The organism is Shewanella glacialimarina (genome assembly GCF_020511155.1).
In the GTDB taxonomy this organism is placed as follows: Bacteria; Pseudomonadota; Gammaproteobacteria; order Enterobacterales; family Shewanellaceae; genus Shewanella; species Shewanella glacialimarina.
Window position 1 is genome coordinate 4,094,669 of record NZ_CP041216.1, and the last position, 57,671, is coordinate 4,152,339.

Below are 57,671 nucleotides of genomic sequence, written 5' to 3' on the forward strand. Positions count from 1 at the left end.
TCGGCGAAACTGAACCAGGCTTCAAAATTAACAACACCTTGAAAGCTGATACTATTTACATCATTTTGGGGATTAATGCGCCTTGAGGCCCACTCGCCAATGTCTAGTGCTGCAGCGGCAATATAAATATCACCCTTTATCGATTCAGGCTGATAACCATTGCCTTGTAATGCAATCTGTAATGATAACGACTCTTTATCAGATGCTTGGTCATCAACAAATAAGCTCCCCTCGCCCCGGTGCTCGTCACCTTGATTGAGCCAAACTAAGTTATCAATAAAAATAGGCCGAAATTGATGCAAAGAACTGTTCAGTTGTACTGAAACATTATTAATAGAAAAGTGGCCTAATTGTTCGAGTAAAAAAGCATACAGCCAATCCATATTGGTTATGGGTGTTGATGATGTGCTTTGATTGGATAAATTATCTACATCGATTGCGATACGGACCTTATCAAAGCTGACCGTTTCTATTTGCGGCGATAATCTCAGTAATGATTGCCAAAAATCGAGTTTGATATTGACCTGCTCACTGATTAAGGTTATCGGTAGATTATCTTGCGGTGGTAACACTAGGTTAGTGACAGTTAACGCTGGTCCATAGGCTTGCCATTTCGCTGACAATCCTTCCAACTGCAGCTTTACTCCATAGTTTTTTTCCACATAAATCAGTATTTCTTGGCGAACTTCTGGAATATGGGGCAACAAGCCCCGAATAAGACTGACCCCAAGCGCAAAAAGTACTAGCAAAATAGCGAGTACTTGTAAGCTGGTGCGCCCAATAGCTGTCAGACGTGGTAACCACACTACATCATCACCACATCATATTTATTTTGAGTGTACAGGGTTTCATTTTGCAGACGAATACGTTTACCTATATACACCTCAAGCTCAGCCAATAAATGACTTTCATCACCACTAAAGCTCATATAAACCGCAGGTGAACAATACAATAAAAACTCATCTGCTTTGTATGCACGATTGAGACGAATGATTTCTCTGAAAATTTCATAAGAGACGGTTTCTACTGTCTTCATGGAACCTGTGCCTAAACAGGCTGGGCATTCACCACACACAACATGCTCTAAGCTCTCGCGGGTTCGCTTGCGGGTCATTTCCACCAGCCCAAGCCCTGAAAAGCCACTGACACTGGTTTTTACTCTGTCTAGCGCTAATGCGGCATTTAAACTTTCTAATACCCGCGCCTGGTGCTCACTACTGAGCATATCAATAAAGTCGATAATGATAATGCCACCTAAGTTACGTAACCTAAGTTGCTTGGCAATAGCTTGAGTGGCTTCGAGATTGGTATTGAAGATGGTTTCTTCAAGATTTCGATGGCCAACAAATGCACCGGTATTAATATCGACGGTTGTCATAGCTTCGGTTTGATCGATAATCAAATACCCGCCGGATTTAAGCTCAACCTTACGACCTAGCGCTCGCTGAATTTCATTTTCAACATCGTACAGTTCAAAAATGGGCGCAGGACCTTCATAAAGCTCAATCTTTTGCGCGATTTCAGGCATAAACTCCTGTGCAAATTGCTGTAGTTCAGCAAAAGTACGTCTAGAATCGACTTTAATATTGTCAAGATCAGTGCCGACAAAATCGCGAATAATTCTCACCGGTAAAGCTAAGTCTTGGTAAAGTAAACAAGCACCTTTGCGCTTACGGCGCTCACTGACTTTAGCCCACACTCGACGTAAAAAAGCCGCATCTTGTGCCAGTTCGTCTTCACCTATATTTTCCGCGGCGGTGCGAATAATAAAACCACCATCTTCATCAACATAAGGTAAGGTAATATTTTTCAGACGGGCGCGTTCATCTTCAAGCTCAATCCGTTGTGATACACCCACATGGCTTGAACCTGGCATAAAGACTAAGTAACGAGACGGTAAGGTGATATCTGTGGTTAATCGAGCGCCTTTTGTGCCAAGCGGATCTTTAACCACTTGCACCATTATATCTTGCCCCTGGCGCACAAGTTCGGCGATATCACGTACGACAAAGTGGCCTTTTTCAACATCGGCGACACATTCTGTGTGCGGTACTATGTCTGAGGCATGTAAAAATGCGGCTTTATCTAAACCAATATCGACAAAGGCAGCCTGCATGCCGGGTAAAACTCGGCTGATTTTGCCTTTATAGATATTACCAACTAAGCCTCGTTTCATCCGACGCTCAATATGCACTTCTTGTAACACACCATGTTCAATTAAGGCTACGCGCGCCTCTGTAGGTGTGACATTTATCAGTAATTCCGATCCTTTCTTACGCTGTGCTTTGATATTCATAAGCCACCAGTATTCAGGTCACATGCTTGCTCTTGTTCAATTAAATGATGAGTAAAGAGCTAACATGAAAATTAAAATGATTTGTGTGTTATTTCTGTATTCACGGTTGAGCCATTAGCTGCATTAATTGTCGTGTTTCTACTAACGGCAAGCCGACAACGGCAGAATAGCTGCCTTTAATCGTCTCAACAAAACAACCTCCAAGCGCCTGAATACCGTAAGCACCGGCTTTATCCATTGGTTCTTGAGTGGCTATATAAGTGTCAATTTCAGTGTCGGTAATAGTGCAAAAGGTCACATCGGTAACACAAAGTCGGCTATACGCATGTGTACCATCGGTCATGGCGACAGCTGTCATCACTTGATGGGTATGACCTGACAGTTGACGCAAAATATGTTTCGCATCAGCAGCATTTTGCGGTTTACCCAAAATTTTGCCTTCAAGCACTACTGACGTATCTGATCCTAACACCTTGGCATCTGTTAGCGTTGGCACTAATAACAATCCAGCTTGCGCTTTTTCTAACGCAAGACGAACCACATAATCAGCAGCAGACTCGTTCGCTAATGGCGTTTCATCAATATCAGGGGACACCTGCTCAAAGGAAAAGTCAGCAATTGAAAATCCAGCCTGGGCAAACAGTTGTTTTCGTCTAGGTGAAGTAGAAGCTAAAACCCAAGTCATTTGAATTACACTCTCTTTAAAATCAGCCCCTAATGAGCAGCTATAGTATCAACAAATCAATTACGCTGATGTTAAGCAACTAACGTACTTTATACCTACGGCGAATATTTCTCAGTATCCAAAATACCCACCACCAAATTAGTACGCTTGAAAATGCAGGTAAAAACATATCGGTTTTGAAAGGCGTTTTGCCAACGAGCACATATTCGGCCCAATAAATAACAAAATGATAGATACAAATAAACATTGCAATCAGCAGTGTTTGTTGCCAGCGGGGAAAATTACGTAAACGTTGAAAATGCATCACGACAACATAAGTTATGAGTGCGAAAGCTAGCCCTCTTATCCCTAATGTGGCGCCAAGTAATACGTCCAATAACACGCCTAACACCCAAGCCGTCAAAATACTATAACGGTGCGGCAATGCCATTGCCCAATATATCATCACCATCAACAGCCAATCAGGACGCCATGCAGCAACCACATGGGGCAATGGCATAATCTGGAACATCATGCCAATAAATAATGTAATCCAAACCACTAGACGGCCATTGGGGATATGAGCGCTCATTGTCTCACCTCTGTGGTTGACTGTGTTTGAGTTGATTGTGTTTGAGTTTCAGTTTGAATTGGCTGTGCTGGGGTTGTTCGCACAGGTATAGTTTGTGTTTGTTGCACTTGATTCGGCTGCCCTTCTCTTGATGGCACTTGCTTCGTCGCGCTATCGGAAGCTGGCTCGATTGCAACGCCTGAATCAATCTTTGGGTCAATATTATTAATGTTATCGGTCTGCTCTACGGCCGGTAATATAGGCCAAAAAGGCTTATCATCTGCTTCACCGGGCCAAATCAATAACACATAGCGAATACGGTCTAAAGCAGCCAAAGGTTGGGCATTTATAACAGCATAACTTTGCCCATCGTCCCGTGACACAGATGTCACTCTGGCAACAGGGTAGCCTTCAGGAAAACGATTACCTAGGCCAGAAGTCACTAATAAGTCACCAGCAATTACATCAGTGCTTTTTGCTACGTGCCGTAACTCAACTTGATCAATCTCACCCGTACCATTAGCAATAGCACGCACATCATTGCGGGTCACACGCACCGGAATACCATGGCTAGCATCTGAAACCAATAACACTCGACTGGTTAATTCACTGACCTCAATGACCTGACCTACGACACCTTTTGCATCAACCACTGGCTGACCCACAAAAACACCGGTACGTTGACCATGATTCAGTACCACTAACTGACGAAATGGGTCGCTAGCAACTTCCATCACTTCAGCAACCACTTTGCGGGATTCCATATGTACTGGCGAGCCTAAAAGTGCTCTTAAGCGGACATTTTCTTGGCGTAAATGCTCAAAACGTTGTAAACGCTCCGACATTAAAAGCTGCTGATCCATTAGAATTTTATTTTGTACCGTCAGCATATTACGGGTCGCCAAAGCTTCAGCAGTCCAATCAAGCATCATACCGGGGACATTGGCTAAATATTGTAATGGACTTAATAAAGAAGAAAGGGATTGGCGAACAGGCTCAAGACGATCGTTGGCAACAAATAATGCCACCGACAAAATAATAGCCAGTGTAAGACGAAATTGGTGAGAAATACCACGAACAAAAATTGGTTTCATAAAAAATTAGGCGGCAAAGCCAAATAGTCCTTCTTGCCAATGGCCAAAAGCTAACACACTTCGCCGCTTGATGAGGGGTTGATTAGTTCTCTTCAGAGAACAAATCGCCACCATGCATATCGATCATTTCTAACGCTTTACCACCGCCACGCGCAACACACGTCAGTGGATCATCCGCTACCATGACTGGAATGCCGGTTTCTTGCATTAATAAGCGATCTAAATCACGAAGTAATGCGCCGCCACCTGTTAGTACCATACCGCGCTCTGATATATCAGACGCTAATTCAGGAGGAGATTGCTCAAGGGCAACCATAACAGCACTAACAATACCTGATAATGGCTCTTGCAATGCTTCTAAAATCTCGTTGCTATTCAACGTAAAGCTTCTTGGAACACCTTCGGCCAAGTTACGACCACGCACTTCAATTTCAAGCACTTCATCACCTGGGTAAGCAGTACCAATAGAGTGCTTAATACGTTCTGCGGTAGCTTCACCAATTAACGAGCCATAATTACGGCGCACATAGTTGATGATCGCATCATCAAATTTATCACCACCAATGCGTACTGATGATGAATAAACCACACCATTTAACGAAATGATTGCCACTTCAGTAGTACCACCACCGATATCGACAACCATAGAACCGGTTGCTTCAGATACTGGTAAACCAGCACCAATTGCAGCAGCCATAGGTTCTTCAATTAAGTAAACCTCACGAGCACCTGCACCCATTGCCGATTCACGTATCGCACGGCGCTCAACTTGCGTAGCACCAACTGGCACACAAACTAATACGCGAGGACTTGGGCGGAAAAAGCTATTGTTATGCACTTGTTTAATAAAGTGCTGCAACATTTTTTCTGTCACATAAAAATCTGCAATTACGCCATCTTTCATTGGGCGAATAGCTTGAATATTGCCAGGTGTTCGGCCAAGCATTTGTTTTGCTTCGGTTCCGACTGCTGCCACTGATTTGGGCCCGTTACCGTTTCGCTCACCACGAATAGCAACTACTGAGGGTTCGTTTAACACGATACCTTCATCGCGAACATAAATAAGAGTGTTTGCCGTACCTAAATCGATCGATAGGTCGTTAGAAAAAATGCCGCGCAGCTTTTTGAACATGTATCAGGCCTGTATTCTGTGAAGTCAGAAGAAAAAAATCAGCTAACTTTATCAATCACACCCACAATCCACAAGACCGTGAGGGTTAACAATTGCTAATCTGACAATATTTTTTTAAAAAGAGCCCTTAAATAGGCTAAATGGTCCAATGAAAAAGTGAATTAGCACATAAATCGTCATTATTGCCTTACTTCTTCCCAATAAATAATCCTATCATGGCCTCGGTAACGACCAAAAAAAGCACTAGCCTGGGGGTTAACCAATAAATTGACCGAACTCGTGTCGTAATTCCAATACCATTGCAGCCAACTATCAACTTGCGCAGGTGCTTGCACTTGACCACGATAATTATTCGTACCTGTATTTTGCCAGAACAAGGTCATCTTCCCTACAGAAATATTAGTACTATTATTTGTTCTTGTTACCGTTTGACCTGCAACCTTAGTTGGAGTATAAATTTCTGCCCCAGATAAGCTGCCATTAATTACGCTGCAACTATCGCCAACATTGACAACCCACTGACTGCCGTTCCAATATTGTGCATAGGTTGGCATACGTAATATTTCATTTTCAGGTCCATAGGTATTATCCATAGTGACCCTGCCATGACGTAAATCCTGAGTGGTGATGCGTTTGGCACTGCAAGTATTTAATGGCGTAGTGCAATTACCCGTATTGTCTGCACGCATGTCTGGATCGGCGACAAAAGCAATATTAGTGTCATTATCAAAAACCTTCACGCCGATATCTAACGCGCTAAAAGGCCCATCAACATTAGGGGCCGTTGTGCGAGCAAATTTAGCACGATAACTTGCGTCGACCTTAGCCACACCGGCAACCCATGACGCCGCATTGACAGGTAGGCTACTGAGGCGGTTTGACAGCTCAGTACCATTATTACTATTTTCGCCCACTAACTGAGCCGTCCCTTTCGCAAAGGCTGCTTGATAATTTTTAGTCACACTCGAAAATATATTGTAAGCCGTAAGATTCATCGACAATGGGAAAGGCTGGTCCATATAACTAAACACGCCACAGGCTGGTAATACACTTACACCGCTCACCACAAATCTATCTGGTACAAAGCGGCCGATATTTGGTGATTGTGCTAAGGGAATATCATAGAAGCTTGAGCCTAAATAATTAGTAGGCGGTTTAGCCGAGAACGTAAACACCCCAACTTCACTGATTGATTGAGGCACAATACTAGTGTTGGTTGTTTGGGCCACTTGAGCATAACTTACGTTAGACACAGTCCCAAGCTCGCCACCTGAAGGCGCAACTATACTACGACCTAATGTAATATTGCTGTGGGCATAATTAGGGGTATTGGGATTGTCACAGTAATTAGTATCACCATCAATTTGCCAAGCTTTACCTTGAATGAGTAAGTTAAATGATTCCCCGGCTTTTTTATACACATTACAACTGCTATTTCCTGCTACACATTGGGCACCTGTATCCTGCGGCGTAATACATAAACCTACCGGAAAACTCACAAAGGGATCATTACCTAACATAATTAACCCTTGCTCATTACCCGTGCCGGTATATCTCGCATCGAGTTGAAGCTGGCCCGCATCAGGATAATTCACAGCAATTTTCGCCTTGCCTAAGGCATCAAATGCAAGTGCTATATTGGTTGCAGTAGCGCTTGTTTTACCCACATTGGTACCATTTACTGACACACTTTGGCCATTAATAGGCACTGAGGGGCTGGTATAAGTGCTCCAAAAAGCGACATTTTTAGACACATTGGCAAAACTTGGAATACATTGTTTGGTGATATCACTCTTTTTAACCGCGCTAACCACTATGTCTGGCGCAGGTTTGTTGGCTAACTTATCAGGCACATCAAAAATAAAACCACTATCAGCAAAAGTTAGCGTGCAATTAGCAGCAGATGCAGCACTTCCAGCAATACGGCATAAGGTCTGGCTGAAAGGTTTAGCACCAGGTGTTGAGCCTGTTACATCAACCACCACTGTGCCTACAGTATTGCGATTCAATTGCAGTGTAGTAGCGCCACCACTAAAACTGACAACATTACCACCAACCCAGCCTCCTCCGCCTGTGACCGTTGCAGGGCTTAGCGTGGCGGTAACAAAGTCTGGTACCGTTTGACTGCAGTCGGCATTAGCACAAGCTTTAAGAGTAAGGGTTTCAGGACCACAGGTTAACCCGCTACCACTGTGGGTAAATTCAAAATGATCAATCACTACGCCAATCGGCCTTGAATCCAGCGCACAAATTTCGACGTTGTCTATTTCATGGTTGTTAGTCGAACCACCAGTAGAACCGGTTAATGACAATAAAAAATCAGCGGGAATGGCCGCTTGAGTGCTAATAGCCGCGGCATTAAAAGCAGGGACTACTTCAATGAATCCACTACCACTATTACGCTCAACTTTAACAATCGATTGACCGGCTATTTTTGAATCAATGGTAATACGATATCTGTGTGCTGGAGTCACATTGTTATTATCCACCGTTGGCGAAAGGCAGTTTCCAGCCGTATTAGTGGTGCCGTTATTACAAGAGCCTCGCAAATAAGGATAACCGCTAGTCCCCGAACCCGAACCCCTCACAACAACAGATTGCTGACGACGTCCTGGTCCGTTTGGTCCGCCTTCAGTTGAAAAGTTACCATACTCATCAATACCAAACCCTAACCAGCCACCAGCAAAACCATTCACAGTTGTACGAGCACCATATCCCAAGGGTCCACCGTACGCACCAGCTTGTGGGGTAACCGCGGCATTCGACAACACAAAGGCGATACCATCGGCACCACTTCCGCCATAGGCATAGTGATCAAATTCAATTTCAACCAAGTTGTTTGCCGCAGGAAATAAGCGTTGATAAGTTGAAGAAGTGGCTTGATTACCCGCAGCCTGAGTTACCCGCAAGCGATTGTTCACAATAGAAGGGGTAAAACCACCACCACTATTTGACACCACCCAGTCATTGCCCACACTGCTGCGCTGAAAATCATCGGTAAAACATTGTCTCACTTTGGTTAAGCGCTCAATGGCAACAAAGCTATAATTCTCAAAAATATGCCTTCTATCTGTATCTTGATAAGTGTCTTCATCATCGACCATGCTAAACAAGCTATTGCTCAATTGACAACGGCGTAACCAACCGCCATCGCCCCCATTACGGCTATTTTTACCCGCGACTAACACCGGAATATTACTAAACCCGATAAGCGATGTGGTAAAGCCACATTGGTAAGCTAGATCTTGCACGCCGCTTGCGGTAAAAGTTTGCGATTTACCAAAATGGTAATTGGTATTTTCACCGCTTAGCACCATAGCGCCACTGCCAGACTTTAATGATAAGTAACCAATTGTCTCATTTTGAATTTGGCTATTATTCAAGCCACCGGGTTGGCATCGAGCGCTATTATCTCTTACTTCGGAAGTGTCTAATGCCAGTTCAATACCCGTCGAGGTAAATTGGGAAGTACTGGTAAACCAACAATTGTTATTGCGGGTTTGAATTTGATTCAGCAATACATCCTGGCTAGCAGGCAGCGTAACGGGCGTATAAGGTGAGTTAGACCCAAACAATGCTTGATTATAATTAACTGAACCGGCTATAAGCTTAGTGCCATTAGGTAAATCATAATTACCAGGGGTCACGGCTATCCAATGCACCTCTGGCATATTATTAGAAGGAATATATTGATTGGTGGGTGATTCAGGCTCTTGCTTTGACCAGGTAAAACCTTGTGCGGTCACATTACCAAGTAATGCTGACGCGGGACCATCATTATTACTATTACTGGTTGAAACCGTTGGCATTAGAAACACCAAGGGCTTAACACCCGTTGGAAAGGCAGTGGTAAAAGTAATGCTAGTTGTGGTTGCTTTGCCATATTGAATATGAAAAGGCACAGCCACTGAAGCATCATTAATTTGGCCATTTGAGTTAATAGTTAAATATCGCGATGTAACCCGACCATTAATAATTGAGTTATTATCAATGGTTAAGGTTTCATCACTATAAACACGCCCACCAATAATCGCTCCAGAAGTTAAACTCATGTTTTTATAGGCAATTAACTGTAACGAATGAGTATTGGTTTCGTTAATTTTAGCGCCGTTTAATTGAATGTTATTACCAATAAAAATGCGTGCATTTCCCTGCAATACTATCTGTGCATTTTGATTTAATGTTAAAGAATTTATCCAGTAGTCCCCTGCGGGGAAAACCAACTTAGCACCACTTCCGGCTTCTATAGACTGAAATCGATACTCTTGCTGGGTTGAAGAGAGGGTAACAGTACAGGCTGAATACAATGCAATTGAACTGAATTGATTTTGGCCCGTATTACCCAAACTAATATTTTGATTTGCGGTACAGGACCCTACACCACCACCGGCACCATTGCTGGTTTTAAAGGCATTATTGCCGTTTAAGCTCAAGCCTCGGATATCACTGCCTGTGACTGTACAAAAACGATCACCACCTGAAGCGGTATCACAGCTATTATTAGGTAAACCTGAACCACTATTATTAGAGCAATAGGCCAGATCTGCCCCCAAAGTGCCGTTAATGCGAGAGCCCCCCTGCATAGAGAGTTGCGGGCTAGAGATTTGATGACAACTATTATTGTTGTCTTGATGATGTCCTTGAGCCACTGTAGGCCAGGTCACTGATTCGTCAACAACATCAAATGCAAATACAGTCGTCGTAAATAACGCCGTTATCACGCCAACACAGGTAAGAATTCGCGATATCAATTTAATTCCCACGGGCTTCTACCTCTACTTGCCTTTGTACTCTTAAACAATCAGTACTGCTGTTAGCGCCACAGGCTCCGGTTTCACACACGGCTTTACTGCTAATGCGGTACTGAGTAAGGGAACTGACCGTCGCGCTATTACAGGTAATGGTGACACTGCAGCCATGAAATCCAACCGCATTAGCAGGAGGTATCCAGGTTGAACTCACATTGATGCATGATGCAGTTGCGCCATTTAAAGGAAACAGTTGCCCTAAAGAAGCATCTGCACCGCTGTTCGCGCTATTAAGTGCTCGCGCTCCCCATACTTCCATCGAAATAGAGACATCAGAATCTTCGACAATGCGCAGTAAACTTGCCGCGAGCAAAAACATCACTATTAGCACAAAAATACCAATCACTAATGCGCTGCCTTGTTGGTGTGATTTTATCGACAATTTAAGGAACATTGATCACCTGCACCTGATGCTGATATTTAAATGACTCACCATTGACACTAAACCTAGGCTCAATATGCACAATCGCATTAGTCACCAAACTGGATGGTGTTAAGATTATGGCAGGCTCAATTAATAAACTGTTGATAATATTTTGCGCCATAATCACCCTGTTGGCCATTGCTGTAGGGACTGGCTGACTGTTTTGATAACCATAATTAGCGTAGCGGGTTAAATCTGAGGTGCCATTAGGTTGGTTTTCAACACAATAGCTCACAGGTTGCGCGGTTAGATAAAGTCGCTTTAATGGTGAAGCTTGAGTAAATCGAATTGATGCGCCAAAGGTTAAGTCAACTTGATCGCCACTGGTGCTAACACTTGATATTAGAAATCGTTTTGCGGTGCTGCCGGTTGGATTATAAATTTCACTTGCGGTTAGCGGATAAATAATCGCCCATTGCCCTGCTAAAATGGTTTGATTAATCACAATTGCACTCAGTGTATTACTTGTTGCAGCCGGTGCGATTGGTGCATTGACGTAGGATGTACTGGCAGTAATAGGAACAAATTCTAAACATTGGTAGCTGCCATCTGTTGCTGTCAGTAAACGTGTTGAATTAGGCAGTGCGCTGCGAATGTCTCTTGTCATCCGCTCGACCCCAAAACGGCTTTGGCTTAATACTTGATCCACCGCGCTCGATTCCACAAAAATACGCGTGCCAAAAATAACAAAGCTGCTGACGCCAACTACAACTATGCCTAAAATAAGAATAACCATGACCATTTCTACAAGCGTAAAAGCGGCTTGTTTAGCCCCTTTAGGTCGAGTAATCACTCGCATCAATAATTACTCCTTACGGCTTGGTAAGTGATCACTTCATTATTGGGTGTAGTGACATTGACCGAGATCAGCTTAGCCGCTTGAGTGGTGGCATCAACGTAGCTCACCTCAACGCTCAGACCAAAATTAATATAAACAGCAGCATAGGTTTGGCTTGAGTTGAACATCAATGAATTGATATTCAATCCATTATAATCATCTACATCATTATAATTTTCACGAGTCTCACCGTTTGGTCCTAATGTGACTGAGCATGTTAACCCTAAAGGACTATTACACGCAGGCACACCACCATTGGGGTTGGTTTGTTGATCATAGCGTTTACCCCAAATTTCATTCATCACAGAATGGGCTAATTCAGCAGAGCGCATCCGGTGCAGTGACTCAACGGATCTGTCGGCCTGGGGGAAAAACATCGATGTCATCATCACAATCGCGATGCTGATCACTAACATTCCCACCACTAATTCAATCAGTGAAAAGCCCGTGTTAGGCCGATTAAGCGACTTTAGGTGCGAGCGTGCTAAACACGGTAACAACTGGCTTAAACGACTTGAGTTATAAAGCATAAATATAACCCTCAGACTCAACAGCCACTTTTAAAATGTCATCAGCATTAATATTGAAACACGCACCAGTACAACTGGGTGATAACATTCGACCTAAACTATCAAAAGTAATGTTAAATGACTTACTAGCGGATGCGACTAAACTGATAGAAGCGCCGCCACTATAGCCTTGTATTGCTTCGGTGCGAATAAGTGTAGCGCAGCTATTTCCTGCGCGATCGCTATAATGGCGTAACTGATAACCCGTAGCAGTGACATTAACCTCATAGCATCGGTCGGTGTTATTCAGTGCTCTTAATTGAGCTTGGCGAAGCTCTGAAATAAATTCATTACGTAACGTATATGCACTGAAGCTCGAGCTAGAAAAAAAACGCGGCAACACCACAACCGAGACAATACCTATCAGTATTATCGTGGTTACCAGCTCGACTAAAGTAAAGCCGTTTAGTCTTGATGTTGAAAGATTTAAATCCATATTGCCCTTTCGATAAATTCAGCAAAAAAATAGCAATTAGCACTTGATAGTATGGCAAATTTTTTAAGTATTTGTCTGCCTATTTATAATTGGATGCACAAGCCATGTTTGATGATAACCCGTTAGTAAGCAACAATTAAAGCAGGCTTAGAAACAATGAATGAATATTAAAGCGTAATCCCGCAAGTTGAACTATTAGCCACCGTATCTCACCTATTGATAAGTCCTAAATTGTTAACATCAATAGTACTATAACCGAACGCATATCGCTGATAACACACCTACATTCACCTAATAAATTTTAGTCGTATTTATTTCAAATGAAATAATCGGCAATAAAAAAGCCTGCGAAATGCAGGCTTTAGTTAAACTATTGTTATCTATTTAGCAGTTTGCTGCTGTAGTCTCTACCACAAAAGAGGGTCTAACTGTTGCGCTAGAAGCTTCAGTGTAAGTTAACTTACATGCTGCGGGCGCACCTTTTTGCCAAATAGTGACAACGCCAGAACCTTGAAAGATTGTCCAATCTTCAGTCCCTGTCGTCGTAGGATCTGTTATACTTGTTGCTGCATTGAATTTTACTTCCACAGCATTTTCAAGCTCTGCTTTCAAACCTTGCAAGTAACCAAACTGTGTTACAGCATTAGTACCTGTACCAATATTCACTGATGGAGGAACTGTATCACCTTTAGCTTTCTTCTCTTGACCAGCTAAAGCCGCTTTTGAATAAACTAATGTATTCGCCCCCTGAATAGACGCTTTCATACCCGCTAGTGCAGACACTCGTGCATCGCCTTGCAAGTTGATAAACTTAGGCGCAGCAGTTACCGCTAAAATACCTAAAATAATGATCACTACCACTAATTCAATTAGAGTAAAACCTTGTTGTTTTTGCATTAATTTTTGCATAGTAAGCCTCTCAAAATAAATAAAATAAATTTGTGTCTATTTAGCTGTTATTTTCTAACATAACCTAACAGCAAAATTAAAAATTAGTTGTTGGTAAAGGACAATACCTGTCCTGTACCAGGGTTGTATGTCACGCCTTTTGCGCCAGCAGTGCTTAAATCCGGTGCAGGAGTGGCAATACCCGTAGTTTGGTTAACCGTCAAAGATGCAATTTGGTGATAAACGCATACATCAATGCCTGTCACACTCGTGCCGTTAATTGCAGTAGCTGAACCGCCGACATTATCTAGTGCCCTAACGGTATAGCGCTGATCCCTTGCATCGGCGGTATACAGTACATTACGTGGTGCGCTTTGTAATACACTGTTAAATACTTCCTGGCAGGTCGCATCCGTCATAGAGGTCACGTCAGTATTAGTTGTCCCTGTAGGGAAACCAAAGCGAGTGTCTAATGAAACACTAGTACCGTCTAAAATAACCGACGTATTACGACGACCATCAACTTCCCATTGCGCTCTCACAAAACCAACCGCAGTCGCTAAACCACCTGATACACCGTCAACACTGGCATTTTCAGCATCTTCGGTCACGTTTAAAAAACGCGGAATAGCGGTTGCTGCAAGTAACCCAAGGATCACAATAACAATGACCAACTCAATTAATGAAAAGCCTTTTTGATTCAACTTCATAAGTTATACACTCTTTCAATTGTCCCATCAATTTGTCCACATTTTAGCATTACACTAAAATGGCGATATCTCCACTTATATTAGCAGCTTATTGCAACTTGCTAAAATTTATTTACTTTCTATAGCTACTTTTTGAAAAAAAGCACTTGTCCAGAGGTAAATTGATAATTGATATTAGCGGAATCTTCCGCGGTATATCGACATATTTTATCATTAGCATCATAGCTAACCTCAATGTCAGTTAATTGAGTCGCTAATAATTGATACCATAAACGTTTACATCCTGGAACATCTAAAGTGTCGATCACCGGCCATCCTTTATCGGACAGGCTAATCCAATTATCTGTTGTAACAAACTGATTCTCTAAACTATCTGCCGCACTTTGCAGTGTAACTTTAGCTGATTCTATAGCACTTTTATTGTCGGGCGCCTTGGGTGCCATGCTTGGCCAGTTAAGCAGTAGTTGTTTCGGTCTACCGCTTGATAGCCACTGGCTTTTTATCATTGTGGTGATATTAAGAAAACGCGTATGCTCAAGGGCTAAGCTTTTACCAGCAATAGCAGGCATGGCGTTAAAATACTTACCCCCTAAAACAGCCAAAACTAATAAAAATATGCTTATTGCTACTATACGACCGTAGATTTTAAGTAGATCATCATCGGCCTTTTGTTGTTTCAGCATAAATGTTCCTCACCTATTGAGGTCATTGAAATCTAGCCTTTAACCACATTGAGCATATCCCACATAGGGAGGTAAATACCCAACGCGAGAATCAATACGATACAAGCAACAAAACCAATCAATATAGGTTCTAATTTAGCGGTGAGATTTTTTAAATCGTAATCAACCTCGCCCTCATAAAAGTCAGCAGCATCGGTTAACAACTGATCAATCTGGCCGGTTTCTTCACCAACGGCAACCATTTGCAGCACTAATGGTGTAAACAACTTACTTTGATTCGACACTCTAAGCATGGATTCGCCAGACTCGATTCCTCGTCGCATACCTACAATTTTGTCATGCATGTAAGCATTATCTACCGCATCAGCAACGAGACTGAGCGCTTGTGTCATTGGTACTCCTGCGCTTAGCATCATCGAGAAGCTCCGGCAATAACGCGCCAGTGTCGAACGCTCAATGATTGAACCCACTGCTGGAATATGTAACTTCCATTTATCCCACTGTTTCTCGCCTTTCTCGCTGTGTAACCAATAACGAATGCCCACTATAATACCAATTAAGCCAACTATCATATGCGGCCAAAAATTAACAAATAGACTAGAGGTTGCCATTAAAATTTTAGTTGCCCAGGGTAGTTCTGCACCAAAGCGTGAAAACATATCAGCAAATTTAGGGATAACCATGATATTGAGTATCACCATAGCAATAGCGATCGCGATTAACACAAACATGGGGTAGCGCATAGCCGATTTTATTCGACGACGAGTTTCCTGCTCACGTTCGATATAACCAGATAATTGAATAAAAGCATCTTCTAACTTACCGGTATTCTCACCAACATGAACCATAGAAATAAATAAAGAATCGAATACATCTTGATGTTGATTCATCGCAGAAGACAAAGGTCTACCTGCGGTTAACTGCGATGATATATCATCCAATGCTTGTTTCATCCGCACTGAATGAGTGGTTTCCGACAGCCCTGCTATTGCTCTTAAAATAGGAATACCAGACCGAGTCAGCGAGTACATTTGCCGTGAAAAGATTTGTAACTCTTCCAATGACACTTTGCTGCCAAACAAGCTACTCATGGAGAATGTCTTTTGCGGTTTTACTTCTCTTAGTTCTAATGGAATAATGCCACGGCTCATCAAGGCGTCCGCGGCTGAGTTTTCATCCGCTGACTCCAGTTGCGCCGTCACTGACTGACCTTGCGCATTTCTACCTCGATAATGATAAGTGGGCATAATTACGCCTCAGCCGTTTGTTGGTTTATAACATCTTGTGATAACGCAATTGAAGATTCACTGACATCTTCAACCAACTTAGACACCTCTTCCATAGTTGTGGTGCCCTGGAATAAGTATTCCATTGCGGATTTAGCCAAAGGAACAAAATTAGGGCTTTTTAATGCTGCGCGGGCGAAATCCTGTGGATTACCAGTACGCATAGCATCAATCATGTTTTCATCAAGTTCTAGGATTTCAAAAATACCGATACGGCCACGGTAACCTGAACCGCTACATGTTTGACAGCCCGTCCCTACTTTAAAGGTGGCCTGTGAAAAATCTTCTTTAGAAACACTTTTCAACCAACTGGTATCTGCTGGAGTTAATTGATAATCGACACTGCAATTATGGCACACTCTGCGCACAAGACGCTGGGCAATAATCACTCTTAAAGCACTGGCAACTAAATAACTGGCCGCGCCCATATCGAGCAAACGTAATGCGCTGGTGACCGCATCATTGGTATGCAAAGTCGATAATACAAAGTGACCGGTTAATGCGCCTCGCAAACCAATTTCAACGGTTTCTTGGTCACGCATCTCGCCCACCATAATAATGTCGGGGTCTTGACGTAAGGTGGTGCGAAGCACGTTAGAGAAATCTAAACCAATCTTATGATTCACCTGCACCTGGTTAATGCGCGGTAATTGATATTCCACCGGATCTTCTACTGTAATAATTTTACGGTCGGCTGTATTTAGCTCTCTTAAAATACCGTACAAGGTGGTGGTTTTACCGCTACCTGTTGGGCCTGTTACCAACAACATGCCATGGGGGCGTTTAATTTGTTTACGAATACGGGCAACAATATGTGGCGGCATCCCGGTTTCATCTAGTGTGCGTAAACCTGCTGTTTGATCGAGTAGACGCATTACTACTGACTCACCATGATAAATTGGCATAGTAGACATACGTACATCAATCTTATGGCCCTTTATTTCCATGTGGAATCGACCATCTTGCGGCAAACGTTTTTCAGAAATATCTAGCCCAGCCATCAGCTTCAAGCGCAGCACCAAAGCGGAAGCAATATTAACTTCATTTAAAATGTTTTCGTGCAGTTGACCATCAACACGCTGGCGTATACGTAGTACTTTTTCACCCGGTTCAATATGAATATCCGAAGCACGCATTTGCACTGCATCTTCAAATATTGATTGCAGTAACTTAACAACTGTTGTTTCATTATCACTGTCACCTTGGGTTAAATTCGCCAAATCGAACATGTCGTCAGCGGCATATTCTTCATCTAATTTACCGGCGATTTGCGCGATTTGATCTGTACGACGATATAAATTATCAAACGCGTCTAACAGTTGCTGTTCAGGTGCCACCGCAATTCTTAGTTGTTTAGGTGCGACAAGAATTTCCAAATTATCAATTGCTTGAAGGTCAGCTGGGTCACTCATTGCCACTAAGACACTATCGTGGTTACTCTCAACCACAAGTGCACGATGTCGACGCGCCTGCACTTCAGGCAAAATATTAACCACTTCAGGGGTAATAGGCATGCGACTGATGTCTAAAAAAGGTAAATTTAGTTGCTGTGATAAAAACTGCAGTAGTTGATTTTCACTAATACTTTTTAGATCGATTAGGGTACGACCGAGTTTTTTACCTGAATTACGCTGCTCAGCCAACGCTTGTTGAAGCTCGGCTTCTGAAATAATGTGTTCTTGGACTAAAAGATCACCTAAACGCATCTTTAACTTAGGTTTCATTGGTTTTCTCCTAGTTGTACTAAACGCTGCTCAACAAATTCAATCGCAGTATTCGATAATCCTGGATAGTTTAATGCAGAACGATAAGCTTCTGCCGCTTTGGCATATTGCTGCTGAGAATCTAATGCATAGGCTAAACCCATCCACCATCTTGCCTGAGTTGACTCAAGGGTTAATAGCGAACGATAGGCTGATTCAGCCAGGTCATATTGAGCTATTTTCTGTGCGATCTCACCTTGAAATGCCCACTTATCTTTAACAAAGTGACTACTATCATCAATGTAGCTCAATGATTGCAAAGCGGCGCGATATTCTTGCAAAGCATTTTCAATATTGGCTTTGATTAAATAAAATTCCCAGTGTGACGGAAACATACCTACGCCGCTTTCAAGTAATCTAATCGCGGTATTAGCATTATTTTGAGCGTAATAAATACTCACTAACTGTTTGCGCGCCGCATGTAAGCTAGGGTCGAGTATTATTGCTTCCAAATACCCGCTTGATGCATCACTTAAGCGCTTTTCTTTTTCTGCCGCCTGCGCCTTTTGAAATAGCACCTTAGCTAATTGCGCTTTGGTCAGGGTGACTTCCGTTACCTTCATATTACTCGCCACAACTTGCTGACTTGCCGGCCTATTATTAGCCTTTTGCTGCTGTGATGGTTGTTGTAATTGAGCCTGTATAATCGAGTTAGGGTGCGCAGAGCTAGCCACTGCAGGTACTTGACTCTCAGTTGTCACCACTGTCGCTTGTGCATTATCTAAGCTAGCAACAACACTTACTGTATCTTGCTGCTCCAAAGCATTTGATGGCAGAGCAGCTTGCTTAGCCATAATAGCTTCAGCAGGTTGTAACTTAATATTTTGCTCATGTGGGTTTTCAACAGCAATAAAATGGTTGGCGGAATCATTACCAAGCTCTGCTGATAACGCTAGTTGGGTTAATTGTTCGTCCGACAGATCCTGCTTTTGGCTAGTCACTTCATCTTGCTGGTTATCCGATTTTATCAATGGTTGCACAGTTGAAGAAATAAGTGATTGTTCGGGTAGACTGGTATTGTTAGTCGATATTTCAGGCACAAATTCTGCCGTGTCCTCAAGCAGCTCACCTTGCTGAAGTAAACTATACCCAAACCACGCCATAGGTATAGTCAACGCCAGCACTAATAATCCTAAACGTGATTTTTTTGGTTGTTCAACCTGACTGTTAAACTCTACTTGAGGGCGAACAAATTGACTTGTTGGTGCTTTATCAGCACTAGTCGCATTCTGCTGACGCTGCTCTAAATCTTGCAGCATTTTATTGATTACGCTCATAACCACCCACTTATTCGTGCCAGCCAAAGACCGCAACATGAAATCGAACTAAAATGTAATCCAGCCAAAACACTCAACGCCACCCCGATGAAAACGAGTACTGGTTTAAGGGTAAATAATTGTGATGGGGACACAATACTCTTATTGGCATCTTCGGTATCGTTAATTGCCGCTTTACAATGTGCCAAGGTGACTTTTGCTGCCCCTTCTCCATAAGCAAGTAATAACGTTTTATGGGCGAGTATATTAACTAACCGCGGGATCCCGCGTGCGCCAGAGGCGATTAACTTTGATTCTTTAACGGTAAAAATAGCCAGACCTTGGTAGCCTGCTATCATGAGGCGATGGTTCATATAGGCCTGAACCTCATCCCAATTTAATGGCCGTAAATGATAACTAAACGTAATCCGTTGCCTTAGCTGGCGTAAATTAGCCTGATTTAATCTATCATCAAGCTCCTGCTGACCAAATAACACCACTTGCAATAGCTTGCGGCTTTCGGTTTCAAGATTGGTAAATAATCTCAGTGCCTCTAGGCTTTCATCCGGTAAAGCTTGTGCTTCATCAATCACTAACACAACTTGAAAACCTTGCTCGCTTAGTGCTAATAGCTTTTCATGTATCAATCGGGTCAACTGCTGTTGATCAAGTTTTTCGGCGACATCAATACCTAAATCTGCCGCCACCGCCCAACGTAATTCAGCTGGGGTTAAGTAAGGGTTCGGAATATAAGCACATTGAAACTGCGAAGGTAACTCATTCAATAATTTGCGACAAACTAAAGTCTTGCCAGTGCCAACTTCGCCTGTGACCTTTATAAATCCTTCACCGGTTTCCAGTGCCATTTGCAGCACTTGCAACGCTTCAACATGTGGCGTTAGTCCAAAAAAGAACCCGGTGTTCGGCGTCAATGTAAAAGGTAACTGCCGTAAACCAAAGTGTTGCAAATACATAACTGCTAATTCCTGATCAGCCAAAGGTTACTGCTGAGTAGGATACCAACGCTCAATAAGATCCTGCGAACGTTTTAGCTCATTTGCCCAGGTATCATCACCCACCACGGTAGGTTTTAGCATAATAATTAATTCGGTTTTTCTGGTTGAACTGCTGCGGTTTGTAAATGCTTCACCTATAAAGGGAATATCTCCTAATAGCGGCACTTTAGACACAATTTCGATATTATCGCTCTTCATCAAACCACCAATAACCACCACATCGCCCGATGCCGCTTTAATGACAGTGTCAGACTCGCGAATTTCGCTTTGCGCTAAAGGTAACTCTAAGGTGGAATCACTGATTTTAATTAATTTAGTTTGCTCTTTCACATCTATAACTGATGGGTGGACATGTAATAACACATTGCCATCATCATCAATTTGCGGAGTGACATCTAAGGCGATACCGGAAAAGAAAGGCGTTAATTCAACCTGTGGAGTGGTCACTGGTGTGGTGCCTGCAACAGTGGTTGATGACACATCGGTGACAAAATACTCATCACTACCCACTTTTATAACCGCTTTTTGGTTATTAGAAGCTGTCACCCTTGGGCTTGATAACACATTGACGTCACCTTGCGTATCTAGCAGGCTAATCATCGCAGCAAAATCGGTACCTTTGACATTAATTGAGGTCACGCCACCAACTACACTGGTAATAGCATTACTTAATCCCTGACCTGCACCTGTGCCAAAATCAATGTTAGTACTGCCAACATGACCCATGACATTTTCCCATTGAATACCCTGCTGATAACCATCAGATAAGGTCACTTCAATAATTTTAGCTTCTAAAATCACCTGACGATGTAAATGAGTTTCTGCTTTTTCGATAAAATAGCGTACCTGGCGTAACTCATTTGGAAATGCACGAATCGTCACTAAGCCAGCCTGCGGAGTTACAACTACTTGGCGCCCGCCGCCAGTTTCCCCGATAATAGCGGTTAGGGTTTCTTTTAGTTCACCCCAAAAATCAGTTTTAGTTCTGGAACGGATAAATGTACCATTTGTATTATCGCTGCTATTACTATTACTACTGTCGTTATTACTGTTGTTACTCGAGCTACTGTTGTTACCTGAATTAGAATTACTGTTATTACTCGAATTTGAACTATTGTCGTTATCAGAAATACGACCTGAACTGACTGAAGTTAACGATAACCCCTCACGTTCCATATATAAGTAATTCAATGAGAAGGTCTCTGTACGCATTCCAGAAGGGAAAACACGTAATATCCGGCCTTCTCGACTCACCTCATAGCCATAAATGTCTTCAACAACCTGGATTGCTTCGGCTAAAGTGACACTCTTTAAAGACAGTGAAATACTACCTTGTACTTCGGGGTGCACAGCAACACTGAGTGGCGTACCTTCAACTAATGAAGGAAAAAAGACTCTAGCATCGACCTCATGCGCTGAAACATCAAATCGACGCTCGGCTGGAAGCGGCGGCATTGAAGCGCCAATACTATTTTGACCATTAAGCTCACGTTGCACATCAGCGGGCATGGCAGCAGGAGGAGGCATAACCAATTTGGGCGCTTGCGCTTGCGTTAATGACTCATTAATTGATTGTTTTGATTCAGTTGGATCTGGACGATTGGTGGTTTGACATGCCATCAAACTTAATGCCAACAGAGGGGTGATATAGTTAATCGATTTCATTATAGTTTTTGTCCTATCTCTCTGTTACCGACTGGAATAGTTGGAGTTTACGACCATCAGACAAGCTTACCTGGCTTTTACCAATTGCCACAATACGTACCCCTTGTACCCTATCACCAACTTTCATAATTTTATTATTTATCACCGCAAACGAAGATGCGCCATTAATGACACTACTTAGCACTAAACTTTCTGCAGCATCCGCTATAACGACGGCTTGATAACTCGCGCTTGGTAAAGTCGGATCACGCAATGTCTGCCCATGGGCGGCAAAAACCACCAATGAAAGCAAGCTGCTCATAACGTAAGGATTAATCTTGTTTAGCAACACTGATAAAGTCCTTATTAATGCTTAATGTGTATAATTCTAATTCGACATTTGCTGTAGGATGTTTGGCCACTTGATAATCTAAACGCTTCCAATAAAGCTTATCTGGCATAGATTCAACCGCTTTTACAAAATTCAAAATAGCAAAATAATCGCCCTCAATTTGCAGCTTGATCCCATGGCTGTATAGGTTCATCTGATGCTGTTCGTCTTCACCCACCTGTAAAAGTGCAATTGGGGCAATAGAGCTAAATGAAATGAGCTTGATGCCTTTATCATTTGATAACAGATTAGCCAATACAGTGGGCATATAATCTGCTGGCACCATATCAACCATTTGCGCATCTAGCTCTGCATCAACTACACGCATCTGCTCATTAATTAATACCAGCCTTTGCTGGTAATCTGCATTGGGGTCTAACATCAACCTTTGTTGATATAACTCAATCTGCTGTTCAATAATGGAGGTTTCTTGCGCAACGCTATGCAATTGATTATCTAGTTTGGTTATTTGCATCCACTTACCATCGAGTGGTAAAAAAGCCAGCATACCAATAACGATAAACGTTGCCGCAGCAATTAATACCCGTTCACGTTGAGTTAACTGATTAAATTTTTGCTCAATTAACTGCCACTTTTGTTTCATTGAACCGTCTCCTTACTCACCACTGGCGTGCTGGTAAGCTTAAAGGCCAAAGGCTGATCTTCGCCTCGATCCATCGTCATAGTGGCAAAAGCAAAACCCTTAAGTGTGTCAGCCGTGTTAAGTCGCTCAATCCATCTGGGGATACTAGAGGGTTGCAGGCCAAAACCTTCAAATTCAATCTGGGCTTGATTAAAATAAATTCGACTCAACCAAACTGATGCGTCAGATACCGCAGCCAAGTCAGTTAAAATAGGAGAATAGCCTTGACTAATCAAAGCTGTGCGCTGCTCTAGTTCATTCTTAAGCAAACGCTTTAACACTAAACGTTGTTCCTCGAGCTCAACACGGGCGACTAAGTCACGATCGGGAACACGTTGAGCAACCTGTTGCTCTAACGTGTTTTTGTTTTCGATTAACATTTGCTGCTGAGCGTTAGCCAGCTGCAAGTCATGCTGCATATTATTCAATTGATGCCAGGCAAGGCCATACAAAAGTACGCTTACACTCAGTAACACTGCTAGGGCTGTTATTAACCTAGTAAAATTTAACCTTTGCTTGGGTGGTAGAAGCGAGGCGGTATAGAGATTAATTCTGCTTTTAATCACACTTCACTCCTTGATAGTTCTACAAAGGCTAATTTGGCCAAATAAGCTGCCACACCTTGATGTTCGACCATAGTAACTGCTTGATTAAAGTTAGCAGCAACTAGCATAGTCAGAGCAGCTTGCTTACCCTCTGTCAGCAAGTTAATCGCAGCAACCGGCGCCTGACGCAGCTGACTTTCAAAATAGTCCATTGAGCGCTGTATTTCTAAACTTAAGTTATCTGCCAACCCAGCACTCAAGTCTTGTTCTTTAACATCTTGCAACTCGTTAAAACCACGTACACGGCGTTGCATTAAAGATTCACCCGCTTTAATGACAGTGAATAACAACTCCTGGTGAGGTAAATGTGTTACTAACATGTGGGCCATGTTATCTGCGTCAAATATGTGAGTTAACACTAACTCTTCAATGGTAATACCCGCAATGGTAAAACCAAGTTCTTCACACGCACTCGCAATAGCGACAAGTTTATCTCGAGCGACAACAACGACATTGATTTTAGTGTTCGCGGAAACTGACGATTCAAAATAATCGAGATGAATATTGGCAACAGGTTCGGACACCATGTCTTTAACAGTCCAAATTAATGCTTGGTTAATTTCAGCTGGTTCAACATTGGGTTTTTCGGCTTGCAGTGATTGATAATGACTAGCTGACATAACTATTTGCACAGTAGCCGTGCCAAACTTTTGTTTTATATCGCTAAAAGTATCGTTCCAGTTCTGTTTTATTAATGGAAATTCGGTGTACGATTCGGCTTGACCTGACATTTCACTTTGATAGACCCACACTGAGTCAGTGTCGACAAACACGCCCAATTTACCGGAAGCCTCTGCTGTACGCCAAAAAGCCAATTTATTAACAAAACCACTATTCATCTAAAAACCTTTTTGCGTGTTAAATGGTGTCGATCCCCAACATACTTATTGAGCCTTAAAAAAGTCAATCTAACTCGAATTAAGTGTTGGCGTCTAATCGTATGTTTACATCCATTTAAACTTTTGACGATACGGCTTTTGAGTACAAATATTAACCGCTAACATTAATTTAACCATAACTGTTAACTAAAACTAAAAACATGGCATTATCCATGGTGAACTTATTCGATACTTTAACTGCTAATATTTTCTATTTTATAGAAAAATACTAAAAATAGCCCTATTTAGATAAGATAGATTGTCACGCTAAGATAAACAAGTTTTTCACGATATTTGATAACATATAAGTTTAGTGGCTCATCACATTTACCTGACCATAGCATCACCCAAGAACGGCCCCTGGGCGGCACTAACGCCTAATATTTTCAATGTTTGCCACTCTTCAAACATTTCAACCCCTTCCGCTATGACCTGCGCCTTGGAACGTAACAGGCCACCAATAAGGCTACGGATATACAGCTGATTTTCAGGTCGCTCATGCACCTGACGAATAATTGAACGATCTAATTTTACAAAATCAAAATCTTGGTTTTGAATATATTGTGTGCCAACTACTTGTTTACCTACATGATCTACACTCAATTTAGCGCCTATTTTAGATAACATAGTGAGCGTTTTAGCTAATTGTGGATGTTGCTGATGCTTAATAAAAATATCTTCGGACACTTCAAAAATCAACCTTGCTGCCAATGGCCTGTGCTCAAGCAAAGTAGACTGGACCCAACGAATAAAAGCACGGCTTGTTAGCGTGTCCATACTTAAATTAACGCTATAGGTAAGTGTATTGTTTTGCATTAAACCAAATAATACTTTCTCAATAACCTGCCTTTCTATCTGCGGCATTAAGCCACACTTGTTGGCCATTGGGATGAATAGTGTCGCTCTTACTTCATTATTCTTATTGTCTCTAACACGGCTAAATACTTCATAATGTAGCAGGCTATTATCGCTATCTACCACAGGCTGGGTCAGTACAATAAAACGCTTATTAACGAGTGCATTTTCTAAAAAACTGCGCCATCTAACCGACCCTTTAGCAATTTCCTGGTCCACCGCACCTTTATCGTACATAAACCATGTATTAATTCTTTGCAGCTGAGCAGCGCGCAACGCCATTTCGGCTTCTTCAATGATTAATAATGGCTGATCTCCGGCTTTATAAAATGCGCCACCAAAATGAAGATAGTTATCGTGTTTGACTATATGGTGATGATCTACCAATAAGCAGTTTCTTAATAATCTGTCAGCCAATAAGTCGGCTTCATCTAATGATAATTGAGGGATCACGATAATAAACTGCAGCAGTGTTTTACGTGCAAAAATCACCTCACTGTGCTCATTAATCAACGGCGAAATAGTAGCAACTATTTGGGTTAAAAATATCCGATCGGCTTCAATATCGACCTTAACATCCATTAATGCATCATCATTGAATTCAAGTAGAAATATCACCCCATGGGCCACCATTTTATTATCATGGCTTAACGCATCAATACGATTATCAAAATACAGCCTATTACCAATATTAGTTATCGGGTCTAGAAAAGTATTGGACCGAATAAATTGATCTAATCTGCCACGCTCTTGTTTGGCATCATCCAATTCATCAAGTAAGCGAGAAATAGCGCGATTAATTAGCCGTGGACGTCCATTAGTTGCTTGTGATTTTGCAGCGTTAATATCACCGTCTAAAATTAATTTACTACGCAGTGCAAGTTGCTCAATACCCTCTAACTCATGGCTAATCCACCTTAAGCCGTATCGCACAAACACACCTATAGCACCAAGTCCGATTAACAGAATCAATGTTTCATACCACCCCAGCTGATATGCGCTAAAAGGAGGAGGTACTGCAAGCGTCATACCAAGGCCACTGTCGGCGTCAATAACATGTTGATATAAAGTGAGGTTTGAATGAGGAGTGCGGGGGTGATCTGCTTGATAAGTAAATAAGACTTTTTCACCAACACTCAATTGAAAATGTTGAGCATGGTAGGCTTTTAATACGACCGGCAACCATTTATCTAACTGGTGCTCACCATGTTGTTTATAGTGAGCCACAATCATTGATTCCAGCTCAGTGACCTTACTTTGTTGAAAACGGTACGTCAGCTGAATAAAGCTCATTAAAGCACAAAGTAAAAAAACAAAGGCGACGGCAGCCAAAGACACCAACCAAAAACTGGTCAATTTTTTTGTGAGAATTTGAGTAAGCTTCATTTATCCGCTTCCTGCTGGATTTTTATTCTTTGGTAAGTATACATAATCTAAAGGAAATATTTTGCTTTATCCCGATACATTGTTGAAAACAGCAAAAAAGGGGCTTAAGCCCCTTGGTATAAACTGGTATTCGCGCCGATGACCATTTTATCCGATAAATTAATACGCTGGTACTTTGTTAATTTTAGCGACACCGGAATCAATCGCAGCTTGTGCTACGGCGCGAGCGACATTAACCAGCAACCTTGGATCCATTGGCTTAGGTAAAACATATTCAGGCCCAAAGCTAAGGGACTTAACATTCGGATAAGCTGCTAAAACTTCGTTAGGCACAGCTTCTTTGGCTAAATCAGCAATGGCATAAACCGCTGCCAGTTTCATTTCATCATTAATCACTGCTGCACGCACATCTAAAGCACCGCGAAAAATAAATGGGAAACAAAGAACATTATTAACTTGATTAGGATAGTCACTGCGACCAGTGCCCATGATCAAATCCTGGCGAATATTGTGGGCAATTTCCGGTTTAATTTCAGGGTCAGGATTTGAACAAGCGAAAATAATTGGATTAGGCGCCATAAGCTTCACATCTTCTTCGCTCAGCAAATCAGCTCCAGATAAGCCTAAGAATGCATCGGCCCCCTCAATCACATCTTTCAAAGTGCGTTTGTCAGTTTTATTGGCAAACAATGCTTTATATTCATTTAAATCTTCACGACGAGTATGAATAACACCTTGGCGATCCAACATATAGATATTTTCACGTAAAGCGCCGCATTTTACTATCATGGTCATACAGGCAATCGCGGCCGCACCAGCACCAAGGCAGACAAATATCGCATCTTTAATATTCTTCCCTTGAATTTCAAGCGAGTTCAGCATGCCTGCAGCAGTAACAATTGCAGTGCCATGTTGATCATCATGAAATACCGGAATCTTACAACGGGCAATCAGTTCTCTTTCAATTTCAAAACACTCGGGAGCTTTAATATCTTCAAGGTTAATGCCGCCAAAAGTATCCGCAATAGCCGCTACGGTATTAATAAATTCTTCTGATGTATTGTGAGTCACTTCGATATCAGTAGAGTCGATATTAGCAAAGCGCTTAAACAATAAAGATTTGCCTTCCATCACAGGCTTTGAAGCCAAAGGACCTAGATTTCCTAGTCCTAAAATAGCGGTACCGTTGGTAATAACCGCAACGGTATTACCTTTATTAGTATATCGATAAGCATTCTCAGGGTTGGCTGCAATTTCACGAACAGGTTCTGCAACACCTGGACTGTACGCCAGTGCTAAATCATGACTTGATTGTGCGGGTGTGGTTAAACAAACGGCAGTTTTGCCCGGTACGGGAAATTCATGATAATCGAGGGCTTGTTGGCGAATATCTGACATTTTATCAATCCTGAATGGCTATTGTTGTGAACAGTTATCTTATAAATGCTGATTTATTCAGCATCAAAGAACCCTAACAATACGCTAATATAAAGTAGATATAAATCAAAAAATCAAACTTTCACCACACATCTTACCATTACAGCACCTAAGCCATTTAATACTAACTTATCAATTATGAACTTTTAAAAATCAACAAGTTAAAATTGTAGTAAAATAACAAACATTTAATCAATTAACGCTTAAATAGTTACTAAACCCAATAAAATGTTAGTAAATATAACAACAATACCAGCTAAGTAAACTAAGCTATTGTTTATAACAAAATGATCTTGGGGAAAACTTATTACGTGAAGATAAATGATTTTAAAAAACAAAAAAGGCGCCTAAGGCGCCTTTGTCATAATTGCACAAGCAATTACTTTTTACCAAGTGCGCCGAAACGCTTGTTGAACTTGTCAATACGACCACCAGTATCAACAATTTTCTGAGTACCAGTATAGAATGGGTGACATGCACCACATACGTCCAAATGCAAGCTTTTGCCAACAGTTGAATTTACTTTGATGATGTTGCCACAAGTACATGTTGCGGTAATTTCTGCGTACTCTGGGTGAATACCTGTTTTCATGGGGGTTACCTTAAATTGAAGGCCATGTCGCTATCTCAACCCGAAGTTGGACACCACATGCAGTTAATAACAATATGTTTTAGGCGCAAGATAATACAGCTTCTACACTTTGCACACAAGCGGTTATTTTCACCACAGAGCATTGTAGACCAAACACCGTTAATTTATCGCTAGTTTGATTGCTGCTTAGTGACCAATTCATCAAACTTTAGCTTATCTGCTTGGGCATTTTGATATTGCTTTAAAATATCCTCAGATGGGCAATCCAATGTAGCATCGGCTCTTAACTGTTGAATATTCTGACCCGAAAATGCACTAGGATTGACCTCATATATCGCTAATATCGCGCCAAATATACTCGTATTCCATTGCTTATGATTCGCCGTTGCAACACTCCACAGGCTGTCTTGAGGTAGCTTATTGATGACACACTCAGATATTGAGTATGGCTCATCTGCAACTGGCTCATTTTCACTCACATCAAGACTAACAATCTCATCTTCAATCGTTTCATCAACTTCAATGGCTTCAGGGGGTGCTGTGACTTCACTTTCTTTAACCCTTTGCGATTGTTGATCATTAGACTGTACCATTTCAACCTGGGCCTCAACGTTATTATGGTTAGCTCTGGGTATTTTCCCCGCCACTAACGCATCAAACGACAACTTATCTTGATTCGGGCTTTGGAACTGAGCAAGCGTCTCACCAGAGGGGCAATTCAGCTTACTATCAGCCTTTAACTTTTGAATATTATTGTTAATAAAGGCGTCTGGATTAGTTTCATAAATAGCAATCATGGCACCAAACACATTGGTTCCCCATTGCTTTGCGTTACTTATACCCAGATTCCATAAGGTATCTTCGACAGATTTATTAATCATACAGCCAGATTGACTCGCGTCTGCTAACGATGAATACCTATTACTTGTGCTGGTAGAGGAATTGGCTATTGATGGGCTGTAACGACTATCTTGCTTGACTTGTGACTGTGTCGCAACATTTTGATGGCGTTGCTTATAAGCTGTCGAAGACTTCATGGTTTTAATCGCTACCGGCTTATCCGCTTGATGACTCGCAGTTTGCTGCCCCAAATCGCCTTTAAATAAGCTTACCGGTGAATATTGCTGCCATTTACCATTTCGATACTCAGATACAATCAGTGAAGAATTAGGGTCAATAATTTTTTCTTCGCCGCGTAAAATAAAGGTATTTTGCTTATGGTCATCAACAATTAACTTCTCTAACACTATGGTGTTTTTATATTTTTGACGTATATAAAAGGTGAGTAATGAGAGGTCATTATGGTCACTGACCACATTAACATTTAGTTTGGGTAACTCACCGGCTTCAAAGCCCATGGCTTCGATACCGATATGACTTACATCAGCGACTGCAGGTTGAGTGAATACGCTAGCCGCAAATGCCGCTAAAGCGATACATACCTGAAAGGCTTTCATTTATTAATCCTTTGTCTAACTATATTCATACACCAATATTATCGTTATCATTTTTATCGATGCGTATCCATTATGGTTCTATCTCATTTTTATTATCGATACTTTTTTTTAACAAAGCCTAACAACTATATATAAATACCCTAATCCGCTGCAACTAAATACTGATTTATTAATGTATTAAGCTCTACTGAGCAAGATGCTTGGCTTCAATCGCCTCAAATACGCGACGATCGGCTGACTTATCATGGTATTCAGTCAAAATTTCGTTAGATGGGCAGATTAATGACGCATCCTTCAACAGTAAATGAATACGTTGTTTAGAAAACGCCATCAAATTCGATTCAAATATTGCCAGCATTGACCCATAGACATTGGTATTCCACTGCCCTTTATAACGATTCGCTATTTTCCACAGGGTATCACTGTCATTGCGTTCTATAGTGCAATTCGCTTCAACGTAAGGCGGTGTTTTTTGCGTACTCACTGAAGCAGATTTAACTGGCGTAGATTGAACTGAATCAACAAGCGCCGATGAGCTATTTTTAGATGTATCGGCGATTTGATTTACCTTAGCAGGTGCAATACCTGTTGGAGTTAAGGCCGCACTTTTATCTGAGATAGGCGCATCAAATAAAGCCAAAGTGATTATGGCTGCCCAATGATCACTGTGTAATCTTGACACAATTAACTCAGCACCAGTGTCTGTAACCTCTTTATCCCCTTGAACATGCAATAAGTAAGGATTAATTTTCTCCGCCATCAATACCTGCATTATAGTCTGCTGATTGTGTGTTTGTTGGATGGCAAATTGATATAAAGATAAATCAGCATGCTGATCAATGAAATTAACCTTTAACACAGGCGGCTGACCCAGTTCAAATTGACGACTATTAATACTGATATGTGATACTTGAGCAGGTAAAACTTGGCTGTATATCAGCACAACAACGAGCAGGAATTTGATTATCAATCCCATCATATTCATAGCTTCACCTTACTTTTTATTCTGTTTGTTATATTTATTGTCAGTTAACGGTACACTAAGTACATCTATTGATGAATAATTTAAATTGTCTTTTTGGAACCTTATGCCTGTGTATGTTGAAGTCGCTTTACCTGTGCCACTGCGAAGAAACTTCAGTTATCGCGTCCCTGAAAAGTACGTAGCTGCACTAGCCATTGGTTTACGGGTAAAAGTCCCTTTTGGACGCCAACAGCTGATTGGTTTAATTACCGCCATTACAGATCAATGTGATTTAACTGAAAACCAAATCAAAAATATAACTCAAGTGCTCGACTCACAAGCTATTTTACCTGAATCTTTATACAAGCTGACCTTATGGGCTGCACGATATTATTTTACCACCCAAGGACAAATGCTCAGTCAGGCGCTACCCGTTGCATTACGTAAGGGAGCGGACACAGCGCCTCAAGCTATCACCTTATACTCCTTAAACGAACAAGGCCAACAGGCTCAGGCTAGTTTACTTAACCGCGCACCGGCTCAAAAAAAATTATTCGACGCGCTTAAGTTACAGTCTATCACCCACGATGAGTTTGTTAGCCTGGAGTATAGTAAAGCGGCATTAAAAGCACTTGAAGATAAAGGCTGGGTTGAGCGAAAAACACAAGTGATCACTATTGATTTAGACTGGCGTCAACAGCTAGACGTCACTGAAACACCCCATAAACTTAATAAACAGCAAGCCGTTGCAGTATCGATTCTTAATCAGCAACAAGGCTTTAATTGTAGTTTGCTCGAAGGCATTACTGGTTCAGGCAAAACAGAAGTATATTTAGCTGTGCTTGAAACAGTATTAAAGCAAGGTAAACAGGCGCTTATTTTAGTGCCTGAAATTGGCTTAACCCCACAAACAATTAATCGTTTTAAGCGTCGATTTGCGGTCAATATTGCGGTAATTCATTCAGGGCTTACCGACAATCAACGGCTTGATGCTTGGCGACAAGCTAGAAGCGGCCAAGCGGCGATTATTATTGGCACACGATCGGCATTATTTACCCCTATGCCTTTTCCTGGAGTCATTATTCTAGATGAAGAGCATGATTCAAGCTTTAAGCAGCAAGAGGGAATTCGCTATCACGCCCGTGACTTAGCCGTTATGCGAGGCCATTATGAAGATATCCCGGTCATTTTAGGTACTGCTACACCTTCTTTAGAGTCATTGCAAAATGCCATATCAGGTCGATATCACCATCTGACATTAAGTGAGCGAGCGGGCGCGGCACAAAAGGTTAAACAGGGCATTATTGATATCACCAACCAGCCGCTTAAGCATGGTATGTCTGCCTCACTTATTAATGAAATGCGCATGCATTTAGATGCGGGCAATCAAGTGTTATTGTTTTTAAATCGTCGTGGCTTTGCCCCGGCATTGTTATGCCACGAGTGTGGACATTTGCACGAGTGTGACCGCTGTGATGCCTTTTTTACTGTCCACCAAGGTTTGAATGAAATTTGCTGTCACCATTGTGGCAATCAATACGCCATTCCTAAGCAGTGTCATCAATGTGGCAGTACTATGTTAATGGGTCATGGTTTAGGTACTGAACAACTCGAACAAGCATTAACCACATTATTTCCCAAGTACCCTGTGGTGCGAATAGATCGTGACACCACAAGGCGCAAAGGCTCGTTAGAAAAACAACTTCACGGTATTCATAAAGGGGAATATAAAATTCTAGTTGGTACGCAAATGCTGGCTAAAGGACACCACTTTCCCGATGTTACCTTAGTCGGTTTATTAGATGTCGATGGTGCATTATTCAGTGCTGACTTTCGCGCCCCCGAGCGTTTTGGTCAACTCTACACCCAGGTATCTGGCCGTGCGGGACGTGCAGATAAGCCCGGCAAAGTATTATTACAAACTCACCAAAGCGATAATCCATTACTGCGCAGTTTATTACGCCAAGGTTACGGCGATTTTGCTCGCGAGCAACTCAAAGAGCGTCAATTAGCCTTGCTTCCGCCTGCTTGGCATATGGTGCTTATTCGCGCTGAAGCACACCTAGCTAATGATGCTGACAGTTTTCTTAATCAAGTCAGCCAGCTGCTGCCGCAAGATAAAGACTTTGAAATTATTGGTCCGATACCCGCGCCATTAGACAGAAAGGCAGGTAAATATCGCCGCCAGTTAATGTTCCAAGCTAAATCACGTCAGCGGTTACAAATCGAATTTGAAAAAATTCTTGAGTTCATAGAACAACTTCCACAGACCAAAAAGTGCCGTTGGAGCATAGATCGTGACCCACAAGACCTCATGTAGCGGTTAACATTTAGCACATTTATGGCAAGCTTATAATCTGTTCTGAAAAAATTCCATCAAGTACATAGCAATTTACCCCCATAAGCGGCTAAAATATGCGGTTCTGTCGCGTCATTCATTAACGAATTTAGTGCAAGCAAAGGCCCATGAAATCACATATTGAATCTTTACTACAACAAACCATCGCCTCGTTTATAGAACAAGGTATTGTACCTGCTGATTTTCAAGCCCGTATTCAGGTGGACCGCACTAAAGATAAAAGCCATGGTGATCTCGCCAGCAACCTAGCAATGATGCTGACTAAAGTTATCGGCAAACCGCCTCGTGACGTTGCCCAGCTAATTATTGATACTTTACCAGCCTCATCTCATGTGGCTAAAGTTGAAATTGCAGGCCCCGGGTTTATCAACTTCTTTATTGATGACAACGCACTGGCTAACCAATTACAGCAAGCGATTAATGATGCCCATTTAGGGGTTAAACTCCCCACAAAACAAACGATTGTTGTTGATTACTCCTCACCTAATTTAGCCAAAGAAATGCACGTAGGTCATTTACGCTCAACCATTATTGGTGACAGTGTCGTACGCGCATTAGAATTTTTAGGCCATAACGTTATTCGTCAAAACCATGTTGGTGACTGGGGTACTCAGTTCGGCATGCTGTTAGCGTATATGGAAGAACTTCTTACAGCCAATGGTGAACAAGCAACATTAGAATTATCCGACTTAGAGATTTTCTACCGTGCTGCTAAAGTCCGTTTTGACGAGTCTGCTGACTTTGCCACGCGCGCCCGCCAATTAGTGGTTAAGCTGCAATCAGGCGATGAATATTGTAATAAGCTGTGGCGTGAGTTTAATGATATTTCATTAAGCCATTGTTTAGAGGTATATCAACGTTTAGGGGTGAGTTTAACCCGTGATGATGTGCATGGTGAAAGTGCCTACAATGCTGATTTAGACCAAGTGGTTGCCGATTTAGATAGCCAAGGTTTATTAACTGAAAGTAATGGCGCTAAAGTTGTTTTCCAGAATGAATTCAAAACAAAAGAAGGCGAGCCACTGCCGGTTATTATTAAAAAAGCCGATGGCGGTTACCTATATGCCACCACAGATTTAGCCGCAATGCGTTATCGTTCAAATGTATTAAAAGCAGATCGCGCCCTGTATTTTGTTGATTTACGTCAAGCACTTCATTTTCAGCAAGTGTTCAAGCTTGCTCGCCTAGCTAAATTCGTTCGCCCAGACATGACCTTAGAACACACAGGTTTTGGCACCATGAACGGTGAAGACGGTCGTCCATTCAAAACCCGAAGTGGTGGCGTAGTTAAGCTAGTCGACTTACTTGATGAAGCAAACGTTCGCGCACTTGATTTGGTTCGCAGTAAAAATCCAGACATGGACCAAGCCACATTAACTGAAATCGCCCGCGTAGTAGGCATTAGCGCGGTTAAATATGCTGATTTATCTAAAAACAGAACCAGTGATTACATCTTTAGCTTTGAGCAAATGCTCAGTTTTGAAGGTAACACAGCACCTTACTTATTATATGCTTATACCCGTGTAGCCGGTATTTTCAAACGCGCTGAAAACATTGATTTAAGCCAAGCTAAAATTGTACTAGAGCATGAAAAAGAAAAAGATTTAGGTACCAAACTTGCCCAGTTCAATGAAGTGCTCACGCGCATGACCGACAAAGGTCAGCCACATGTGCTATGTGCTTATTTGTATGAGCTAGCCAGCGAGTTTTCTAGCTTCTACGAAGCGTGCCCAGTGCTAGCCGCCGACACGGATGCACAAAAACATAGCCGCTTACTGTTAGCACAATTAACCGCTAACACTTTAAAAACAGGTTTGTCGTTATTAGGCATTGAAACCTTAGAGCGCATGTAAATATGAGCCGAGATTACGCTAACCGTAAACCTAGACCTGCTGCAAAAGCAGCTAAACCTTCGCGAGCTTCCAAACGCAAGGACGCACGCACTATGCCAATCATCCCATGGTTATTGGCTATTGTATTGGTTTCCGGTTTTGGCTATTTTTTATGGATGATTAATGGTAGTTCTGCTGATTCTGCAACAGGCACAGCATCGTCAACGGCCAATAAAGCTGGCAAACCAATTGCCAAGGCAATCGTCAAGAAAGACCCTAATGAATTGCCGCCTAAGCCTCAGGAAGAGTGGACCTATCTTGAAGAATTAGAGAACAAGCAGGTTGAGGTTGATGTACCAAATTCTGGCGTGGTTTCTAGCGGCCTATATCAAATGCAATGTGGCTCGTTCCGTCAAGAAAGTCAGGCCAATGAGATGAAAGCGCGTATTGCCTTTATGGGCATGGAAGCACTGGTTAAGCGTTCAGAAGGTGCTAACGGCATTTGGTATCGAGTCGTTTTAGGGCCTTTTGAAAGTAAACGTGATGGTGAACGTGGTCGTCATAAAATGCAAAAAGGCGGTATAAATACCTGCCAAATTTGGTTATGGCAATAAATCTATCTTAAGTGCCATTTTAATAGCCCGAGCGATCGGGCTTTTTCATAAATGAATGTTCATCTTCTTCACTTGAAAACACCCACCTTCTACCCCATATCCTTTATATCAATCAGCACCCTGTTTAAAGGGAGCTGAGTTTAGTGAAGAGGATTAACCGTGACTACTATCGTATCTGTTCGCCGCAATAACCAAGTTGTCATCGCAGGTGATGGCCAAGTTTCCCTAGGCAATACTGTAATGAAAGGTAATGCGCGTAAAGTGCGTCGTCTATATCACAATAAAGTGCTCGCTGGTTTTGCTGGCGGCACCGCAGATGCATTCACCTTGTTCGAACGCTTTGAAACTAAGCTAGAAATGCATCAAGGTCATCTGCTTAAATCTGCAGTCGAGTTAGCCAAAGATTGGCGTACCGATAAAATGCTGCGTAAATTAGAAGCAATGCTAGTCGTCGCCGATGAAAAAGAGTCATTAATCATCACAGGTAACGGCGATGTAGTGCAGCCAGAATATGATTTAATTGCCATTGGTTCTGGCGGCAACTATGCCCACGCATCAGCACTTGCTCTATTACAAAATACCGAATTAAGCGCCCGTGACATTGCAGAAAAGTCACTGACTATTGCTGGCGATATTTGCGTATTTACCAACCAATTCAAAACTGTCGAAGAGTTAAATTACTAATTCGAGTGAAAGGAAAAACCATGTCTGAAATGACCCCTCGCGAAATTGTCCACGAACTCGATTCGCACATTATTGGCCAAAAAAATGCTAAACGTTCAGTCGCAGTAGCCCTCCGTAATCGCTGGCGCCGTATGCAGCTTGACGTTTCACTACGTCAGGAAGTGACCCCGAAAAATATTTTAATGATAGGCCCTACCGGTGTAGGTAAAACTGAAATAGCCCGTCGTTTAGCCAAACTTGCCAACGCCCCATTTATCAAAGTTGAAGCGACAAAGTTCACTGAAGTCGGTTATGTTGGTAAAGAAGTCGAGCAAATCATTCGTGATTTAACCGACTCCGCGGTGAAAATGACCCGTGAACTACAAATGAAAAAGTGCCGTTTCCGTGCTGAAGAGTTAGCAGAAGAACGTATTTTAGATGCTCTTTTACCTAAGCCGAAAGAAGACTGGGAAACCGACAAAAAAGAAGATTCTGGTACCCGCCAAATCTTTCGTAAAAAGCTGCGAGAAGGCTCACTCGACGACAAAGAGATTGAGATTGATGTTACCGCGCCGCAAATCGGCGTGGAAATCATGTCGCCACCGGGTATGGAAGAAATGACCAATCAGCTGCAAGGGCTATTTCAAAACTTAGGTCAAAACACCTCAAAGCGTAAGAAGATGAAGATCAAAGACGCTTATAAACAGTTAATTGAAGATGAAGCCGCAAAGTTAGTTAATCAAGAAGATTTAAAAGAGCAAGCTATTGAGTTAGTAGAACAACATGGCATTGTATTTCTAGATGAAATTGACAAAATTTGTAGACGCGGCGAAACCTCAGGCCCGGATGTGTCCCGTGAAGGTGTGCAACGCGACTTACTGCCATTAGTCGAAGGCTGTACTGTCACTACTAAACACGGCATGGTTAAAACAGACCATATCTTATTTATTGCTTCAGGTGCATTCCAGATGTCAAAACCATCTGACCTTATCCCTGAGCTGCAAGGTCGCTTGCCTATTCGTGTTGAGTTAGATGCGCTCACAGCCAATGACTTCAAACGCATTCTAACGGAGCCTCATGCTTCATTGACTGAGCAATATATCGCGTTAATGGGCACCGAAGGCGTAACAGTCGAGTTTGCTGAATCGGGTATCGAGCGAATCGCAGAAGCTGCCTGGCAGGTCAACGAGCGTACAGAAAACATTGGTGCGCGCCGTTTACATACTGTAATGGAAAAACTGATGGAAGAGATCTCATATGAGGCTTCTGAAATATCCGGTTCTAGCTTTGTAATTGATGCAGAATACGTTAATAAGCACCTGGATGCCTTCGTTCAAGATGAAGATTTAAGTCGCTTTATTCTGTAATCAGTATAATCGATACCAGGTATAAATAGTGCTCTAAGCAAAGTACATCACGTTTAGATGCTACAAAAATAGGATTAACGCTAAAATCGAGTATGATTAACATATTAGGTTTAGCATTAATCCTTTTTTATGGGTAAGTAGTTTCATTACTCACTGTATTATTGCTCAACATTTTTATGAGCTTACACTGTTTTTTATGGCTAGATATTCTAAAAGGTAATCATATGTCAGCAGCCACACCCGACGTCACGGGGATTAAACTTAAACGTAAATCTAAGCTATTAGAGATCAGTTTCGACAATGGCCAAACCCACAACATCAGCTGTGAAATGTTACGCGTTCACTCACCATCAGCTGAAGTACAACGCCATGGCAACCCAATATTAGTCACCCATAAAAAAGAAGTTAACATTACAGCCATTGAACCCGTTGGTAATTATGCGGTCAAAATAATCTTTGATGATGGCCATGATACAGGGCTGTTTTCATGGAAAGTTTTATTTGATTTATGTACTAATCAGGTTGAGCTTTGGCAACAATATTTAGCCCGCATTCGCGCAGAAAAGGGATCACGTGAAGCGTTAATTTCAATGAGTATTAAGTATTCATAAACCTTGTAAGCCAAACGTTTTTATTTGATTGATATGCTAATTTCATCGTTAAATGTAGAGAGGATAACGATTATCATCAACGGCTGGGGCTGGAAGTAATAAGAAGTAGCCTATAACACGATAACAAAAGAGAAAAATGGTTCGTATTGTTCAAGGTCGCACCAATTTGAAATCATAAGTACTGGAAAAGCCTAAATAGGAGCGTATAAAATAATCGCTCGCTAAAAAATGGCGCCGTCATTCCAGATAAACTTGCAAAATATACTCATACTGAACTCCTTTGCAGGAAGCCAATCATTAACCGCGTCTTGCGACGATGGCAGATAAACCTCCTAATAAATCAACATCTAAAAAACATTTAAAATCAGCAATGTAAAAATAATTTCATTCTGAGTTAATTACCATATTGTATCGGTAAACTGAGAATATAGATAACTGAGAGCCTTTGTCTGTATAGCATTACATTCGATTGTAAGACGTCACTTATCAAGCTGGTCAGAGCATTCTGTTGATTCATAACGTTTACTATGCCATCAACTCAAACCATTTGCGCCGGCTCACAAAACTCGCCATACTGGTTCAAACGCATGTTTGAACTAATCTTAATTAAAAACAATAAATCAGAGAATAGCCCTATGAATAATGCAATTAAAACACCCGTTGAAATGCTTGCGCATTGGGTTGAAACACACGGCGAAAAAGTATATTTACGCCAGCCGATTAATGGCAGCTATAACGACTTCACCTGGCGCGAAGTACAACAAAAAGTTCAACAAATCGCAGGCGCATTACGTCATCTGGGTTTAGTACCCGGCGATAAAGTGGCTATTTTATCTAAAAACTGTGCCGAATGGTTTATTACGGACTTAGCCTTAATGCTAGGCGGTTACATCAGCGTACCTATTTACCCTACCGCCAATGCCGATACCATTCGCTATGTGTTAGAACACAGTGGCACTAAGGCTATTTTTATCGGTAAGTTAGACTACTGGGCAGACCAAGAAGCCGGTGTCGGTGGTGAAATTTTACGCCTAGCCATGCCCTATGACACTATGCCAGCTCAGTATCAATGGGATCAGTTATTGTCATTAGGTCAGCCTCTAGTTGATGCTAAATATCCAACGCCCGACACCACTATGACCATCATTTATACCTCAGGCTCAACAGGTAAGCCCAAAGGCGCTATTCATACCTTTGCTAATTACAGTTGGACCTGTGAGGCTGTAGTGCGTGATTTACAAACCAATACTGCCGATAGACTACTATCTTACTTGCCATTAGCTCACATCACTGAACGTATTGCCATGGAAGGGTCCTCTTTCTACTCAGGCTCAACGGTAGCGTTTGTTGAAAGCTTAGATAGCTTTGTTGAAGACGTAAAACGTTGTCGCCCAACGGTTTTCTTTTCAGTACCCCGCTTATGGACCTTATTCCAACTTAATATTGTTAATAAAATTGGCGCAAGCAAACTTAATTTTCTGCTTAAATTGCCTATTATCAATAGCATTATTAAACGTAAAATTCAGAAAGGCTTGGGCTTGGAGCATTGCCGTTTACTCGGTTCAGGGTCAGCACCTATTCCACCGACGTTAATTAAGTGGTATCACAGTATTGGCATGAATATTTGTGAAGCATGGGGGATGACCGAAAACTGCGCTTATTCGATTATTAACTACCCTTTTAATGCCGATAAGATTGGCACTGTCGGCCGCGCAATTGAAGGCTGCCAAGTTCGCCGTACCGAACAAGGTGAATTATTAGTAAAAAGTCCTGGTTTAATGAAAGGATATTATTTACAAGATGAAGCCACTGCTGCGGCATTTGATGAAGATGGATTTTTCCATACTGGCGATTTATGTGAAATAGACAGTGATGGTTATATTGACATTACCGGTCGAGTTAAAGACAACTTCAAAACATCAAAAGGCAAATACGTTGCGCCAGTGCCTATCGAGCGCAAACTGGCCCAAGATCCACACGTAGAGTTAATCTGTGTTATCGGTTCAGGTCTACCTCACCCAGTTGCCCTAGTACAATTGTCTGAAGGCGCCAATTTACAATCACGTGAAGAAGTGCGTACCTCATTAAAAGCAACCTTAGACAGCATTAACCCTAATCTTGAATCCCATGAACATGTTGATGCAATTATTGTCGTCAAAGAACCATGGACTATCGAAAATGATGTATTAACCCCAACCCTTAAAATTAAACGTCATGTGCTTGAAAAAGCCTTTAGCGCTAAAGTGGAAGGTGTTCGTGGTGCAAAAATTCGCTGGGAAGATGAGCTATAAATTGATGAACTAAAATTCATTAAATAGACAAAAAAATACACGCTGAATGCGTGTATTTTTTTGACATATTCTGTCAACATATGCCCTATTACATCGACAACCCCAAAGTGGCTAATGGTTAACCCCAAAACCACTTAATAAAATGAGAGTAACATGTTAATTGCGTTGGCCATTCTTGGCGGATTTATTATTTTAACCATCGGGGCTGAAGCTCTTGTACGTGGCGCAAGTGCTGTTGCACTTAAGCTCGGTATTGCCCCGCTGATCATTGGTTTAACCATTGTGGCTTTTGGTACTAGTGCACCAGAATTAGCAGTAAGTATAAAATCAGCCCTTGCTGGTAATCCAGGTATTGCCTTGGGTAACGTCGTTGGTTCAAACATTGTTAACATTGGATTAATTCTGGCTATTACCGCATTGATTAAACCCATTCAAATACAATCCCAAATGGTTAAACGTGATATTCCCATCATGATTGGTGCATCCATCTTAGTGTGGACATTACTACTTGACGGTGTAGTAAGCTTTACAGACGGCGCTATTTTATTCAGCTTATTAGTGAGTTACTTAGTATTTAGTTATGTCAGTTCAAAAAATGAACCTGAAGAGTTAGATATTGATACCACACCGCAAAAACCATTACTGTCTGTAGGGCTTATTATTGTCGGTATTGCTATGCTGGTTGGCGGCGGAATTTTATTCGTTGATGGCGCAGTAGATCTCGCCAAAATGTTTGGCATTAGTGAAGTCATTATCGGCTTAACGATTGTGGCTATTGGCACCAGTATGCCAGAGCTAGTGACTTCGGTTATGGCGGCACTAAAAGGGCAAAGTGATATTGCTATCGGTAACGTAGTAGGATCAAACATCTTTAACGTTTTAGGCATATTGGGCGCTACAGCATTAATCCACCCGGTATCTGCTGAAGGCTTTAATCAAATAGACTTTATCGCCATGCTCATATTCGCCATTATGGTATTACCTTTTGCCTGGAGTGGGCTGCGTATTGGTCGTCGCGAAGGTGCGGTATTGCTAATGGGTTATCTTGGTTATACCAGCTTCTTGATTTCTCAAGTGGTTGCTTAAATTAAACATGCTAATCAGCAGGTGTTTATAAACACTTAAGTAGATTTACTAACAACCAAAACCACTATCTTGGTGACCACCAAAAAACCGTCTAATTTTATAGGCGGTTTTTTTATACCTACAAAACTCACCTAAAATTGATGACATTTGTCATATCAAATCCATGACCTATGTGTCTGCCTAGCTTCATTGTTTCTCGACATAATTATCTCAGTTTCAAACCAGTCTGGTTTGGCTTATTAACATGAAACAAATGGAGATTGACATGAAAACACTATTATTGATTGGCAGCTTAACCCTTATTAGCCACGCAAGCTTTGCTGACATAAACCAAATTGATGCCGCGGCCAACACCATGAATATTGAGCAACTAAAACAAATTAGTAGCCAAACTTTTGATTATGAAAAAGCTTATGCAGAATACCGCTTAGCAATAACCGCCAATATTTTGGGGCAACGACAACTTGCCAGCACTCACTTGGATTCGGCTCAAGCAAACCTTGCACAACTGATTAAAAGAGAAAATAGTGCCGATGCCAGCGCGCTGTTAGCGTCAATCTATGGCATGCAAATCGCCTTGGATAGCAGCAAAGCAGCCACCTTAGGCATGAAGTCATCACGTTTACTGACCCAAGCGGAGCAACTTGATGCCACTAACCCAAGGGTTAAATTGGTGCAAGCCATTAGCGCATTCAATACCCCATCAATATTTGGTGGCGGTATAGAAAAAGCGCAAACACTCGCAACAGCAGCCATTACCCTTTTTGAAGCACCTTGTGAAAATATTTGCTGGGGACACGCCGAAGCCTACACATGGCGCGGGCTAGCTAAACAAGAAGATGGCGATATGGCAGGGGCAATTTCTGACTGGCAAACCGCGTTAACGGTTGATGCACAATATGGTTGGGCTAAGTTTTTACTTAGCCAGCAAACAGCAAAGCAGGTATCAAAGTAAGCGTCATATTAAAAGCCTTTTTAAATAAAGGCTTGCCTATATACGCGCAATTAAGACGCAGTTAACATATGATTAACAGCGTCTTAATTATCAGCACGACCCAATGATTAAACTGGAATAAGCACCATGAGTTACTTTAATAACAACGACCTAACTGCTGAAAAAAGCTACGAGCAAAAAACGGCTTGGGTATACCTGTTAAATTTAGGTTTTTATTTTATCCCGCTGTTTTTTATGCAAGGTCAATGGCTCAATATCGTAGTCGCACTGTTAATATTAGTGCCCTTTATTTTCGGATATTTTTGGGCATATAACAGCAGTACCCAAAAAGCGCTTTACCCTATCACCTTAATGCTAACATGCGCGATTGTGGCGACACCTTTTACCTCCGGCACTATTTCATTATTCTCATTTGTGTGCTTTTTTATCGGTTTCTTCTATACATTACGCACGGCTATTTTAGGTTTTTTGGCAATTTTCTTGTTGTTATTCGCATTGAATCAAGTCGTTAATATTGAAGGGTATTACTTCGCTTTTTATGGCATGGGCATTAGTTTAGGAGTAGGGATTTTTGGTATCATTGAACAAAATCGTCAACGCATTAAGCGTCAGCATAAGCGCTCACAAGACGAGATAACCCAACTGGCAACTGCATTAGAACGTGAACGCATTGCCCGTGATTTACACGACATTATGGGCCACAATTTATCTTCAATTGCCTTAAAAGCCGAACTTGCTGGAAAATTACTTCATGCAAATCAACTCGATTTAGCCCAAACACAATTAAGCCAATTAGCCGAAATAGCGCGTGATAGCCTTAGCCAAATTCGTCAAACTGTGTCGAACTACAAACATAAAGGTCTACAAGCTTGTCTGCCTACATTAATACAATCTTTGCGCGATCAAGGCATGGAGGTGAATGTGGAAGGAGATACCCCATCATCAACAGAGCTTATCGAGTCGCAATTAGCGCTCATTTTGACAGAGGCTGTTAATAATTGTCTCAAACATAGTCATGCTGAAAGAGTGAGTCTTATTTTTGCTCAAGATGAAAATAATATTCATCTTAGTCTAAGCCAGAATACCGCCGCAAAAGAAATAACCGAAGGTAATGGTTTAAAAGGCATGCGTGAGCGGGTAGATTTATTAAATGGTACATTTGAATATCAAACTACGCCTGTGTTTACGATTAACATTACCCTACCCAATTCAACACACTAGGGTCAGTAATAGGCAATTCTATAGAGAAGGATCAAGGATGAAAATTTTACTCGCTGAAGACCAGGCTATGATCCGTGGTGCCTTAGTGGCACTGCTCACGTTGGCCAAAGACCAATTACCCCACGCGCATTTAGCTAATGGCTTTGAAATTATAGAAGCTGAAGACGGTGAGCAAGCTTTAGCTTTGCTGAAAAAACAGTCTTTTGATTTATTACTCACCGACATAGAAATGCCGCATAAAACCGGTCTTGATTTAAGCCAATGGCTACAATCACAATCCAGCACAACCAAAGTCATAATTCTAACCACGTTTGGCCGGGCAGGTTATATCAAACGAGCCTTGGAATATGGTGTAAATGGCTTTTTATTAAAAGACGCCCCATCGGATGAGTTAATCAGTGCCATTGTTAAGGTCATGTCAGGCAAGCGAGTGATTGACCCAGAGCTTGCGTTTGCCGCCATAGGTGAAATTGACCCACTAAATGATAAAGAACGACAAGCACTGCGATTAGCCAGCGAAGGTAAAGCCACCAGCGATATTGCCAAATCACTTTTTATTGCTGAAGGTACAGTACGTAATTACTTATCTGAAGCAATCGCCAAACTTAATGCCAGCAACCGCATTGATGCTGCCCGAATCGCCAGGCAAAAAGGTTGGTTATAAATTTAAGCTAATATCTTGATATTGCCTTAGATCTAATCTCTGCTAAGATAGTAAAATACATGTATATAATTACAGTACTATGCCAGTGCTATGCAAATTAAGTTAAGCATAACTTAGTGGAGTAAATAACGTTTGTTGCGTTTAGATTTAGTGCCCATCACCGAGCTAAAAGGTGTGGCGAAAAAAATGGCTGAAAGGCTGTATAAGCTAGGCATTAAAACAGTACAAGATGTGCTGTTTCACTTACCGCTGCGTTATGAAGACCGCACTCAAATCTATCCTATTAGCGCCCTCTCATTTGGCAGCTACGGCACCATCGAAGCCGAAGTGCAGTCCACGCAAATTATTCAAGGTCGTCGCAGAATGCTTATCTGCAATGTGCGTGATGACACGGGGAAAATGACATTACGTTTTTTTAATTTTTCAATGGCGCAACGTAATGGTATGCAACAAGGCGCGATGATCCGTGCCTATGGTGAAGTTCGTCGTGGCAATCATCATGCTGAAATAGTTCACCCTGAATATAAAATTATCCAAGCCGGTGATGAAAGTAATTTAACTGAAACCTTAACCCCGATTTATCCGACAACGGAAGGGTTAAAGCAGGCTAGTTGGATTAAGTTAACCGAACAAGCACTATTGATGCTAAGTCAAGGTGGCTTACAAGAGCTTATTCCCGCTAACCTGCAACCCAATAACCTGACACTGCCGCAAGCTCTTATGCTACTGCATAGACCGGATAAAAATGTCGATCCATTTGCGCTTGAACAAGGACAGCACCCTGCCCAGCAACGTTTAGTTCAAGAAGAATTGCTTGCCCACAACTTAAGCATGTTACAGCTAAGACAAAAATCCCAGCGTGATGCTGCTATTTCAATCACCGCCAGCGGCCAACTACTTAATCCATTTTTAAAAAATCTCCCTTTTAGGCCAACAGGTGCGCAGCAGCGCGTTGTTGCTGAAATAAGCCAAGACTTACAGCAATCCCATCCTATGATGCGATTAGTGCAAGGTGATGTAGGCTCAGGCAAAACATTAGTTGCTGCAATGGCCGCGCTGCAAGCCATAGAAAATGGTTATCAAGTGGCTATGATGGCACCCACTGAGCTATTAGCCGAACAGCATGCCATTAATTTCGCCCAATGGTTTGAACCTTTAGGGGTAAAAGTTGGCTGGTTAGCAGGTAAAGTCAAAGGCAAGGCAAGAGTACAATCATTAGAAGATATCGCTTCGGGCGCCGCACAGATAGTGATTGGTACCCATGCAATATTTCAAGAGGCGGTCCATTTTCATAAGCTTGCGTTAATTATTATTGATGAACAACACAGATTTGGTGTTCATCAACGTTTAGGCTTACGCGAAAAAGGCGTTAGCCAAGGTTTTCATCCACATCAACTCATTATGACTGCAACCCCCATACCCAGAACCTTAGCTATGACAGCCTATGCGGATTTGGATACCTCGGTGATTGATGAATTACCCCCAGGCAGAACCCCTGTAACGACTGTAGCGATATCTGATAGTCGCCGCAATGATGTGATAGAAAGAGTTAGGCAGGCCGCGCTACAAGATAATCGTCAAGCTTACTGGGTATGCACCTTAATTGAAGAGTCTGAAGTATTAGAGTGTCAGGCTGCTGAAGATACCGCGGCAGAACTGACTGAGGTATTACCAGAACTCACTATTGGCTTAGTGCATGGGCGCATGAAAAGCGCTGAAAAACAACAGGTCATGGCTAAATTTAAGGCCGGTGAAATACAATTGTTAGTTGCGACGACTGTGATTGAAGTAGGCGTTGATGTGCCTAATGCTAGCTTAATGATTATTGAAAATCCTGAACGTTTAGGGCTGGCTCAATTACACCAATTAAGGGGACGTGTTGGCCGAGGTGCGGTGGCAAGTCATTGCGTTATGCTATATAAAGCGCCATTGTCACAAACTGCGACCAAGCGATTAGGTGTGCTACGTAATAGTAATGATGGCTTTGTTATTGCCCAAAAAGATTTAGAGATCAGAGGCCCTGGTGAAGTATTAGGTACCAAACAAACTGGGCTGGCTGAAATGAAAATTGCTGATTTAATCCGTGACCAGCACCTGATCCCAAGCATTCAAAAGCTTGCTGTGCATATTTATCAGCAAGTGCCCGATAACGTCGACTTGATCATTGAGCGATGGTTGGGTGAACGACAGCAATATGTGCAAGCATAAGATGATTTTTTATTTATATTTTAACCACCCTATGGACATGCAAGCTTAATCTTGCACAATGGAGACAGTATTTACTTTTTCTGTTCCGTATTATCAGCTTTAAACAGCTAAGGAATTGCAATGCAGGTTAATAAAGAAGATAGAGCAACACCCTCGACTGAAGCTGAAGCGAAACCAAACATGAATAACGCCATTATCGGTGGCGTTATCGTTGCACTGATAGCCGGTGCGGGTTACTTCTATATGAGTGGCGAAGGCTCAACTGAATTAGAACCGGCCATGCCAACACCTATTGAGTTACCAGAACCAGTACCGATGAATCCTATCGAAGAAGTACCCATTGAAGAATCGATTACAGATACTGATGCAACAGAAGCATCAGTATCGGATATTGTGCCATTGGGTGGAGAGTCACAAGCAACTGAAGTGGTTGTAGAACCCTTACCGCCATTAGCGGAATCCGATGACTTTGTTGCCAAGAAAACCTTAGCCGTTGCAAACGGAATGAAAATTGAACCACTTATTTTGAAAAAAGATATGGCGCGTCAATTTGTGGTCTTTATTGATAACTTAGCTCAAGGTGAGTTGATCCGTAAAGCCAGCCCAATGCAGGGACCCAGCAATAAGTTTTCGGTGAGTGAAATTACCAATAAAACCTATTTAAACCCAGACAGTTATCATCGATATGATTTATACGCAGATTTTGTTACTGGATTAAATGATCAAGAACTTGCCACGACTTACCGTGAACTTAAGCCATTATTTGAGGAAGCGTTTACAGAACTTGGTTATACCGATATGACTTTTGATGAACGCATGCAACAAGCTTTTAAAATGATTGCAGACGCCCCTATTGTTGAAGATCCTATTGAATTAACTTCAATATCGGTTAATTACCAATATGTTGATGCTAATTTAGAAGCACTACCGAATGCACAAAAACTGCTTGTTAGAATGGGACCAGAAAACACCCGTAAAATTAAAAATGCTGTAAAACGATTACAGCCTTTATTACCTCAATAGCCTTTAAACTCTGCGGCATTTGAGTGACCAATAAGCAGCAGCGAAAGAACCTTTTTTTCGCTGCTTTTTTATGCCAGCAAGACTGTTTAGCCCTTCATGCTTTAGTGTACAATTAGCTGTTGATTTTCGATTGCCAGTTATCACCCAGCGTTTCACTATCAAACAAAAATGAATACTTAGATAAGGACGACTAGGCAGCAAAGAGGCAATGTAGTGCAGTTAGCATTTGATATTTTATCATGGAGTGCCTGGACACCTGACTTTCAAACAAAAGAAAGTTGGTCGCTCTGGCATCAACCAAATCAACAAACCGCACTCAATAAAGTGTCGCCAGCGCTTTCTCAAATACCTGCAATGCAAAGACGCCGGTTCAGTCGACTAACCAAAATGATGCTTACTGCCGCATTTGACTGCCAAGCAGAAGTGTCAACTCGCAGTATATTTGCATCCCGCCACGGTGAGCTCAATCGCACTATTGGCTTGCTTGAAGATGTGGTAGCCAAATAACCTCTTTCCCCCATGGCCTTTAGCCAGTCAGTGCATAATACTGGCAGTGGGATATATGGCATATTAAGCGCTAACAAAACTAGCTCAACCTCAATTGCTGCTGGCGCCCAAAGTTTGCCGCAAGCGTTTATCGAAGCCTATGGCCAACTTGCTGAGCAGCCCCAGCCAGTTGAAATCGGTATTACCGCAAATTGTCAGCTAACAGCAGCAAGGTAACAGCATCACCTGGGGCTTGTTGCTGATGGAAGTTTAGATTTTTTAAAGGCTATGTCCCTGAGCAAGCTCTGCTACCTGGTGTCACGCAGCTAGATTGGGCTGTGCACCTAGACTGTAATGCGTTTGGCTACCCATCCAACCTTGTCAGCCTTGAAGTACTAAAATTTTAACAGCTACTGTTACGCAACAGTCATGTGGACATCACTGCCAGTCATAATAAAGATAAAGCCAAGTTAACCAGTTTAAACGAATTAACTAATGATAAACTGGCGATTGATGCCTTTGCCTGGATAACTAAAGCACTTTGAGTCTCTGGCAATAGAGAAATTCAAATCTGTAATAGTGACGCTATCTGAAACCGAACCAGAAAAAGCTACGCAGTTACGCATCAAAGTATTTAAGTATTTAAGTATTTAAACTCTTACCGTTAAGCCTAATTGCTTAGCTTTAACAAAAATGCGCCTCATTCGAGTCGCATTTGGCCTTAAACACAGACATGTTAAAACATACAACTAAACACGATATATCGCCGCTTTGGTTTGATACTCTTCAGTAATTTTCTTCATGCTTGTGACTCCATTAGCTAACTTAGCAATTTGCTCTGATAACAAGGCAACTGTGTTCATGTTGTCACTCATTTCGCTGCCAATATGGCTTAATTGCTTACCCTGTTGTTCTGTATCATCAGCAACATGGCGGCTTAAACTAGCAACTTGCTCAATTTGATTAGCACGATCTGCCAGTCCAGAAGCAATGGTATTCGTATGGGCCACATTTGCAGTTGTACGTTGCTTACCCTCATCCATTGACTCAACTGTTTTCAGCATACTGCTATTTAACCGACTTAACACTTTGGCAATTTCATCGGTTGATTGACTAGTTCGTTGTGCTAAAGCGCGCACTTCATCGGCAACCACAGCAAAACCACGGCCACTTTCACCCGCTCTTGCTGCTTCAATCGCGGCATTTAATGCCAGTAAATTAGTTTGTTCGGAAATGCTTCGAATAGCTTGCAGTAAAGTAGTTATCGCAGTGACATCTTTGGTTAAATCAGTTAGCGAACCGGTTACCTCTGTGGTATTGGCTTCTAATAACGTCATGTCTTTCATAATAGACAATGCGCTTTGTCTATCTTGCACACTTGATGATGCCGCTACTTGCGCTTGCTCTGCTGATAATTTGCTGTTATCGGTGACTTGTTGAAAGTACTGGATAACATTTTGCGCCGTTTGCGAAATAGACTGCGCCTGATGCTGCTGATGATTCATAGCCTCTTGAGTATGCTCGCTTAACATCAGTAATTGATCTGACGTCTTAGTCATCTTGGCGGCAATATCATGGTAATCACTGAACAACTGGCTCAACTCCTCCAACATTAAATTGAATGCAATCTCTGCTGTTGTATTGGCCGGGCTCAACCTAATCGATAAGTCTTTATTAGCCGAAATTTGCTCAATAGCATCGGCGATGCGTAAATTCGCCGATGAGTCTTCACGCATAAAAAGTGAGATTCGAATCAAAATAATCGTTTCAGCTGCAGCAAATAAAGCATGTATTAACATAATGCTCCAATTACACTCGCCGGCAAAAATCATTATCGGGGTATCAAAAAAACTCCCACCAGAAAGTTGTATCGAGGTAAATAAAACATGATGAAAAGCAACCGTTAACAAGGAGGCTAACAAAGGCTGCCAGCGCTGATAAAGCAAAAAAATGGACATAGTTGCAAAGATATGAAAATGCATTTCAATCATACCCATTTGGCTTTGTATCAACAAGCCTGACACTGTCATCATGATTACAGCAGCAACAATGCCAAACAACGGTGTACCTTTTAGCATGCTATAACTTGCTTGAACTAATACCACAATAGCAACAGCTGAAACACCGGTAAACGTCAGCATTTGCGCACCAAAAAAACCACTTAAAATAAGTAACGGTGCTTGCATTAATAAAATTCGGTATATGTATGCATCATTTTTTAATAGCCGTTCAATGGCTTGCGATTCAATCATAGCGATCCTTTAGTTCGATGTTAGATATTGTCTTAATTCAGCTAACATCTTGTCGGTCGAAAGTTGTTTGGCTGTGTAAATACGAGCAATATGTCCATTCGGTGCAATTAAATATAGATTACCTACGTGATTATTAGTAGGTGAATACGCATGAATATTTTCAGACAAATGCTGGGAAAACCTCAATAGATCAGATTCTGCCAGCGCGGCACTGACAAATCTAGCTGACTGGGCGTCAATCATTTGCTGTCGCATTGCTGGAGTATCATTGTCAGGGTCAATAGTAATAAACATAAAAACTATATCTGCTTGGCCCAATTCAGTATCTTGGGCAATAGCATTTTCAAGCTGATGTAATTGCTGAATGCGTATTGGACAGATTTCTGAGCAAGACAAAAATCCAGCAAACAAATAAGTGAACTGACCAGAATTAGCAGGAAAAATATGCGTATTAAGCTTAGTGTCTTGCCATTGAAAAGATAACGGTGCTAAATTTTCAGCATTAATACCATATCGGCTTTGGCCATCTGTACTGGTAATGAGTTGTGCTGTAATCATTAATAGAGGCACTAAAAATAGTGCGGTAACAATAAAGCCAACTGCCGACCATTTCTGCGTTTTTGTCATTCACCTCACCACTTAGCGAAATAATATATCTGCGTAAAAAGTTAATACATTATCATAAAAAATGCCCAGGATTGAGTATAACCAATCATGGGCATTTACGGGATTGTATTAATTAATAATCAAACAATTACAATGATATTGCCTTTAATGCTTGCTGTGCATTTGTCATTGCTGATGCGGCAATATCTGCGCCCATGTTTAACCCTTCAGCATAAATAACTTCTACATCTGTAATGCCAATAAACGCTAATACTGTGGTTAAATAAGGCACGACATGGTCACTGCCAGCATCTTTATGCATACCGCCACTGGAAGTCACAATCACGGCTTTTTTGCCGGTTAATAATCCCTGTGGTCCTTTATCTGTATAGGTAAATGTCACACCTGCTCTGGCAATAAAATCAATCCAAGCTTTAAGTTGTGTAGGGATCATAAAATTATACATAGGAGCAGCTAATACTATGGTGTCATTGTGCTGGAGCTCAGCGACTAATTTATCAGATAACGCTAAGGCATCGAGTTGACGCGAAGATAAATTATCGCCACCACGTAAACCATTTGCCAGTTCGCCATCTAATACAGGTACTGGGTCTAGTGCCAAATCGCGGGTAGTGATTGCTGCACCTTTATCTTTAAATAACATTGCCAAGTCATCTAATAATACTGATGATTGTGAATGCTCGCCTAAAATACTCGATTTCAACATTAATACTTTGTGCATGATTATTCCTTAAAGTCGTGTCGTCATCTTCAGCACTGGACCCCTTTACGTTCAAACGCGTTGAATCGCTGCCTTGATGGAATAACAACAGTATACTTACTAATAAATGGAATAATAGCGGAATAAATCGACACTAACGTTCTAAAAAATAGAATAAATGCCTATTTAGCAAAAGGTAAAGATACATAAACGCCGCAAAAACGAGCGCATAATACATCCTGACACCAGAGTTCAACCGTAAGCTCGGCTTTAACTCGCCGCCCTCGTGTCAGCGGTGACAAGTCTAATGCTGGCCAAATCACTCTCGCGGTAGGTTGTTGACGCACTGGCGCAATATATTTCACCTGAGCCTCAGCAAGCACAATGTCACCCGTGACCGAGGCCAACTGCTGTTGCAGCCATACCATGCCCCAACCCGTTAAGGTCATCAAAGTATAAATACTGCCGGCAAACATGGTTTGATGAAGGTTAATATTGGGTGCTAACGGTGCTGTGGTTATTAGCTCACTGACCAGAGGCAAGGACAAATTCATATCGGGATTAGACTGCTTGGTGTTTACGGTTAAGTGACTTGCATCAGTAAATGACAACACCTCAATCTGCATAAACTGGCTGAGCGGAATGGTTCGATACCAGGTGCTCACCAGTTCTTCTACTAGCCGTTGATGCTGAGTCATACTTTATACCTGTAAACTAAAAGTAACTGGGCCGTCATTGATCAAGGATACTTGCATATCAGCACCAAAACGACCAGTTTGCGTGACAACACCTAGTTCTCCACAGTATGCGATAAATGCTTCATATAAAGTATTAGCTTGCTCAGGGGTGGCTGCACCAGAAAAACTGGGACGTAACCCTTTGTCTGTATCTGCAGCTAAAGTGAACTGAGAAACCACCAGCAATTGGCCGCCGACCTGGGATATATTCAGATTCATTTTGCCATTTTCATCGCTAAACACTCGATACTTACTGATCTTGGTGGCCAACTTTTGCATTTTCTCAATGTCATCTTCACGCTCAACACCTAGCAACACCAACAAGCCTTGATTAATCTCGCCAGTTGTTTCATCTGCCACAGTCACTTTGGCGTGTTTAACCCTTTGTATCAGTCCAATCATAATGTAATTTCACTCCTTAAAAACGGCTTATAACAGGTATAAATTGGCTGTTCTGCGTTGACTTATCCACGCTATCATTTAACCCAGAACCGCAATATTTTGCATAACAGTACGCAGCATTTTAGCATCACTTAAACTATGGTATCCGGACTTTACATGCTCTACCGTTAAATGATGGTGTTGAACATTTTGTAAGAAATCCGTCAGTAAGTGTGTGGGACAAACCCAATCTAGCTCACCCTGAATTAAATGAGTTTTAGCGGAAATACACCCCTCTATTTGCTCAAACAATTCAGAGGCAGAAAAATAGTGATGCATGGCATGGTGATGTTCAATATGAGCGATTGAAGCGAGTTCAGGTCCATTACCCATAACACGAATTTGGCTCGGTGAAGCCAGTGTTTGCTCCCATTGGTTCCAAGCCACGATAGCTTTTTGTCTTTGCTGCGAACAGGCTGAGTGTAAAAGTGCATGGTAACAAGACAAGATTTGGTCAGTATCTTCAATCGTTATGTGTTGATCTTGGCGTTCAATTTCAGGTCTGAATGCTTGAAAGGCATGGGTAAAAAATTGTGCAGCCCCATTGTAACCGTATAACCAATCACGGGCGGCAGCGTTGGCTAAAAACAAGCCCCAATAAACTTGCTCACTTACCCTAGCAGGATATAACCCACTGTATAACCAACCTAGTGTCGCACCATAAGACCCACCCACTATGGCCCATTTTTCGATAGCAAAATACTGTCGTACAACCTCAATATCGTCAATTAAAGCAGGTAAAGTATTAGTACTTAAATCACCACCTTGTGAGCGGCCGCATCCTCGTTGATCAATAAAAAATACGTGCAAGTCTAGGTATTCAAACAAAGTCACATCACTGGCATGACAACCTGCACCAGGGCCACCATGTAAATACAGCACAGGTTTGGCTCCTAGGCGGCCATATTGCGACACAGAAAGAGTAATATCTTTTGCAACCTCAACCATTGCGTGGCGAATAAATGCTAAGCTCAAGAAACAGACTCAACGGCTTTGTCACCGGCTTTTGTTGATTGAGCTGATTCAGCAGGCAGCGAAGTGCCAACAGGTTTGACAACATCTTCGCCTGCCACTAACCCAACAGTAGAGTTATCTTCTGTAACTGTTTCATTCACTTTATCGTCATCGAACTCAGGCATAATTTGATGCATTAGATTAGATACATGTTGGTCTAAATACTCAGGTAATGACGCAGTAATAACCGCACCCAATAACACTATAATCCAAGAGATATAAACCCAAACAAATAAAATAGGAATAACCGCTAGCGCACCATAAATGGCCTCATAACTCGGAAATTGAGTGACATAAAAAGCAAAACCTTTTTTACCTGCCTCAAATAATACCGCTGCCACAATAGCGCCCAAAAGCGCATGCAAGAAATGCACTTTTTTATAGGGCACAACCATATACAGCAGTAAAATAGAGGCAACAGAAAATATCATCGGTAACTGTGCCATAAGCCATGGCAAAAAACCTGAAAGCTCGGTATCGCTTAATAGCTCCAAAGAGGCAAGATAGGAAGAAGCCACAATACTGGCCCCCATTAGCACCGGGCCTAAGGTCAGCACCATCCAATACATAGAAAAAGACACCACATAAGAGCGCTTTTCTGTGACCCGCCAAATACTATTCAACGACTTATCAATGGCAGAAATCAGCATAATGGCAACAAAGACTAAGGCTATAATCCCTACAAAGGTCCCTTTAGAAGCATTACTGACAAACTCATTGATATAGACTTGCACCGTATCCCCAGCCGCGGGTAAGAAATTCTGATAAATAAACCCTTCGATATGCTCTCTAATGCCCTCAAACACAGGAAAAGCAGACAGCATCGACATAGTCACCGCGACCATAGGCACCAGTGATAATAACGTCACATAGGTTAAATGCCCTGCGCGAATATTAATTTGGTCTTCATCAAGTCGATGCTTGAGATGTAATAAGAATTCCCAACTCCCTATAAAAAACTTCTTTAGGGATGCCATAGTGATACGACTGGCCATATTTATCCTTATTCAACAAACGATAGGTAAGATATTCATTGTAATCACCTTTCAACTTCGTACAATGTTATAACAAATGAGATGCAAACCAAAGGAACGAATTTATGTCACAACAAGGATCTGCTGGCAATGTATTAGCCGCTGTCGCAAGTTTATTTTTCCCTGGACTGGGACAATTACTGCAAGGTCGATTTTTAGCCGCTATCGCTTTCTTTTGCATTGTAGGTACTGGATACTTTTTTGGGGTACTCATTGTACCCGCCATCATAGGTGCAATATTTCATTTATGGGCCATTATTGATGCTGCAAAGTTTAAGTCTGCTGCGTAACAATCAATAAGTGAAACAATAAGAGAAACCAAATGAAAACCTCAAAAATAATTAACATCGGACTTGCTTTAACGTTAGCAGCAAGCACCCTTTCATTAGGTGGTTGTCAAAGTGCTTATTATGGCGCGATGGAAAAAGTCGGCTATCACAAGCGTGATATTATGGTCGACCGAGTGCAAGATGCAAAAGAGTCACAGGAAGAAGCGCAAGAGCAATTTAGTTCTGCATTAGCTGAAATGCAGGCATTACTGGCATTTGATGGCGGCGATTTAGAAAAAGCCTATAACAAAGCTAAAGACGAATATGAGTCAGCGCAGGCTGCCGCTGATGATGTGAGTAATCGTATAGATAAAGTAGAAGATGTGGCTGAAGCATTATTTGAAGAATGGCAATCTGAAATAGATGAAATCAGCAAGGCCAGTTTACGTCGTAACAGCACTAGCAAACTGAAAGAGACTCAGCGTTCATACAACTCTTTAGTGAAAAGTATGCGCAGAGCTGAAGCTAAAATGCCGCCCATTTTAACTGCGATGAAAGATAATATGCTGTATTTAAAACACAACCTTAATGCGCAGGCTATTGGCGCAATTAAAGGCGAATTCACCAGCCTACAGACTGACATTTCAAGCTTGATTAAAGAGATGAACAAGTCGATTGCTGAATCAAATGCGTTTATTAAATCAATGGAAACAGCTAGTTAAACAACCTCAGCTCTGGATAATATAATTTTATTTAACAGCTACTTATTGTCTGACGCTGACTAAAATGCCGTATTACTATTAACAGTAACACGGCATTTTAGTCATGTATGTCTACTGCTCTAACGGCAACATAGTGCGGCTAAACACCGGCTTTAATACCACCGTTGAATGAACTTGAGCAACATTATCAATGTTATTGATATTTTGTTTAATCAAACATTCTAAACTCAACAAATCTTTCGCGACAATTTTAAGCATGTAATCATATTCGCCAGTGATCACGGCACACTCCATCACTTGCTTCAGCTTAGTCATTTCTAATTCAAACTTATCCGCTTTAATACTGGTGCAATCAGCCAGTCGAACATAGATAAACGCACTGATATTAAGATCAAGTTTTTGCGGATCTAGCAGAGCTTGATACCCAGTAATTACTTTATCTAGCTCTAGTTTTTTCACTCTACGCAAACAAGGAGTATCAGACATATTCATTTTATCAGCTAAATCGGCTATAGAAATACGCCCCTGATGCTGCAAAATATCAAGTAACTTTAAGTCTTTTTTATCCATTGTATAGCCTATTATCTTTAGAACTGTTTCTAACAGCCATTAACTTCAACCACAATTATAGGAGCCTATCCGGCCGCTTGAGGTTGAGAATAACGCACTTCACATTTATTTGCCGCATAATCTGCATTGGGCCTAATATGTAATCCAGCCACTTGCCCAGCAGAACTAAAGGTGGTGATGTTAAATTCACCACGACGAGATCAACTATGGTAAAACTATTCACTGAGTGAGCTGAATTTTGGCTAGCTATCACAATAAACAGCATCTTGCGCAATAGATATTTGATCTTTGCCATTATGCTTGGCTTTGTACATGGCAATATCTGCTCGGTGAATTAAGCTGTCTGTATCCACATCATCACCATGACACAATGCTACCCCAATACAAGCGCCAACAAACAGGGTGTGCCCTTCCAGCTCATAAGGTAACTTTATGATATCAAGTACTTTATTGGCAACAAAGTTAGCGGTTTGCGCTTGGTCTTTGTTGGGCAACAATACAATAAACTCATCGCCGCCGTAGCGGGCAATAATATCACCGTGAAACAGATCTCGGCTGACCCTCTTAGCCACCTCATTAAGTAATAAGTCACCAATGCCATGCCCATAGTTATCATTGATCAACTTAAAACCATCAAGA

The 57,671-nt window shown here is 41.7% G+C and carries 52 protein-coding genes and 2 pseudogenes (2 of these 54 running past the window's edge); 17 read left to right on the forward strand and 37 right to left on the reverse strand.

Annotated features, from left to right (window positions below; translation table 11 throughout):
- The 28 genes from FJ709_RS17890 to FJ709_RS18025 all read right to left on the reverse strand — a co-directional run.
- Positions 1-806, reverse strand: partial view of a YhdP family protein gene (locus FJ709_RS17890; RefSeq protein WP_226411683.1) — the start only. It extends 3,448 nt beyond the left edge of the window; 806 of the gene's 4,254 nt are visible here — the first part of the coding sequence; its start codon is at positions 804-806; its stop codon lies off the left edge, out of view.
- Entirely contained in the window at positions 806-2,296 is a 1,491-nt protein-coding gene (gene rng / locus FJ709_RS17895; RefSeq protein WP_226411685.1) for a ribonuclease G, read from the reverse strand. Before rng ends, FJ709_RS17890 begins: the two co-directional genes overlap by 1 nt.
- A gap of 100 nt (positions 2,297-2,396) precedes the next feature.
- Positions 2,397-2,981 (reverse strand): Maf family protein, encoded by a 585-nt coding sequence (locus tag FJ709_RS17900; RefSeq protein ID WP_226411687.1) that lies wholly within the window; start codon positions 2,979-2,981, stop codon positions 2,397-2,399.
- A gap of 79 nt (positions 2,982-3,060) precedes the next feature.
- A complete protein-coding gene (mreD, locus tag FJ709_RS17905; protein WP_226411689.1) occupies positions 3,061-3,552 on the reverse strand; it encodes a rod shape-determining protein MreD in 492 nt (163 codons plus the stop codon).
- Entirely contained in the window at positions 3,549-4,625 is a 1,077-nt protein-coding gene (gene mreC / locus FJ709_RS17910; protein WP_226411691.1) for a rod shape-determining protein MreC, read from the reverse strand. The genes mreD and mreC overlap by 4 nt, the downstream gene beginning before the upstream one ends.
- 82 nt (positions 4,626-4,707) lie before the next feature.
- The gene (locus tag FJ709_RS17915) at positions 4,708-5,757 is read right to left on the reverse strand and encodes a rod shape-determining protein (protein WP_188842525.1); all 1,050 of its coding nucleotides are present in this window, start codon (positions 5,755-5,757) and stop codon (positions 4,708-4,710) included.
- Positions 5,758-5,936: 179 nt separating this feature from the next.
- Positions 5,937-10,520, reverse strand: coding sequence for a DUF6701 domain-containing protein (locus FJ709_RS17920; protein ID WP_226411693.1), 4,584 nt, complete (start codon positions 10,518-10,520; stop codon positions 5,937-5,939).
- Positions 10,510-10,959: an MSHA biogenesis protein MshP gene (locus tag FJ709_RS17925; RefSeq protein WP_226411695.1), complete on the reverse strand. Its 450-nt coding sequence runs from the start codon at positions 10,957-10,959 to the stop codon at positions 10,510-10,512. The genes FJ709_RS17920 and FJ709_RS17925 overlap by 11 nt, the downstream gene beginning before the upstream one ends.
- A complete protein-coding gene (locus tag FJ709_RS17930) occupies positions 10,949-11,788 on the reverse strand; it encodes a PilW family protein (protein ID WP_226411697.1) in 840 nt (279 codons plus the stop codon). The genes FJ709_RS17925 and FJ709_RS17930 overlap by 11 nt, the downstream gene beginning before the upstream one ends.
- Positions 11,788-12,357: a type II secretion system protein gene (locus FJ709_RS17935; RefSeq protein ID WP_226411699.1), complete on the reverse strand. Its 570-nt coding sequence runs from the start codon at positions 12,355-12,357 to the stop codon at positions 11,788-11,790. The genes FJ709_RS17930 and FJ709_RS17935 overlap by 1 nt, the downstream gene beginning before the upstream one ends.
- The gene (locus tag FJ709_RS17940; RefSeq protein ID WP_226411701.1) at positions 12,347-12,832 is read right to left on the reverse strand and encodes a prepilin-type N-terminal cleavage/methylation domain-containing protein; all 486 of its coding nucleotides are present in this window, start codon (positions 12,830-12,832) and stop codon (positions 12,347-12,349) included. Before FJ709_RS17940 ends, FJ709_RS17935 begins: the two co-directional genes overlap by 11 nt.
- 384 nt (positions 12,833-13,216) lie before the next feature.
- Positions 13,217-13,729, reverse strand: a complete 513-nt coding sequence (locus FJ709_RS17945; protein ID WP_226416051.1) for a type II secretion system protein — start codon at positions 13,727-13,729, stop codon at positions 13,217-13,219.
- 95 nt (positions 13,730-13,824) lie between these two features.
- Positions 13,825-14,430 (reverse strand): prepilin-type N-terminal cleavage/methylation domain-containing protein, encoded by a 606-nt coding sequence (locus FJ709_RS17950; protein ID WP_264177951.1) that lies wholly within the window; start codon positions 14,428-14,430, stop codon positions 13,825-13,827.
- A 125-nt stretch (positions 14,431-14,555) separates the two neighbouring features.
- Complete coding sequence (locus FJ709_RS17955; RefSeq protein WP_226411703.1) at positions 14,556-15,113, reverse strand: hypothetical protein; 558 nt, start codon at positions 15,111-15,113, stop codon at positions 14,556-14,558.
- Between the two features lie 32 nt (positions 15,114-15,145).
- The gene (locus tag FJ709_RS17960; RefSeq protein WP_226411705.1) at positions 15,146-16,360 is read right to left on the reverse strand and encodes a type II secretion system F family protein; all 1,215 of its coding nucleotides are present in this window, start codon (positions 16,358-16,360) and stop codon (positions 15,146-15,148) included.
- A 2-nt stretch (positions 16,361-16,362) separates the two neighbouring features.
- Positions 16,363-18,123, reverse strand: coding sequence for a GspE/PulE family protein (locus FJ709_RS17965; RefSeq protein WP_226411707.1), 1,761 nt, complete (start codon positions 18,121-18,123; stop codon positions 16,363-16,365).
- Entirely contained in the window at positions 18,120-19,439 is a 1,320-nt protein-coding gene (locus FJ709_RS17970; protein ID WP_226411709.1) for a tetratricopeptide repeat protein, read from the reverse strand. The genes FJ709_RS17965 and FJ709_RS17970 overlap by 4 nt, the downstream gene beginning before the upstream one ends.
- Positions 19,436-20,392 carry an ExeA family protein gene (locus FJ709_RS17975; RefSeq protein WP_226411711.1) on the reverse strand — a complete coding sequence of 319 codons (957 nt, stop codon included), beginning with the start codon at positions 20,390-20,392 and terminating at the stop codon, positions 19,436-19,438. The genes FJ709_RS17970 and FJ709_RS17975 overlap by 4 nt, the downstream gene beginning before the upstream one ends.
- 27 nt (positions 20,393-20,419) lie before the next feature.
- Positions 20,420-22,099 (reverse strand): pilus (MSHA type) biogenesis protein MshL, encoded by a 1,680-nt coding sequence (gene mshL / locus FJ709_RS17980; protein WP_226411713.1) that lies wholly within the window; start codon positions 22,097-22,099, stop codon positions 20,420-20,422.
- 13 nt (positions 22,100-22,112) lie between these two features.
- Complete coding sequence (locus FJ709_RS17985) at positions 22,113-22,430, reverse strand: MSHA biogenesis protein MshK (protein ID WP_226411715.1); 318 nt, start codon at positions 22,428-22,430, stop codon at positions 22,113-22,115.
- On the reverse strand, positions 22,411-23,073 hold the full coding sequence (locus FJ709_RS17990; protein ID WP_226411717.1) for an MSHA biogenesis protein MshJ: 663 nt from the start codon (positions 23,071-23,073) through the stop codon (positions 22,411-22,413). Before FJ709_RS17990 ends, FJ709_RS17985 begins: the two co-directional genes overlap by 20 nt.
- Positions 23,070-23,678, reverse strand: coding sequence for a fimbrial assembly protein (locus tag FJ709_RS17995; RefSeq protein ID WP_226411719.1), 609 nt, complete (start codon positions 23,676-23,678; stop codon positions 23,070-23,072). Before FJ709_RS17995 ends, FJ709_RS17990 begins: the two co-directional genes overlap by 4 nt.
- The gene (locus tag FJ709_RS18000) at positions 23,675-24,556 is read right to left on the reverse strand and encodes a biogenesis protein MshI (protein WP_226411721.1); all 882 of its coding nucleotides are present in this window, start codon (positions 24,554-24,556) and stop codon (positions 23,675-23,677) included. Before FJ709_RS18000 ends, FJ709_RS17995 begins: the two co-directional genes overlap by 4 nt.
- Before the next feature lie 366 nt (positions 24,557-24,922).
- A complete protein-coding gene (csrD, locus tag FJ709_RS18005; RefSeq protein ID WP_226411723.1) occupies positions 24,923-26,836 on the reverse strand; it encodes an RNase E specificity factor CsrD in 1,914 nt (637 codons plus the stop codon).
- Between the two features lie 159 nt (positions 26,837-26,995).
- Positions 26,996-28,234, reverse strand: coding sequence for a malic enzyme-like NAD(P)-binding protein (locus tag FJ709_RS18010; protein ID WP_226411725.1), 1,239 nt, complete (start codon positions 28,232-28,234; stop codon positions 26,996-26,998).
- Between the two features lie 418 nt (positions 28,235-28,652).
- On the reverse strand, positions 28,653-28,865 hold the full coding sequence (gene rpmE / locus FJ709_RS18015; protein ID WP_226411727.1) for a 50S ribosomal protein L31: 213 nt from the start codon (positions 28,863-28,865) through the stop codon (positions 28,653-28,655).
- A 170-nt stretch (positions 28,866-29,035) separates the two neighbouring features.
- Positions 29,036-30,322, reverse strand: a complete 1,287-nt coding sequence (locus FJ709_RS18020; protein WP_226411729.1) for a FimV/HubP family polar landmark protein — start codon at positions 30,320-30,322, stop codon at positions 29,036-29,038.
- A 184-nt stretch (positions 30,323-30,506) separates the two neighbouring features.
- A complete protein-coding gene (locus FJ709_RS18025; RefSeq protein ID WP_226411731.1) occupies positions 30,507-31,307 on the reverse strand; it encodes a FimV/HubP family polar landmark protein in 801 nt (266 codons plus the stop codon).
- A gap of 103 nt (positions 31,308-31,410) precedes the next feature.
- Here FJ709_RS18025 and priA point away from each other — a divergent pair, with 103 nt between their 5' ends.
- From priA to FJ709_RS19710, 15 genes and pseudogenes are all read left to right on the forward strand, one after another.
- Positions 31,411-33,606, forward strand: coding sequence for a primosomal protein N' (gene priA / locus FJ709_RS18030; RefSeq protein ID WP_226411733.1), 2,196 nt, complete (start codon positions 31,411-31,413; stop codon positions 33,604-33,606).
- 146 nt (positions 33,607-33,752) lie between these two features.
- Positions 33,753-35,498, forward strand: coding sequence for an arginine--tRNA ligase (gene argS, locus FJ709_RS18035; protein ID WP_226411735.1), 1,746 nt, complete (start codon positions 33,753-33,755; stop codon positions 35,496-35,498).
- 2 nt (positions 35,499-35,500) lie between these two features.
- Complete coding sequence (locus FJ709_RS18040; RefSeq protein WP_226411737.1) at positions 35,501-36,091, forward strand: SPOR domain-containing protein; 591 nt, start codon at positions 35,501-35,503, stop codon at positions 36,089-36,091.
- A gap of 159 nt (positions 36,092-36,250) precedes the next feature.
- Positions 36,251-36,775: an ATP-dependent protease subunit HslV gene (gene hslV, locus FJ709_RS18045; RefSeq protein WP_226411739.1), complete on the forward strand. Its 525-nt coding sequence runs from the start codon at positions 36,251-36,253 to the stop codon at positions 36,773-36,775.
- A gap of 20 nt (positions 36,776-36,795) precedes the next feature.
- Positions 36,796-38,121 carry an HslU--HslV peptidase ATPase subunit gene (gene hslU / locus FJ709_RS18050; protein WP_226411741.1) on the forward strand — a complete coding sequence of 442 codons (1,326 nt, stop codon included), beginning with the start codon at positions 36,796-36,798 and terminating at the stop codon, positions 38,119-38,121.
- 224 nt (positions 38,122-38,345) lie between these two features.
- A complete protein-coding gene (locus FJ709_RS18055) occupies positions 38,346-38,732 on the forward strand; it encodes a gamma-butyrobetaine hydroxylase-like domain-containing protein (RefSeq protein WP_226411743.1) in 387 nt (128 codons plus the stop codon).
- Between the two features lie 635 nt (positions 38,733-39,367).
- Positions 39,368-41,023 (forward strand): AMP-binding protein, encoded by a 1,656-nt coding sequence (locus FJ709_RS18060; protein ID WP_226411745.1) that lies wholly within the window; start codon positions 39,368-39,370, stop codon positions 41,021-41,023.
- 153 nt (positions 41,024-41,176) lie between these two features.
- Positions 41,177-42,109 carry a calcium/sodium antiporter gene (locus tag FJ709_RS18065; RefSeq protein WP_226411747.1) on the forward strand — a complete coding sequence of 311 codons (933 nt, stop codon included), beginning with the start codon at positions 41,177-41,179 and terminating at the stop codon, positions 42,107-42,109.
- A gap of 265 nt (positions 42,110-42,374) precedes the next feature.
- Positions 42,375-43,064: a hypothetical protein gene (locus FJ709_RS18070; protein WP_226411749.1), complete on the forward strand. Its 690-nt coding sequence runs from the start codon at positions 42,375-42,377 to the stop codon at positions 43,062-43,064.
- Positions 43,065-43,190: 126 nt separating this feature from the next.
- Positions 43,191-44,285, forward strand: coding sequence for a sensor histidine kinase (locus tag FJ709_RS18075; protein WP_226411751.1), 1,095 nt, complete (start codon positions 43,191-43,193; stop codon positions 44,283-44,285).
- A gap of 37 nt (positions 44,286-44,322) precedes the next feature.
- The gene (locus tag FJ709_RS18080) at positions 44,323-44,949 is read left to right on the forward strand and encodes a response regulator transcription factor (RefSeq protein WP_226411753.1); all 627 of its coding nucleotides are present in this window, start codon (positions 44,323-44,325) and stop codon (positions 44,947-44,949) included.
- A gap of 132 nt (positions 44,950-45,081) precedes the next feature.
- Positions 45,082-47,157 (forward strand): ATP-dependent DNA helicase RecG, encoded by a 2,076-nt coding sequence (gene recG, locus FJ709_RS18085; protein ID WP_226411755.1) that lies wholly within the window; start codon positions 45,082-45,084, stop codon positions 47,155-47,157.
- A 120-nt stretch (positions 47,158-47,277) separates the two neighbouring features.
- On the forward strand, positions 47,278-48,180 hold the full coding sequence (locus FJ709_RS18090; protein ID WP_226411757.1) for a DUF3014 domain-containing protein: 903 nt from the start codon (positions 47,278-47,280) through the stop codon (positions 48,178-48,180).
- A 213-nt stretch (positions 48,181-48,393) separates the two neighbouring features.
- A pseudogene (locus FJ709_RS18095) lies at positions 48,394-48,903 on the forward strand (beta-ketoacyl synthase chain length factor).
- 47 nt (positions 48,904-48,950) lie between these two features.
- Positions 48,951-49,073 (forward strand): annotated as a pseudogene (locus FJ709_RS19710) (thioester dehydrase); the annotation flags it as partial.
- A 342-nt stretch (positions 49,074-49,415) separates the two neighbouring features.
- Here the strand turns inward: FJ709_RS19710 and FJ709_RS18100 are convergent.
- From FJ709_RS18100 to FJ709_RS18130, 7 genes are all read right to left on the reverse strand, one after another.
- Complete coding sequence (locus tag FJ709_RS18100) at positions 49,416-50,918, reverse strand: methyl-accepting chemotaxis protein (protein ID WP_226411759.1); 1,503 nt, start codon at positions 50,916-50,918, stop codon at positions 49,416-49,418.
- A gap of 9 nt (positions 50,919-50,927) precedes the next feature.
- Entirely contained in the window at positions 50,928-51,545 is a 618-nt protein-coding gene (locus FJ709_RS18105; protein ID WP_226411761.1) for an SCO family protein, read from the reverse strand.
- A gap of 127 nt (positions 51,546-51,672) precedes the next feature.
- Complete coding sequence (locus FJ709_RS18110; RefSeq protein WP_226411763.1) at positions 51,673-52,266, reverse strand: FMN-dependent NADH-azoreductase; 594 nt, start codon at positions 52,264-52,266, stop codon at positions 51,673-51,675.
- A gap of 161 nt (positions 52,267-52,427) precedes the next feature.
- Positions 52,428-52,943, reverse strand: a complete 516-nt coding sequence (locus FJ709_RS18115; RefSeq protein ID WP_226411765.1) for a thioesterase domain-containing protein — start codon at positions 52,941-52,943, stop codon at positions 52,428-52,430.
- 3 nt (positions 52,944-52,946) lie between these two features.
- A complete protein-coding gene (dtd, locus tag FJ709_RS18120; RefSeq protein ID WP_226411767.1) occupies positions 52,947-53,384 on the reverse strand; it encodes a D-aminoacyl-tRNA deacylase in 438 nt (145 codons plus the stop codon).
- A gap of 78 nt (positions 53,385-53,462) precedes the next feature.
- Complete coding sequence (locus tag FJ709_RS18125; RefSeq protein ID WP_226411769.1) at positions 53,463-54,398, reverse strand: alpha/beta fold hydrolase; 936 nt, start codon at positions 54,396-54,398, stop codon at positions 53,463-53,465.
- On the reverse strand, positions 54,395-55,432 hold the full coding sequence (locus tag FJ709_RS18130) for a virulence factor BrkB family protein (protein WP_226411771.1): 1,038 nt from the start codon (positions 55,430-55,432) through the stop codon (positions 54,395-54,397). Before FJ709_RS18130 ends, FJ709_RS18125 begins: the two co-directional genes overlap by 4 nt.
- A 104-nt stretch (positions 55,433-55,536) precedes the next feature.
- On the opposite strand from FJ709_RS18130, the gene FJ709_RS18135 reads away from it, so the two are divergent.
- Both FJ709_RS18135 and FJ709_RS18140 read left to right on the forward strand, forming a co-directional pair.
- Entirely contained in the window at positions 55,537-55,761 is a 225-nt protein-coding gene (locus FJ709_RS18135) for a hypothetical protein (RefSeq protein ID WP_226411773.1), read from the forward strand.
- Between the two features lie 32 nt (positions 55,762-55,793).
- Positions 55,794-56,462: a DUF2959 domain-containing protein gene (locus FJ709_RS18140; RefSeq protein ID WP_226411775.1), complete on the forward strand. Its 669-nt coding sequence runs from the start codon at positions 55,794-55,796 to the stop codon at positions 56,460-56,462.
- A gap of 111 nt (positions 56,463-56,573) precedes the next feature.
- On the opposite strand, the gene FJ709_RS18145 is transcribed toward FJ709_RS18140, so the two are convergent.
- Both FJ709_RS18145 and FJ709_RS18150 read right to left on the reverse strand, forming a co-directional pair.
- Positions 56,574-57,032, reverse strand: a complete 459-nt coding sequence (locus FJ709_RS18145; protein ID WP_226411777.1) for an Lrp/AsnC family transcriptional regulator — start codon at positions 57,030-57,032, stop codon at positions 56,574-56,576.
- 242 nt (positions 57,033-57,274) lie between these two features.
- Positions 57,275-57,671, reverse strand: partial view of a diguanylate cyclase domain-containing protein gene (locus FJ709_RS18150; RefSeq protein WP_226411779.1) — the 3' portion only. 1,046 nt of this gene lie beyond the right edge of the window; the window shows 397 of its 1,443 coding nt (coding positions 1,047-1,443); its start codon lies beyond the right edge, outside the window — the gene reads right to left on this strand; it ends in the stop codon at positions 57,275-57,277.

Excerpts from the sequence above, each read along its gene's own strand:
- FJ709_RS18100 (WP_226411759.1), bottom strand. The coding sequence starts at position 50,918 with ATGATTGAATCGCAAGCCATTGAACGGCTATTAAAAAATGATGCATAC.
- hslU (WP_226411741.1), top strand. The coding sequence starts at position 36,796 with ATGTCTGAAATGACCCCTCGCGAAATTGTCCACGAACTCGATTCGCAC.
- argS (WP_226411735.1), top strand. The coding sequence starts at position 33,753 with ATGAAATCACATATTGAATCTTTACTACAACAAACCATCGCCTCGTTT.
- FJ709_RS17955 (WP_226411703.1), bottom strand. The coding sequence starts at position 15,113 with ATGCTGAAACAACAAAAGGCCGATGATGATCTACTTAAAATCTACGGT.
- FJ709_RS17925 (WP_226411695.1), bottom strand. The coding sequence starts at position 10,959 with ATGTTCCTTAAATTGTCGATAAAATCACACCAACAAGGCAGCGCATTA.
- dtd (WP_226411767.1), bottom strand. The coding sequence starts at position 53,384 with ATGATTGGACTGATACAAAGGGTTAAACACGCCAAAGTGACTGTGGCA.
- FJ709_RS17970 (WP_226411709.1), bottom strand. The coding sequence starts at position 19,439 with ATGAGCGTAATCAATAAAATGCTGCAAGATTTAGAGCAGCGTCAGCAG.
- FJ709_RS18055 (WP_226411743.1), top strand. The coding sequence starts at position 38,346 with ATGTCAGCAGCCACACCCGACGTCACGGGGATTAAACTTAAACGTAAA.
- FJ709_RS18135 (WP_226411773.1), top strand. The coding sequence starts at position 55,537 with ATGTCACAACAAGGATCTGCTGGCAATGTATTAGCCGCTGTCGCAAGT.
- FJ709_RS18145 (WP_226411777.1), bottom strand. The coding sequence starts at position 57,032 with ATGGATAAAAAAGACTTAAAGTTACTTGATATTTTGCAGCATCAGGGG.
- csrD (WP_226411723.1), bottom strand. The coding sequence starts at position 26,836 with ATGAAGCTTACTCAAATTCTCACAAAAAAATTGACCAGTTTTTGGTTG.
- FJ709_RS18075 (WP_226411751.1), top strand. The coding sequence starts at position 43,191 with ATGAGTTACTTTAATAACAACGACCTAACTGCTGAAAAAAGCTACGAG.
- FJ709_RS18040 (WP_226411737.1), top strand. The coding sequence starts at position 35,501 with ATGAGCCGAGATTACGCTAACCGTAAACCTAGACCTGCTGCAAAAGCA.
- FJ709_RS18020 (WP_226411729.1), bottom strand. The coding sequence starts at position 30,322 with ATGAAAGCCTTTCAGGTATGTATCGCTTTAGCGGCATTTGCGGCTAGC.
- FJ709_RS18065 (WP_226411747.1), top strand. The coding sequence starts at position 41,177 with ATGTTAATTGCGTTGGCCATTCTTGGCGGATTTATTATTTTAACCATC.
- FJ709_RS17960 (WP_226411705.1), bottom strand. The coding sequence starts at position 16,360 with ATGCCCACTTATCATTATCGAGGTAGAAATGCGCAAGGTCAGTCAGTG.
- FJ709_RS18010 (WP_226411725.1), bottom strand. The coding sequence starts at position 28,234 with ATGTCAGATATTCGCCAACAAGCCCTCGATTATCATGAATTTCCCGTA.
- FJ709_RS17900 (WP_226411687.1), bottom strand. The coding sequence starts at position 2,981 with ATGACTTGGGTTTTAGCTTCTACTTCACCTAGACGAAAACAACTGTTT.
- rng (WP_226411685.1), bottom strand. The coding sequence starts at position 2,296 with ATGAATATCAAAGCACAGCGTAAGAAAGGATCGGAATTACTGATAAAT.
- FJ709_RS18090 (WP_226411757.1), top strand. The coding sequence starts at position 47,278 with ATGCAGGTTAATAAAGAAGATAGAGCAACACCCTCGACTGAAGCTGAA.
- FJ709_RS17930 (WP_226411697.1), bottom strand. The coding sequence starts at position 11,788 with ATGCGAGTGATTACTCGACCTAAAGGGGCTAAACAAGCCGCTTTTACG.
- FJ709_RS18115 (WP_226411765.1), bottom strand. The coding sequence starts at position 52,943 with ATGACTCAGCATCAACGGCTAGTAGAAGAACTGGTGAGCACCTGGTAT.
- FJ709_RS18105 (WP_226411761.1), bottom strand. The coding sequence starts at position 51,545 with ATGACAAAAACGCAGAAATGGTCGGCAGTTGGCTTTATTGTTACCGCA.
- FJ709_RS17915 (WP_188842525.1), bottom strand. The coding sequence starts at position 5,757 with ATGTTCAAAAAGCTGCGCGGCATTTTTTCTAACGACCTATCGATCGAT.
- mreC (WP_226411691.1), bottom strand. The coding sequence starts at position 4,625 with ATGAAACCAATTTTTGTTCGTGGTATTTCTCACCAATTTCGTCTTACA.
- FJ709_RS18000 (WP_226411721.1), bottom strand. The coding sequence starts at position 24,556 with ATGAATAGTGGTTTTGTTAATAAATTGGCTTTTTGGCGTACAGCAGAG.
- mshL (WP_226411713.1), bottom strand. The coding sequence starts at position 22,099 with ATGAAATCGATTAACTATATCACCCCTCTGTTGGCATTAAGTTTGATG.
- FJ709_RS18130 (WP_226411771.1), bottom strand. The coding sequence starts at position 55,432 with ATGGCCAGTCGTATCACTATGGCATCCCTAAAGAAGTTTTTTATAGGG.
- FJ709_RS18060 (WP_226411745.1), top strand. The coding sequence starts at position 39,368 with ATGAATAATGCAATTAAAACACCCGTTGAAATGCTTGCGCATTGGGTT.
- rpmE (WP_226411727.1), bottom strand. The coding sequence starts at position 28,865 with ATGAAAACAGGTATTCACCCAGAGTACGCAGAAATTACCGCAACATGT.
- FJ709_RS18080 (WP_226411753.1), top strand. The coding sequence starts at position 44,323 with ATGAAAATTTTACTCGCTGAAGACCAGGCTATGATCCGTGGTGCCTTA.
- FJ709_RS17965 (WP_226411707.1), bottom strand. The coding sequence starts at position 18,123 with ATGAAACCTAAGTTAAAGATGCGTTTAGGTGATCTTTTAGTCCAAGAA.
- FJ709_RS18025 (WP_226411731.1), bottom strand. The coding sequence starts at position 31,307 with ATGAATATGATGGGATTGATAATCAAATTCCTGCTCGTTGTTGTGCTG.
- FJ709_RS18070 (WP_226411749.1), top strand. The coding sequence starts at position 42,375 with ATGAAAACACTATTATTGATTGGCAGCTTAACCCTTATTAGCCACGCA.
- FJ709_RS17935 (WP_226411699.1), bottom strand. The coding sequence starts at position 12,357 with ATGCTTTATAACTCAAGTCGTTTAAGCCAGTTGTTACCGTGTTTAGCA.
- FJ709_RS18110 (WP_226411763.1), bottom strand. The coding sequence starts at position 52,266 with ATGCACAAAGTATTAATGTTGAAATCGAGTATTTTAGGCGAGCATTCA.
- FJ709_RS17975 (WP_226411711.1), bottom strand. The coding sequence starts at position 20,392 with ATGTATTTGCAACACTTTGGTTTACGGCAGTTACCTTTTACATTGACG.
- FJ709_RS17990 (WP_226411717.1), bottom strand. The coding sequence starts at position 23,073 with ATGAAACAAAAGTGGCAGTTAATTGAGCAAAAATTTAATCAGTTAACT.
- FJ709_RS17945 (WP_226416051.1), bottom strand. The coding sequence starts at position 13,729 with ATGCAAAAACAACAAGGTTTTACTCTAATTGAATTAGTGGTAGTGATC.
- FJ709_RS17940 (WP_226411701.1), bottom strand. The coding sequence starts at position 12,832 with ATGGATTTAAATCTTTCAACATCAAGACTAAACGGCTTTACTTTAGTC.
- FJ709_RS18140 (WP_226411775.1), top strand. The coding sequence starts at position 55,794 with ATGAAAACCTCAAAAATAATTAACATCGGACTTGCTTTAACGTTAGCA.
- FJ709_RS17950 (WP_264177951.1), bottom strand. The coding sequence starts at position 14,430 with ATGAAGTTGAATCAAAAAGGCTTTTCATTAATTGAGTTGGTCATTGTT.
- priA (WP_226411733.1), top strand. The coding sequence starts at position 31,411 with ATGCCTGTGTATGTTGAAGTCGCTTTACCTGTGCCACTGCGAAGAAAC.
- mreD (WP_226411689.1), bottom strand. The coding sequence starts at position 3,552 with ATGAGCGCTCATATCCCCAATGGCCGTCTAGTGGTTTGGATTACATTA.